The following is a 57,671-nucleotide window of genomic DNA, read 5'->3' on the forward strand; positions in this document are numbered from 1 at the left end:
TCGTCTTCCCATGATCAACGTGCCCAATCGTCCCTACGTTTACATGCGGCTTTGATCGCTCAAACTTACTCTTCGCCATGCTATATCCTTATCGTAAATTTACCTCAACATCAATCCATTCCAGCAATTAACAATCATGGAGCCCATGGCCAGAATTGAACTGGCGACCTCTCCCTTACCAAGGGAGTGCTCTACCACTGAGCTACATGGGCAGATAATGCTTGATCTACATTGCCTATTCATCACACAATCTTGGAGCGGGTGAAGGGAATCGAACCCTCGTCGTAAGCTTGGAAGGCTTCTGCTCTACCATTGAGCTACACCCGCAAAATCATAGAATCAAGCACATCCCAACCCCATCATCTATGATATAAACATAATTTATCGCCAACAACAATTTTACGCACCCGTGCTTTTTCATGATTTACGTGGTGGAGGGGGAAGGATTCGAACCTTCGAAGGCAGAGCCGTCAGATTTACAGTCTGATCCCTTTGACCGCTCGGGAACCCCTCCGAAACAATCGGGCATTATGAATGCTTGATACTTTAAAGTCAATAAATTGTAGAACCCGCCCGATAGCAAATTTATCAAGCAAATAAAGTAAACTTATCACTAAGAAGAAGACTCAAAAAAAAGAAAATATACTTCAAGATAAATCCACAAAAGGCGACATCTAGAGCTATTGAGATCGAGAGAGCTCTCGTTAACGTTAAAGATATAGAAAGAACAAAACATCTAAGGACACAGCAAAACACCCCCACATAACCGCTCAGGTGCTTGATTTATGGTGGGTCTGGTAGGACTTGAACCTACGACCAAGGGATTATGAGTCCCCTGCTCTAACCAACTGAGCTACAGACCCATACATTCAATCAAACTTCAATGCCACCTGCAGCACTCATCCAGGCAATATTCACTCAACACATCACTTTATTGCGACTCACACCGCAGGATAAATTCCCTGCCCAAAACACGTGATCACCTTGCGCTTTAGGAGAAGAGCAGCATTATAACTCAAATGATGATAAATAAAATCAGGAATTTCCCGTATCCAGAAAGCTTCGCAATCGATCAGAACGGGCTGGGTGACGTAATTTCCGCAGCGCCTTTGCTTCAATTTGACGAATACGCTCACGGGTAACATCGAATTGTTTCCCAACTTCCTCCAGTGTATGATCAGTGTTCATTTCAATCCCAAACCGCATACGCAAAACTTTTGCCTCGCGTGGCGTAAGTGAATCCAGCACATCCTTGGTAGCATTACGCAAACTAGCATAAACCGCCGCATCAGCTGGCGCCACAGTTGATGAATCCTCGATAAAATCACCCAGATGCGAATCCTCATCATCTCCGATCGGTGTTTCCATGGAGATGGGTTCTTTAGAAATTTTAAGTATTTTCCTAATTTTCTCTTCGGGCATTTCCATTTTCTCGGCCAGTAAAGCTGGCTCAGGCTCCTGCCCAGTTTCCTGCAAGATCTGCCGCGAAATACGATTCATTTTATTTATTGTTTCAATCATATGAACCGGAATTCTAATAGTACGCGCCTGATCAGCGATGGAACGAGTTATTGCCTGTCGTATCCACCATGTAGCGTAAGTCGAGAACTTATAACCACGCCGATATTCGAATTTATCGACAGCTTTCATCAGACCAATATTACCTTCTTGAATAAGATCCAAGAATTGAAGCCCACGATTGGTATATTTTTTCGCAATGGAAATCACCAAACGCAAATTTGCTTCTGTCATCTCACGCTTTGCACGTCGGGCCTTAGCTTCCCCCGTTGTCATGCGGCGATTGATCTCTTTTAGCTCCTTGATGGGAATTCTTGCCTGCTCTTGCAAAGACAACAATCGTTGCTGTTGCTCCATAATAGCGGGCATAAAATGCCTCAGTGATTGACTATAGACTTTGCCAGATTCGACTTCTGATTTAACCCAATCTAGATCCGTTTCATTGCCAGGGAATGTCTTAATAAAATGATTTCGCGGCATACCTGCTTTAGCAACACATAACTCCATGATTTTACGCTCGCAACCACGTATTTCACTAACAAGATCACGCTGCGTATCGCATAGTCTCTCGACCATCTTAGCCGAGAAGCGCATGGCCATGAGCTCTGAAGATATTTTCTCTTGCAGTGCCTTACACTTTTTATCATCCCGAGTGCCTTTCTTATCGATAATCTTTTGCATCTCGTTATAGGCATTTCGAATCTCAACAAAGCGCTCCAATACGTCACTCTTTAGTTTGATTAGGCTCGCACTTGCGACTGCCCCCACACCACCTTCTTCCTCCATTTCATCAGAAATAAAGTCTTGCTCAAGCGTTTCATCAGACATTTCCTCATTGAGGATTTCCTGCGTATCATCATCTAGAAAACCATCTACCAATTCATCAACACGCAACTGATCATTTTCCACCTGAGTCGCTAAATTCAGGATATCAGCGATAATCGTTGGGCACGCCGAAATAGCCTGTATCATATGTCGCAGACCATCCTCAATGCGCTTCGCTATTTCAATTTCGCTCTCACGTGTCAATAGTTCTACCGAACCCATCTCGCGCATGTACATGCGCACCGGATCCGTAGTGCGGCCAAACTCAGAATCCACGCTAGAAAGCGCCGCTTCCGCCTCTTCAACCACATCCTCATCTGTTACAGCCGTTGCCGTATCAGACATGAGCAACGCTTCCGCATCGGGCGCCTCATCATGAACCGATATTCCCATATCGTTAATCATGCTTATAACGCCTTCTATCTGCTCTGCATCCAGCATATCGTCAGGCAAGTGATCATTAATCTCTGCGTAAGTCAGGTATCCACGCTCCTTACCCTGGACGATCAGTTTCTTGAGCCGCATTTTTCTTGCTTCAATATCCAGAGGCGCAGAAGGCAAAGTTTCTTCAACAAGCTCTTCTACCTGATCAGTATTCGACGGTTTATTTTTTTTCGACGATTTCATTTTTACTGATTTAATCTTGCTTTGCTCCAACTGATTGGCAATACTTGGATTATCTGTATTCTTTTCTTCTGCTGAACGCTTTGTATTCATATTTAATTATCCCAACACCCGCTTCTGTGATAAAACCCGAAATTCCATTCCTTACCAACTTACTTTCCCACAGCTCTTGACCTTATCGCTTATAAGGTCAAGAATTAAACAATATGACAATAATCTAAAACCCGATGCATTTCCAAGTATATCAAAAATTCATAATGCATTTATTTGAGAGATCGGGGGGCATAGTCACTTTATTCTTTAATTTTTATAAGCACTTATATATCGCGCATAACTCTAAATTTGTATGATTTACCAGCAAAAAGTTCAAATGCACAAATGCAACTAATGCACTCCCCATTTATACAAAATCAAACTGACGCCACATCGCTTGATTCAATTCGCTAAGATAATGCTAGTTGTTGTAATTCTAGTTTTTCTTCCGCAGTAAGTAGCCCTAAAGGTTTACTTTGCAGCACCGCCATTCTTTGTTTACGCTGCATTTCTAGAATGCGCAACACTATGCCAGCAAATTCCGCTTCTATATCTATGCTCCCATCCCACAAGCTCATCTCACTCCCCACTTCTTCCAGCAATTTATAATTAGGATCATTACTAAAAAATGATACGATTGACGAGAATGTCATATTCTCCAGATCACTCAAGGGGTGTTTTTTAAATAAATCAACAATCTGCATCAATAGCTTCACCTCATCTTTTTGTTTGTCGCCCCCCATAAATAAGGTTTTATCCACTTTCTCAACATAGGCTGGCTTATACAAGATGAGTTGCATCAATCTTCGATAGGGGGATGCAGGCTGTGGCCGCTTGGTTTTCAAGTTGGGTTGCCGAAACGCATCTTTTCGCTTAAATTGCAGCAATCCCTCTAAATCATTTTGGTTAATCTGGGTAAGTTGAGATAGCCGCTTAAACATCATATGCGCAAGAATCGGCGCATTTATCTGGGCCAGTAGCGGCTTTGCGAGATGCGCCAAGCCAGCACGCCCCTCACTCGTTTGCAGCTCTACTCGCGCGCACAGTTCATTATAAAAAAACTCCGACAACGGCAACATTTTTTTGAACAGAATTTCAAATGACGCCCGACCAAACTTACGAATATAACTATCAGGATCTTCATTCTCGGGCAAAAATAAAAAATAGATATGCTTACCATCCTTCAATTGCCCCAAGCTATTCTCGAGTGCACGCCAAGCCGCTTTCCTTCCTGCGCCATCCCCATCAAAACAGAAAATCACTTCATCTGTTTGGCGCAATAGCTTCTGAATATGGTATGGAGTAGTCGCCGTTCCCAAGGTTGCGACTGCATAATCAAGGCCATGCTGCGCAAGCATCACCACATCCATATACCCCTCTACTACCAAAACGCGCCCCGCTTTGCGAATCGCCTTACTAGCCGCAAACAAATTATAAAGTTCACGCCCTTTTGTAAATAAAGGTGTTTCTGGAGAATTCAGATACTTAGGTTGACCAGAGCCCACTACTCTACCACCAAAACCGATGATGTTGCCCTTATGATCAAGAATTGGAAACATGATGCGGTTTCGAAAACGATCATAGCACTTTCCGTTATCGCCTATGACCACCAACCCCGTCTTCACCAAAACATTATCCACTTGATTTAATGCATAATCCGTGAATACCTCAGCAAGATTTCGTCGCTCAGCTGGCGCGTATCCGATACCGAATCGGGCGGCTATCTCCCCAGTTAATCCGCGCTCCTTCAAATACGCCACAGCGTGCTCTGCATTTTTAAGCCGCCTACAATAATATTGGGCTGCTTTTCTCATCGACTCAACCATACGCAGCATGGAGTCGTCAGCCTGATCTTGCTCATTTTCACTCTTAGCCACAGATACACGAGACTCATGCGAGTGGGCATGCATCAAATCTTGTCGCTCAGGTACCCGCAACCCCACATGAGCGGCCAACTGCTCAACTGCACTGACAAAGCTTATTCCATTATGCTCCATCAGAAAGTTAATAGCGTCACCATGCTTTCCGCAGCCAAAGCAATGAAAAAACTGCTTTACAGGACTGACCGTAAATGACGGGGTTTTTTCCTCATGGAATGGACAACAAGCACTAAAATTACTACCTACTTTCTTAAGTGGTACATAACGCCCAACAACATCAACTATATCTATGCGGTTAAGTAACTCTTGAATAAACGATTGAGTAATCATTTACCAAAATATAGCAGCAGGTTAAAAATTGGGTGGGCGGGATCAAAATCCAACAGAATCTTTTATCCCACCAAAAAATACCTAAAAAAAACAGACCTTGCTGAATAAATATCAAGCAGAAATCTTTTTCTTTACCAGCATTGACACTTGAGCCATATCTGCACGGCCCGCTAACTTGGCCTTTAACAGTGACATGATCTTTCCCATCTGCCGCTGATCAGCCCCTAACGAACCAATCACATCGTCCACAATCTTATCAACTTCGGCCTCGCCAAGCATCTCTGGCATATATGTCAGCAGCACATCCATTTCATATTTCTCGGAGTCGGCCAAATCATGCCGATTTGCAGCCTCATATTGCGTGATCGAGTCCCTACGTTGTTTAAGCATTTTCTCGATCACAGCAACAATTGCCGTATCATCCAACTCAATCCGTTCATCGACTTCGCGCTGCTTAATGGCTGCTTGCAATAGCCGAATTGTATCACGCCGCTTAGTATCACCAGCGCGCATGGCGGCCTTCATATCCTCAGTGATTCTCTGTTTCAAATTCATCATCAAGCGGTTCGATAAAACCGTCTTAAGGTTGTCTTAAGGTTTTATAATTTACTGATCAGCTAATAAAGTTTGGGTGGTAATAATTGACTGCGTAGACGTTTATAGGTACGCTTAACGGCTGCCGCAAGTTTACGCTTGCGTTCTGCAGTTGGCTTTTCATAAAACTCCCGCGCACGTAATTCAGTAAGCAAGCCAGTTTTCTCGACTGCACGTTTAAAACGACGCATAGCAACTTCAAACGGTTCGTTTTCTTTAACTTTAACAGTGGTCATAAAACAATAATCCCTTTCGGTCTCCTTCTAACGTTAATGAATTTTGCAAAAAGCTTATTAATATAACACTATTATCTTTTTTATAAAAGATTAAGTCTCTCCCCTCATAAATTACAAATCAACCTCAAAAACTAAAATGATCGTGCTCGGCATTGAGACTTCATGTGACGAAACAGGTATTGCTGTATACCACACAGAAAACGGCTTGTTAAGTCACACCTTATTCTCACAAATTGAAATACACAACGAATATGGTGGCGTTGTGCCTGAACTTGCCTCACGCGATCATATTCGCCGCACGATCCCGCTCATCAAGAAAGCTCTACAAAATGCTCATATTGATCTGCATGAAATTGACGCCATTGCATTTACTCAAGGCCCAGGATTAGCAGGTGCGCTACTAGTAGGCGCAAGTATCGCGAACGCAATGGCATTCGCACTCAAAATTCCAGTCTTGAATATTCATCATTTAGAGGGCCATCTTTTGTCCCCGCTATTATCAAAACCCGCACCCTGTTTTCCTTTCCTTGCCTTGCTTGTCTCTGGCGGCCATACACAATTGATCAAAGTCAAAGGGATAGGGCAATATACTTTGCTTGGTGAAACCGTAGATGATGCAGCAGGTGAAGCTTTCGATAAGACAGCGAAGCTACTTGGGCTTGATTATCCAGGGGGAAAAGCGCTCGCCGAGCTCGCTACAAAGGGAAGGCCTTCTTGCTTTAAGCTACCACGCCCTATGCGACATAGTGGAGATTTTAATTTTAGCTTTAGTGGATTAAAAACAGCCGTATTAACCTTGATTAAGAATCACGAAATCAATGATCAAATGCGCGCGGATATCGCCCTCGCTTTTCAAGAAGCCGCCGTAGATATCTTGACGGAAAAATCCTTGGCTGCGCTTGCCCGAACCGGTCTTACTCAACTCGTAATTGCAGGCGGCGTGGGCGCGAATATCGCTCTACGCAGTAGATTACTCCAAGAAACTTCCCGTATTGGAGCAACCGTTTTTTTTCCTGAATTTCAATTTTGCACCGACAATGGCGCAATGATTGCTTTTGCCGGAGCAATGCGCTTACTAAAACAGGATACCGTTCGTTGCCCAGAAACAATGAATTGCTTTACGGTAAAAGCCAGATGGGAGCTAGAGACACTGTAAAAACTTGCGCGGTAACATCACCCAATCAGGTTTTGCTTTTTTCGCCAATACGCGTTTCTTTACCTGCTGCCAAATTAATAATATTTGACTTATGCCGCCAAAAAAGAAGCAATGTAATAATAACAACCACAAAAACAATCAATTTAGAATCGACCAAAATATACGCATATATTGGTGCCAACAGGGCGGCAGCTAGCGCAGACAATGAAGATATGCGCCCAATCAAAGCAACGAGCCCCCAGGTAAGTATAACCAGCATTCCTAGCCATACGTCCAAACCAAACAATACGCCCGCCGATGTCGCAACGCCCTTACCCCCCTGAAAACCCAGAAAAACTGGAAATAGATGCCCCAAAAAAACGGCAAGCGCTGCCCCCGCAATTGTCTCGACACCCCATCCTAAAACAAGCGAAAAATGACTTGCAAGCGCAACAGCCACCCACCCTTTGCCTGCATCACCCAGCAAAGTCAGCACCGCTGCCGCCTTCCTGCCGCTACGCAACACATTGGTTGCTCCTGGATTTTTCGAGCCGTATGTTCTAGGGTCAGGCAATTTAAATAGCCAACTCGCTATGACTGCGAATGGAATCGAACCTAGCAAGTAAGCAAAAAAACATACCATTACGACTTCCATACCTTCTCCTAAATAGCTCCCATCTTATAAATAGACTAGAATCACTTGGGACATATACGAATATTTTCGCGCCCAAGTAACTTTTTCCATCAAATTTAATTCTTAATAATGGACATCATATTCCTCCACGACTTCAAAGCCAAAACACATATTGGCATTTATCCATGGGAAAAAAAAATTGCCCAAACGATTGAGCTTAATCTTGAAATTGCGCTCCCGACGAATCGCGCCTGCTTCACTGATAATATCTCAGATGCATTGGATTATTCTTTGATTATCGAGCGTATCAATGACGTGCTGGCTGCCCGGCATTTTGGCTTACTCGAAGCATTGGCTGAGCATATTGCTCAAATTATCCTGACTGAATTTAATTCACCATGGGTAAAAGTCAGTGTTGCCAAACTCGGTATCATTCGTGGAATTAAAAAACTGGGTGTGTGTATTGAACGTAAATCACTCACATATTAAGCTAATTTTGTCTATCCATCTGGTCACCCTGTGACAAACTGTACGCACCCCAAAATATTCTTAAGGCAAGCTATACCGCGTCGGGTCGGGTACTTTCGCAGCTAGAAAACCCGCCTTACGTAAGCGACAAGCATCACACAGCCCACATGCAGAACCCTCTTCGTCAGCTTGATAGCACGATACTGTCAAGCTGTAATCTACTCCGCGCTCCACACCTAAGCGAATAATCTCTTTCTTAGATAAATATAGCAGCGGAGCATGCAAGGTCAGTTTATTTCCCTCCCTGGCCGCCTTGGTCGCGAGATTCGACATTTTCTCAAATGCTTCAATATAATCAGGGCGACAGTCTGGATAACCAGAGTAATCTACTGCATTGACGCCAATGAATATATCATGACACTCAAGTACTTCAGCCCACGCCAATGCCAATGAAAGCATAATCGTATTACGAGCAGGCACATAAGTGACAGGAATGCCGTTTGTTAGACCTTCAGTTGGAATTGCAATCGATTTATCCGTAAGCGCAGATTTCCCCAGCACACTCAAATCGATACGTATCGATTGATGTGCTTTCACTCCCAACGATTGGCCAACTTTATGCGCTGCCACCAGTTCTGATCGATGGCGCTGACCATAATCGACACTCAGAGCATAGCATTCAAATCGTTCGCTACGAGCAATAGCCAGCACCGTCGCAGAATCCAACCCTCCCGATAACAGCACAACCGCCTTCTTCATCAAAACAAACTATCCGCAGGCGATGTCGACCAGAGAAAAATGAATCGACTTGATCATCAACGCCCAGCCACCTCTCCCCAGAGTATTTTATGAAGCTGAAGCTGTAACCTAACCGGCAAGCGATCTTTTAGTATCCAGCTGGCAAGTAAAGCAGGATCGAGCTGACCAAATGCAGGAGAAAATAATACCGGGCAAAGCTGATCTAGCTGCCGTTCATAAAAAATATCAACTGCCCAGCGATAATCCTGCTCACTGCATAATACAAATTTCAATTCATCCTGCGGTGTCAAATAATCAAGATTAGCCCATCGGTTTTTTGTGACCTCTCCCGAGTCGGGTGTCTTGATATCAACGATTTTAGATACTCGTTTATCGATTCCCGATATATCTAGCGCGCCACTTGTTTCGATTGAGACAGAGTAACCGGCATCACATAGTGATGTAAGCAACGTTAAGCAAGCCTTCTGCGCAAGTGGTTCACCACCGGTAACCGTAACATAACGGGGGGCATATTCCGAAACTTTGGCCAGCACATCCATGATCGATATATTCTCACCACCAGTAAACGCATAAGCGGTATCGCAGTAACCACATCGCAACGGACAACCTGTCAAACGAATAAATACCGTCGGCAAACCGACACGGCTCGTTTCCCCTTGCAAGGAATAAAATATCTCACTGACACGCAATGTCTCACTTTCGCGTTGCTTTAGGGAATGTTGCCGCAGGGGAAGGGGAAAATCCATACATCTTAAGAAGTGCAGCCATGGTAGCCACCCTTCGTGAAAAAATTACCTAAGATTGGCAAGCCGACTTTTGGCTTTTCCTGCCGCATCACTATTGGGATATTTTGCGATTAAATTCTCCAGCGTCTTTCTAGCCGCTGAGATCTCACCCATTTCAGATTGATTGCTTGCGATATTAAGCATCGCATCAGGCGCTTTCGAACTATTGGGGTAATTTTCAATCACTTTTTGTTGTGCATTAATAGCCGCCCCAAAATCACGTAATGCGTAATAGGCATTACCGATCCAGTACGCAGCGCCAGGCGCCAACTGAGAGTTAGGGTAGCGTTTCAGAAAATTCTCGAACTGAGTGATCGCGCCCGTATAGTCGCCTTCTCTAAACAAGTTGTAGCTTGCGTGATATGCCTCACGCTCTGCCTCGCTAGCAGGCTGAGTTGCCGCCGGAGCTCGCTGGGCTGAGGGGCTCACAACAATACCTACAGCAGCTGGAGGTAGCGTTTCATCTGGCGAAGAACTTAAACTAAGCGATGGCTCATGAGATTCAGGCTCAACTTGTCTCAAGCGACTATCCAAATCGATATAAAAATCCTTTTGCTGCTTTTTTAATAACTTATTCTCTTCGTTCAAAACTTCAATTTGCCCACGGAGCTGCCCAAGTTCTACCCTGAATGCTTCGATCTGGTTATAAAGCTCTAACAATGCCTGATTTTTGAGTATATCTTCAATACCAACAATACGCGCCTCCATAGCTTGCATTTGCTGATCCAATACTTCTATCCGCTCTCGCGCATTTGAGTCACTAAATAAACCAGCGAAACTCACATTACAACCCAGCAAAAGAATGAGCAAGGAGACGCGTAACAACATTAGTATTCCCCTTGATAAAGAATATCGGTACGGCGGTTTTCTGCCCAGGAAGATTCATCACGTCCTCTTGCACGAGGCTTTTCTTCACCCAAGCTTACCGCTTCAATCTGATGATCTCGCGCACCTGAGATAAGCATCGCATTCTTCACGCTGTCTGCACGGCGTTGTCCAAGCGCAAGATTATACTCACGGCTTCCACGTTCATCGGTATTTCCTTGCAGCAACACGCGCGCATTCGCATTGTCACGAAGATAGCGAGCGTGCGCCAATACCAGTTCTCTGTACTCGTTTTTAACGGTATAGCTGTCGAAATCGAAATAAACACTCCGTTGAGAAAGTATATTGGACGGATCTTTGAGCGGATCCATACCAAACCCTCCCGATCCCATACCATCTTGAGCGCCCATTCCTCCACCGCCAATAGCACGATCCTCTACCTCACTGGTAGGCTGTGTCGTTTTACTTGCGCACGCTGATAAAAAACAGATCATCAACACACCCAGAATCTTTTTCATTTTTCACCTTTAAAATTAGTTAACGTAGTTGCCAATTCGCTGCGATTTCAGCAAAGGACCCCATACTGGCTCTCGAATATCACCAATCTGTGATGAAAGACGCTGCTTCGTTTGTCCATCGCTTGAAACGACGGATAATATACCACGTCCGTTTATTTCGCTAGCATATAAAATCATCTTGCCGTTGGGGGCAAAACTGGGAGATTCATCGAATCTTGAATCGGTTAACAACTGCACCTGCCGTCGTGCAAAATCTTGTACTGCAATATTGAATCGACCGCCATTGCGATGAATATAGGCGAAGCTTTTTCCATCGGGGCTATGCCGTGGACTGACATTGTAGCTACCCTCAAAAGTAAGGCGCTCCGCTACCCCTGCCCGCTCCCCGGAAATTGCCATTCGATAAATTTGGGGACTTCCGCCACGATCAGAAGTAAATATAATCGAGCGGCCATCAGGCGAGAAATTCGGTTCTGTGTCGATTCCTGAGCTCTGAGCAAGTCTTTGCAAACCGCTTCCATCCGCATTCATCAAAAAGATTTGCGAACCGCCATGCATCGTCAACACAACAGCGAGTTTACTTCCATCTGGTGACCAGGCTGGAGCGCTGTTGCTCCCTTTGAAATTGGCCACCGCCTTACGTTCACGCGTTGATAGTGTTTGTACATACACGACCGGTTTTTTGTTCTCGAAGGAAACATAGGCCAGCTTGCTACCATCCGGGGACCAAGCTGGGGAAATAATCGGCTCAGTATATTCAATGACCGACTGCGCATTGAAGCCATCGGAATCCGCTACTTGCAAAGCGTACTTATTACCTTGCTTCAACACAAAAGCAATACGTGTGCTAAATACGCCAATATCCCCCGTCAGCGTCTCATAAACAATATCCGCGATTCGATGTGCGACCGCACGCAACTGCTCGACTGAAACTGTGCCCGCAAACCCAACCAATTGCGTGCGCTTTGCGACATCCATCAAACGAAAGCGCACATCAACCCGCCCATCCGGCAAAACAGTCGTATTACCTATCACCAGCGCGCTCGCGCCCCGATTCTGCCAATCCGCATAGATGATCTCTTCCGGTTCATGGGGGGTATGGCCCAATGAATCAATCATTCTGAACAAACCTGTCCGTTCCAAATCCGCCGCCACTACCGCGGTTACACTCTGAGGAAGTTTTGATTCTGCAGAAAATGGAACGATTGCAATCGGGATCCGAGTGGCTCCTCCTCCAAATATTTCAATATTCAGCGCAGCATTAAGCGACGAATACGCCATTGATAAAAACAAAAAGAATACATAACAAGTAAAACGTGATAAAAAATTCTGCATAGCAGCAACTCTCAAAAAAATTGCACCCTTAAAAAATTAAAGCATTTCACGATAATATACCGTGAGGTTGAAATCACGAAATTCTCTGAATAATGCCGGATCAGGTGGAATCGGCAGCGGCGTAGACAAAAAAACCGCTCTTTCTACCGCTTCGTCAAATGCGGAATAACCGCTTGATTTGCGTAATACGACATTCAATACCTCTCCTCCTGGCAAAAGCGTTACCCTGAACTCAACAACCGGGTTACCCGGTAGATCCGGAGGCAGGACGATACGGCTCCTGATCTTTGTCTGGATCATTGCTTTGTATTTGGCAATTTCATCCATATTCCGGCTTCTATCCGCCGCAGCCCTTTGCGCAGCGGCTTCCTGCTCACGTTGCTGTTGCTGCCGTTTGGTATCTTCTGCAGGGGGTTGTTCTTTAACTGGCTTTTCTTTTTCAATCTCAGCTTTTTTTGTTTCCTTAACCACTTCTGGTTTCGCAGTTTTCTCCTTAACCGGCTCGGGTTTAGGCGGTGGCGTCTCTTTAACAGGCTCGGGCGGTTTAACCGCTTCCTTCACAGGTTGAGGCTTGACTACTTTTTCTTTAATCTCAATCGCTGGTTTTTTAGGGGGAGGTGGCGCCTCTACCCTGATCGGCGCAGGTTTGGGTGGTGTTGTCTCTTTAACTGGCTCAGACTTTGCTTTGACTGGTGGAGGAGGTTGCCGCACCGGCTCAGGTCGCGGTGGTGTTTCTTTGACTACAGGAGCAGGCTTGATAGGCTGCGGCAAATCGCTCCATAACTCGACGACCATTGTTTCAGCAGGATCGTTTCTCCAGCTTAATCCAAACACCATGAATGCAAAGAAAATGAGATGAACGAGCAAAGCCAATACAGCCGCCCTGAATAATCCCGGCTCTGAATATGCGGTATCGCGCCAAGCGGTTACGTTCATCGTTGCTTGCTTGTTTATCTAGGTTTAGTAAGCAGGCCAACCTTGCTGACTTGCTCTTGCTGCAATATGTCCATAACGTTAATCACTTCCTCGTAACGAACGTTTTTATCTGCAGCGATAACGACAGGTTGCTCAGCATTTTGCGCTTGCTTACTTTTGATCGCAGTTATCAGCTCAGTTCGATTCATTGTCTGCTCGCTGCCCGCCCTGCTACGATCTCGTAACGTAAGACTGCCATCGGCAGCAATGATGACTTCCAGCGGCTCGGATGGGGCGGTCGAAGATTTACCAATCTGCGGCAGTTCAACTTGACCTGGATGGATCAGGGGGGCAGTAATCATGAAAATGACCAGTAATACCAACATCACATCAATGTATGGCACAACATTGATTTCATTCATTAGACGGCGTTTGCCACGACGAGTAATCATGTGTCACTACAATCCTTTATAGTTTTGCGGCACGTCGTTGCAACACATTGGACAGCTCTTCCATGAAGCTCTCATAGCGTGTCGCCAACTGGCTGGTATCGCTTGCATAACGATTATAGGCAATCACCGCCGGAATCGCTGCAAATAAACCCATTGCAGTTGCAATCAATGCTTCTGCAATCCCTGGCGCGACATGGGCAATCGTCGCCTGCGTCAAATTGGACAATTCGCGAAATGAATTCATAATGCCCCATACCGTGCCAAATAAACCGACGTAAGGGCTCACCGATCCGACAGTGGCGAGAAAAGACAAATGAGACTCCAACCTGTCCATTTCACGTTGATAAGCCGCTCGCATCGCCCCGCGGGTACTATCCATCATCGCACCGATATCCATACCTGCCTGATGTTTGGTAAACTCGCGAAAGCCCGCTTCAAAAATACGCTCCATGCTCCCCGCCATTTCGCGTGCACCCGCAGCGCGTTGATAAAGCGCATTCAGATCGACGCCTCTCCAAAAAGTATTCTCAAATTCATCACTCTGCTTGATCGCCAATCTAATCGCAAACATCTTACGAAAGATAAACCACCAAGAAAGTAATGAGGCAATCAGCAACAGCAACATCACCAGTTGCACGGGCAAGCTCGCACTACTAATGAGGTAAAAAAGTGATAAATCCTGGGTAACAGTCGTGTTCATAATAATTTATTTCTCGATTTTTTGACGAAGTGGTGCAGGTAAACGGACAGGCCTGAGGTTGTTCACGCTGACGCATACTGCATGAATAACCGCACTGACTAACATAACATGATCTCGCAAGACTTGCTGGAATAAGGTGATACGACTTCTACCCACTTCAGTTACCTGAACGGTCACATGCAGTTGATCATCCAGAACCGCTGGCTTGAAATACTCGATACTCAGCGAACGCACCATAAAAATTATTTTATGCTCTTGGATCAATGAATTAACTGGAAACCCCATTTCACGCAACCACTCGTAACGGGCGCGCTCCATAAAATTCAGATAAGTGGCATGATACACAACCCCTCCTGTATCGGTATCCTGATAATAAACACGCACCGGATAAGAGAAAATATCATTCGTTAAAGTCAACTGCCCTGGATGATCTTTACTCATTTTTATACTTTATTTCAATCATTCAATAATTTCCTTCATGTCGATCTCCCCACAAATCGTCCATTAAATTGTTTCTTGGCGGCAGGATGTTGAAATGCTGGTACGTCATCGCCGTGGCTACACGGCCTCGCGGCGTACGTTTTATAAAGCCTTGCTGAATCAAATACGGCTCTAAAACATCTTCAATGGTATCGCGCTCTTCATTGATAGCCGCTGCTAGATTATCAATGCCCACAGGCCCCCCTTCAAATTTTTCAAGTACAGCCAGCAGCAGTTTTCTATCCAACACATCCAGCCCGATCGCATCCACATCCAACATTTTCAAAGCTTCATCCGCCACAGGACGGGTTACGCATCCTTCAGCTTTGATTTCGGCAAAATCACGCACACGTCGCAATAACCGGTTCGCTATCCTCGGTGTGCCACGCGCCCGACACGCTATCTCCATCGCCCCTTCAAAAGACGCTTTCACATTCAGCAGCCCTGCAGAACGGAGCACGATTTTACTTAATTCATCGGCAGTATAAAACTCCAGGCGCGACACAATACCGAAACGATCTCTGAGCGGATTCGTTAACATCCCTGCACGCGTGGTCGCACCGACCAAGGTGAAAGGCGGCAAATCGATCTTGACCGAACGCGCGGCGGGACCTTCACCTATCATGATATCAAGCTGATAATCTTCCAAGGCAGGATAGAGAATTTCTTCTACGACGGGTGAAAGCCGATGGATTTCATCGATAAACAAAACATCGTTAGGTTCGAGATTGGTCAATAAAGCGGCCAGGTCACCTGGTCTCTCAAGTACCGGCCCGGATGTTTGACGCAAACTTACGCCCATTTCTCGGGCAATAATATGCGCCAACGTCGTTTTACCCAAACCCGGGGGGCCGAACAACAACACATGATCCAAGGCTTCCTTGCGACGCCGCGCAGCTTCTATAAAGATTTGCAATTGCCCACGGATTTTTTCCTGCCCGATATATTCTTCAAATTGTTTGGGGCGTAACGCGTGTTCTAATACTTCTTCTTGCGCAGAAAACGGTGTGGCCGTCACAACCCGATCCATCTCTATCATTTTTGCGATCCTGAAAAATAGGCTATTTTTCTTTCGAAAGCAGTTTTAATGCCTGCTTGATACCGTCTGACACCGAAATATTTCTGGGTAATTGCTTGACTGCCCAGTCCGCTTCCCGATCATTATAGCCGAGCGAGCGCAAGGCATTGAGGACATCTGTTTCGCTTCCAGTTGAAAAGGTTGTTACCACAGGATGATCAGCATCAACATCCAGCTTATCTCGCAACTCCAACAACAATCTTTCAGCCGTTTTTTTGCCGATACCTGGAATTTTTGTCAAACGAACGGCATCCTGGGTCGCAACGACATGATGCAAATCGGCTACACTCAACCCCGATAAAAGCGCCAAAGCAGTTCTGGCACCAATACCCGATATTTTGGTTAGCTGGCGAAAAACTGACCGTTCTGCTTCAGTCCCGAATCCAAACAATAAATGAGCGTCATCCCTGACGATAAAGTGGGTATGAAGGGTAATCGTTTCTCCAACCACAGGCAGATAATAGAAAGTGCTCATCGGGACATCGATTTCATAACCAATACCTTGTACATCGACCAGCACCAGGGGTGGGCGTTTTTCAAGTAGAATGCCTGTTATTCTTCCGATCACACGCCTCTTCCATGTTTAATATGCTGATACAAGTTTGCGAACGCACCCAATCCACCATGCGCGTGGCAAATTGCGCAAGCGAGTGCATCAGACGCATCCATACCGGGCTTCCCTTCCAACCTTAGCAACCTTATTACCATCTCTTGCACTTGCTCTTTTCTGGCGTGACCGTTACCCACCACTGCTTGCTTAATCTGTAACGCGGTATATTCAGACACTTCGAGATCATTGAGTACAGCAGCACAGACTGCCGCCCCACGTGCCTGCCCGAGTAATAGCGTTGATTTTGGGTTGATGTTGACAAAGACTTGCTCTATCGCGACATGATGTGGCGTATGTTGTGAAATGATGCGATTCAAACCGTCTAGAATCTGCTTTAAGCGGGGCGGCAACTTACTGTCGGCTGAAGTTTTGATACGACCGCTACTTACATAAATTATTTGGTTACCGATCTTGTCGATTATCCCAAATCCGGTAACTTGCAATCCCGGATCGATCCCAAGGATACGAATTTTCTCAGCGTCCAAACAGGTTCAAACTACCCTTCCATGACTGCATTGGTGTAAACCTCCTGCACGTCATCAATATTCTCAAGCGCATCTAATAATTTTTGCATTTTGACAGTCTCTTCCCCAGCCAATAATGTCTCAGTCAACGGTTTCATTGTGACCTCAGCAAGTTCCGCCTTGAACCCCGCTTTCTCCAACGCCTCTTTTACCGTAACAAATTCGTAAGGCGCCGTAATCACTTCGATACTGCCGTCTTCATTGCTGATGATATCTTCTGCACCCGCCTCCAACGCGATTTCCATGATGCGCTCCTCATCCGTCCCAGGGGCAAACAGCAATTGACCACAGTGCTTGAATAAAAACGCAACAGAGCCATCCGTACCCAAGTTACCGCCATATTTGGTAAAAGCATGCCTTACATCGGCAACAGTCCGGGTCCGGTTATCAGTCATACAATCGACCATGATCGCCGCCCCGGCAATCCCGTAGCCTTCGTAGCGCACTTCCTCATAGCTCACGCCCTCGAGCTCGCCGCAGCCTCGCTTGATCGCGCGCTCAATATTATCCTTCGGCATATTGTGTTCATATGCTTTGTCGATAGCGAGCCGCAACCGAGGATTGCTTCCAGGATCAGCACCGCCCAATCTAGCCGCAATCGTGATTTCTTTTATCAATCGCGTGAAAATCTTGCCACGTTTAGCATCTTGTGCAGCCTTCTTATGCTTTATATTAGCCCACTTACTATGACCTGCCATTGCTTTCCTTTGCTATTGAAAAGAATAGAATGCTATCACCGTGCACCCTCTGAATAAAGTAGCCTCGCATCATTCATAGGGGCATACTGAATGAAGCTCACATGAAACTTCGTTAATTGAGTAAGAAATGAAGGTTAGCAAACGCCAAGGTGGCTTAAGAAAATCGGGTATCTCATTGGTCAATTATTCGACAGTTACCGCCTTGGCCAAATTTCTCGGTTTATCGACATCGGTGCCTTTTTGTAACGCCACGTGATACGCCAACAGCTGTAATGGAATGGTATGCAGGATAGGACTGAGCATACCCGCATGCTCGGCCAATCGAATAATGTGCACGCCTTCGCTTTCCTGGATATGAGAATCGGCATCAGCAAAAACATAAAGCTCACCCCCGCGTGCGCGGACTTCCTGCAAATTAGATTTGAGTTTTTCCAGTAATGCATCATTAGGCGCAATCGCAATCACAGGCATCTCATTGTCTACCAAGGCAAGCGGGCCATGCTTAAGTTCACCCGCGGCGTAAGCCTCTGCATGGATATAGGAAATCTCCTTGAGTTTAAGCGCACCCTCCAGCGCGATAGGGTAATGTACCCCACGCCCCAGAAACAAGGCATGCCGCTTTTGGAAGAAATGCCCTGCCCACGCCATTACCTGCGATTCTATTTGCAGGGCAAGTTTGATAGCAGTGGGTAGATGCCGTAAAGCTGCAATCATTTTTTGTTCGACTTCATCCGTAAACTTATGGCGAAGCTTGGCAAGCGTGATGGTCAATAGCATCAAAGATGCCAACTGGGTAGTGAATGCCTTGGTAGAAGCCACGCCTATCTCAGGGCCTGCGCGGGTAAGAAAGCGCAGATTGGTTTGTCTTATCAAGGCGCTCTCCGGGACATTACAAATTGCCAGACTATATTGATGTCCTAAAGACTTAGCATAATTGATTGCAGCCAGTGTATCGGCTGTTTCCCCTGATTGAGAGATGCCCACGACCAGCGTATTGGGGTCGGCAATCGGCATACGATAGCGATACTCGCTCGCGATTTCCACACTGCACGGCAATCCTGCCATAGCCTCCAACCAGTACTTGGCGACCAACCCCGCGTGATAGCTTGTACCACAAGCCAGTATCAAAATGCCTCGCGTCTGCCTAAAAACTTCCTCAGCTTCGCTACCGAACAATTGTGGAGTAATTGAGTGGGCGTTAAGCACCATCTCCAAGGTATTCGCAACTGCGATAGGCTGCTCGAATATTTCCTTTTGCATGAAATGCGCGTAGGGACCCAGCTCAACGGCATCACGGGTCAAATTACTTTCTTGCACAACACGCGACACTTCCTTACCCAAGGGGTTTTCTAGACAATTGAATATACGATAATTATCTCGATACAATTCTGCGACATCCCCTTCTTCCAGATAAATCATGCGGCGTGTCACCTGCACCAATGCGGAAGCATCCGAGGCGACATAATTACCGTCGGCGCCCAGTCCGAGCAACAAAGGCGCGCCATTTCGCGCAACGACGATATGCTCTGGCCGGCTTTCTTCAACGACGGCAATTGCATACGCACCACGTAATTCCGCAATTGACAAGCAAACGGCTTCAAGCAAGTCATGCGTCGTCCTGAGATGGCATGAGATCAGGTGCGCGATGACTTCTGTATCCGTATCGGAGAAAAATTCGAATCCTTCCGCTTGCAAACGCTGGCGGATGGCCTCATGGTTCTCAATAATGCCATTATGGACAACAGCGATTTTTCTTTCATCTCCTGATAAGTGAGGGTGTGCATTGCGTTCGCAAGGCGCACCATGCGTCGCCCAGCGGGTGTGTGCAATTCCAGCGAGTCCTTGTGTTTTTTGCGCATCCACAAGTTTTCCTAATTCAGCCACGCGTGCCGTTGTTCGTAATCTAGCCAAGCTTCCATTTGCGACAACAAGTCCGGCAGAATCGTAACCGCGGTATTCAAGCTTGGATAATCCTTCCAGTAAAACCGGCACGATATCGTGTTTAGCAATAGCACCCACTATTCCGCACATAAACTCTCCTTCATACTACCTTTAGTGAATAACACAGATAGATTATATTTTGCTTTTTTGCGGTCGTTTCCAACCGGGAACACTCACTTGTTTTGAACGGGAGAGTGTCAATTGATCTTCAGGCGTATCTCGTGTAATCGTTGAACCCGCCCCAATCGTAGAACCTTTTGCTATCTTTACCGGTGCAACCAACTGAGTATCAGAACCCACGAACACTTCATCTTCAATGATAGTCTTGTGCTTGCAAGCCCCATCGTAATTGCAAGTAATCGTACCGGCACCAATATTAACCTTTTTACCGATCACCGTATCACCAATATAACTCAGATGATTTGCTTTACTTCCCATGCCGATCTCACTATTTTTCACTTCAACAAAATTACCTACATGAACAGCATCGTGGAGCCGTGTACCCGGGCGGATACGCGCATATGGCCCCACATGGCAATCTTGCCCAATCACTGCATTTTCCAACAGGCTAAATGAAAAAATTGACGTTCCTGATGCGATAGTCACATTACGCAAGATACAGTGCGCGCCAATTTTAACATTGTCCCCAAGCTGCACCACCCCCTCAAAAATACAATCGATATCTATTTCCACATCGCTGCCGCAAACAAGCTCCCCGCGCACATCGATACGCTCCGGATCCGCAAGCGTTACACCCTGATCAAGTAGAGCATTTGCACAATCACGCTGATAAATGCGTTCGAGCTCTGCTAAATTTGCTTTGCTATTGACACCCAATGTCTCCCAGCCATACAGGGGGTGGCAAGCATCAACCTGAATACCTGCTTCAACAGCCAAACCGATAATATCCGTAAGATAGTATTCTCCTTGTGAATTATTATTGTTTAACTTAGGGAGAGCATCACGTAAAAAAACATTGGGTAACACCATCATACCCGTATTGATTTCTTGGATTGCACGCTGAGATGCACTCGCATCCTTTTCTTCGACGATTGCCTGAATCTTACCCGTTTGTTGATTACGGACGATTCTTCCATAGCCAAAAGGAGCCGCCAACTCAACCGTCAATAAGACCACGTTACTTTCAGTCGCCATAGCCATCATCTTATTTAGGGTATCCGCTTTGATTAACGGCACATCTCCCAATAACACGAGTGTCACGCCGGTTTGGTCCAACCAAGGTAATGTCTGTAACAAAGCATGTCCAGTGCCGAGTTGAACTTCCTGCTTTATCCAAGTAATTTGATTGTCATCGATCGCGTTGAGTACCGCTTCTCCACCATGCCCGTAGACTACACATAGCTTACTGGGCAAGAGCGCTTTTGCGGTATCCAGCACATGTGCCAATAATGGTTTCCCGGCAATCGCATGCAAGACTTTAGGCCGTGATGATCGCATCCTTTTACCCATTCCTGCTGCCAAAACGACTACATTCAGCTGAGACATGGTTCACTACCCCTTTTATAACCTAATAATTATCTGTGGATTTACGTTGCTTGAAGCCGATTCCTAGAATGAACAAGCAACGTTATGTGATCATCAGCGCATGGAAAGCACTTCAGTTGCAAGTGATCAATTTTGCGTTTTAGCCAACGCCTTCTTCTATTGATATTGATTTCCAACAACGCTCAACACACTTATCAAAGGGCGCCTCTATCCTCTCTATCTGATGACCGAATTCATAGCACGATATTACTTTACTCCGATCAACCATGTCGATTGTGAAATTTAATACAAGGAACAACGGTATCCAATCCTAGAAATTGAGCAAAATATCACAAAGCGTAGAAAATTATTCCGCTCATTATCCTCGATGTCGTTTGTCATAAAAATCAAGGCGTAGCATCATGAGTTTTATTGACATCTACTGCCTTCCCATCTAAAGTATCGGGCTGGAATCAAAAAAGTAAAATCATATAAAATATTACAATCAATACTAATAACAAGTCTGGGTTTCAAGGACTGGCTGTTAAAAAACAGAAAACCGAGAAATCTTACGACAAATTGTAATAATTCCCAGGTACCATCTGAAAAGGTGAGTACTTTTTCACTAAAATAGCAACTAACGTAGAGGAAAATCGATGATGAAAATAACCAAAGCATTATGTGCAAGTGCCGTTCTTGCATTACTGGTAGCAGGTAATGTACAAGCTGAAGAAAAAGCTTTTAAAGTTGTTGTCAATGCCTATGACACAAACATTCCAGAACTCAATATTGAAGGCGTTACCGTAAAAAACATTCGTGCTTTTAATGTTCTTAATGAACCTGAAACGATTGCAGTCCACAAAGGTGCAAAAGTTAAAATCACCGTCGAAAATAAATCACCTATCAGCGAAGGTTTTTCCATTGATGAGTATGGTATTCAAGAAGTAATCAAAGCAGGAGAAACCAAAACCATCTCTTTTGTTGCTGACAAAGCAGGTGCGTTCACCATTTGGTGCCAACTCCACCCCAAAAATATCCACTTGCCAGGCACGCTGAATGTTATTGAGTAATGAGTTTGTTAGTGCCTGTTGAGGATTAGTAGCAACAGGCTATAGCATCTCACTTGCTGTCTCTCTTATGGCCGGTTAAACCCGGCCATATTTTTTTAGTAGCTCGCTCCCAATCCACTACGCCCTCTCTCACTTCATAGATTGCCGTAATTTTTAACCTAAAATAGCGGACTATTAACTAACCCGTCATATCTCCATCGCAAAAATTAAATTGAAATTGCAAACCGGCCTTGCGCAATCTCAACCACAGCTCAATTTTTAGGCTTTGTCGGTATATTTGAACCATCACACCCTAATTTTTTCCTCCCTGCTGCAATGACTTGCTAATCTTTGTGAGCTCTGTCAATTGCGTCGCCACCAGATAATTAACGCTACCTTCCGGATATTGGTCATTTGCGTCTACCTCTCCTGCGGGTAAACCGGTCAGCAGCGCAATAGCCTGATCGACATTCTCAACAGCATAAATACGGAAGTTGCCGGCGGCTACGGCTTCGACCACATTTTTGCGCAACATCAGGTGTTGTACATTAGCCGCAGGAATCAATACCCCCTGAGTGCCCGTCATTCCTCGTGCCGCACAGATATCGAAAAAACCTTCGATCTTCTCGTTCACCGCACCAATGGCCTGTACCTGACCAAACTGATTGACTGAGCCCGTAATCGCCAATGACTGGTTGATGGGCACCATCGCCAAATTAGAAAGTAACGCACACAACTCCGCCAATGATGCGCTATCCCCTTCGATCATACCGTAGGTCTGTTCAAACGCAAGGCTAGCTGACAAGGCAAGTGGCTGATTCCTTGCATAACGTGCAGCCAGAAAAGCAGACAGAATCAGAACCCCCTTGGAATGAATCGCCCCCGAGAGCTTGACCTCGCGCTCAACATTAATCAAATCTCCCTTACCAAAGCGAGTCGTGGCGGTAATCCTGGTCGGTTGAGCAAATGCAAATCCACCCAACTCGATTACCGACAGGCCATTGACTTGCCCCGTCACGCCGCCCTGGGTATCAATCATCAATGTACCCCGCATGATCGCTTCGTATAGCCGATCTCTGATCCGATCTTGCCGGCGTACCTGCGCATCGATCGCTTGCTGGACATCATTGGCCCGCACGACATCCTGGCCCGCCTCACGCGCCCAATAATCAGCCTCGCGCAACAAATCAGCAATGCTCCGCATATGCATCGATAGCTTTTCCGAATCACCTACCAGGCGTGCACTATGTTCAATAACTCTGGCAACAGCATATCGATCATAAGGTAACAATCCTTCCTTCCGCGACAGGGTAGAAATCAGCTGCGCATAGAGAAGATGAGATTCCGCATTGCGTTCGATCGTCTCTTCAAAATCGGCAGCTACCTTGAACAGCTCACTGAATTCTGGATCATACGCTTGCAACAAGTAATAAAATAGACGATCACCGAATAGCACCACTTTGACATCGAGGGGGATTGCTTCAGGCTCAAGTGAGACGGTGCTGACAAGGCTATAAATCTGCCCAAGTGATTCGATATGGATCTTGCTCGATTGTAGCGCCCGTTTTAAACCCTCCCAGGCGAAAGGTTGTAGCAACACTTTCCGCACATCGAGCAGCAAGTAGCCACCATTCGCCCGATGTAACGCGCCTGGTTTGATCAACATGAAATTCGTGACCAGCGCACCTAATTGAGCAATATGCTCAACCCGCCCAATCAGGTTGCTATAAGTTGGATTGTCTTCACTGACAATGGGCGCACCGGTTTTTTTATGGTTTGAAGTCAACACATTAATCTGGTAATTACTAAACGTTTGATGAGTAACCACTGTCATACCAGATACGTTTACCGATTCATCGGGTTTACGGAAATCGTCTACGTGCGCAACCATATCCTGCTGTACCGCATCGAAATAATCGAGCACATCCGGCAGGCTGGCATAAATGACGCGTAACTCGTTGAGCAGATGTTCGACCGTCGACAACATGATATCGCGACCGACTTGCTTGATTCGCTCGCTTCGTTCTCGCCTTCGTTGCGGCAGGTGGCTGAGCATTTTTTCCAAGTGGGCTTGTAATTCAGTAATCGCAGCCTCTATTCGCTCCTTTTCCGACTGAGGAAGTTTGTCGTATTCTTCAGGCGGAATCACTTCACGGTTACGACTCGGTGCCAGTGCAAATCCCTCTGGCGTTCGCAGTAAAACAATCTCCTTTTTCTCGGCTTCCTCACCCAATTGCCTAATGTCGCGCTCCTGCAACTCGTTATACTCTTGTTGAATTGCGTTTACTCTGTCTCGATATTCCTCACTCTCAAACAGTGCAGGAATAGCACTGCGCAAATAATCAACCACGCGTTCCATCTGCGTCCGCAGTTCCTCGCCTTTGCCGGCGGGAAGCCTGAGCATCTTTGGTTTATGCGGTTGAGTAAAATTATTGATGTAACACCAATCTGCTGATTCCGGCTCCTTACTCGCTTTCTCTTCAAGGAACTGTCGCACCAGACTGTGCTTACCCATGCCAGGTGAACCAAGCACGAATAAATTGTAGCCTTCATGACGAATACCGGAACCAAAACGTACCGCATCCATGGCGCGTGCCTGGCCAATAATCTCATCCAGATCTGTAAGTTCTGCCGTCGTCTGAAAAGTGAACTGTTCAGGGTTACAGGATTGATACAACCGTTGTGGCTCTAAAGGGGAAATTATTGTCATTTTTTGGAAAAAATTAGATAAAAAAATAATGTCGCTCCGAAATGCTACGCTGCCAACCAAACAATGCTGTTAGAAAATCTCAATAGAACAGCCTACTTTTAAGTGGATGATTAAAATTTAACAGATAAAGATTTCATCTCTAAACAATGTGTTTTCCAGTCGCCCTACAAAAACAGCTAGTGAGCAGTATCCGAGCCGCGTAAATCAGCATTACCCGAACCAACGCAACATTGGATAACAGCCCTATCTCCGCCAACGCGCCGGCTCAACGAGCAGTACTGCCTGCCGTTTGTTAATGATTCTAGTTGAGAAAAAACTGCTTCAATACCCTGATCATATACGCGTGATCTTGCACACCAGCACTTTCGCGAACGCTGTGCATCGCCCACATCGGACAACCGACATCGACGCTGCGTATACCGAGCTTAGCAGAAGCAATGGGGCCGATCGTGCTGCCGCAGGGTAAATCTGAGCGGTGTGAGTAGCGTTGATAGGGCACGCCCGCCTGGTCGCACCATTGAATAAAGTGTGCAGCCGATATACTTTCAGAACTATAACGGCGGCCGGCATTGGTTTTGATCACCGGGCCTTTGTTGACGAATACCTTATGATCCGCGTCATAAGCCAAGGGGAAATTAGGGTGATAGGCATGCGCCATATCAGCGCTGATTAAAAAGCTATGGGCATGCGCTCGCACGGCATCTTCCCGATCCGATGAAATTGCGATATTGATCCGCTGCAGCACATCGGCTAAAAAACTACCCGCTGCGCCAACATGACTTACGCTGCCAATTTCTTCGTGATCAAAAAATGCACAAACTAATGTACTCTCGGCATGGTTCAACACTGCATCATCAAGCAAAGCTTGAAATCCGGCATGGCAGGAAGCCAGGTTATCGATCTGGCTGTCAGCATAGAATTCTTGATTCGCACCCCAGAATACCCCTTTTTGGATATCGTAGACCGCCAGATCCCAGGAAAGGATAGCTGAAGCCGCAATCCCTGTCGCTTGCTCCAGCAGCGCCATAAAATAAGCGTGTGGTAGCTGATCATTAGTCAGCTGTGCAAGCAGCAACGGCAATTCATTTTGCTTATGCAGCTTCAGGCCGTCTTCATTGACCCCTCGATTCATATGAATCGCTAAATTTGGCAAACGCAGCAGCGACTGATCGAAACGCACTGTTTGATGAGCAAGCTGTCCTTGACGATCAAGATAGCTGACCCGTCCAGCCAGGCTGAGATCTCTGTCGGTAAAGGTCGCGAGGATTGGCCCACCATAAATCTCCACACCGAGCCGGACAAGATTATCGCTGACGGTCACGCCATTTGGCCTGATTCGAAATCCCGGCGAATCCGTGTGTGCGCCGACAATCTTGAAACCCGACTCAGCAGGTGCTTTGGCACCCACTACGAACAACACGATCGATGAATCATCACGTACAACGTAGTATCGCCCCCCCGCCTGCAACGTCCATCTGGCCGCCTCTTCAAGCCGGGCAAACCCAAAGGTCTTGATAATAGTTTCGATCGAAGCAACGGCATGCCATGGGCTGGGACTTTCATCGATAAAATCTAGTAAATGCTGCACGCGCTGCTTATCTGACATTATTTGTATTGTTATTCAGTTAGTTATATCCATTTACTTACTATACGAAAAGTAAGCAGGACCCTCAAACACGCTCGTGGTAAGTTAAACAGGTATGGCAACCATTTTCATTAACCCGCTCCAGCGGAACAAATGCGTTTTACCCGCGAGATCCATCATGGGAAAGTACATCCATGCCCACAATCATACCAAATCAAATCGTATGTTCTGCTAACGATATTCGAAAACCTGTCAACAGAGCAACCCATTCATTGATTAGAGCAGCCTCTACTCTCTTCTCCTTGCGGCAATGACATCGGGTACGCGCCCGATCTGCACGAGCAAGCGCTGCAGTTGATCCAAATCAACAATCTCAAGTGAAAACTGCATTAATGCACGGTTACCGCGGCTCAGCATATTAGCTTTGGTGGCATTGACCTTTTCACGCACGAATAGGTCACTCACATCCCGCAACAGTCCTTGACGATCATAAGCTTCCACCTCGATATCGACGCTGGCGACAAGATTTTCATCACCCCCCCAGGTTGCCTGTAGTAAGCGGCCACGTCGCTCTTCCGGCAAGCGGGTCACGAAAGTACAATTCTGCCGGTGGATAGTCATGCCCCGTTCACGTGTCACATAGCCGACGATGCCATCCGGTGGTACCGGCCGGCAACACCGAGCCAAAGTAGTGAGCAGATTGCTGACACCTTCGACCACGATGCCAGATGACACCTTAGGCTTGTGCATACGCCTGGTAGTCAATACTGGAACCGCTTCTGGAACTCTGGGGGGGACCGCATCCTGAATGGCAAGTGCAATTTGGTGTTCGCTGACATCACCCCGGCCGATGGCGGCAAGCAGGTCCTCCAGACGGTTGAAGTGCAGCTTCTGAGCAAGCTTCTCCTGATTGAGGCTGACGACACCAGCTCGATGAAGCTCCCGGTCCAGTTTGGCACGGCCAATTGCCACATTCTCCTCGAAATTCTGATACTTGAACCAATGACGCACTTTGGCCCGTGCGCGCGGGCTCTGCAAATAACCGAGCGCCGGGTTGAGCCAGTCACGGCTGGGTGCCCCCATTTTAGATGTAAGGATTTCCACACGCTGACCATTCTGCAATCGGGTGTTGAGCGGCACGATACCCCCGTTAACTTTGGCACCCCGGATACGGTGGCCGAGATCGGTATGCAAAGCATAAGCAAAATCTATGGGCGTCGAACCCTTGGGCAGGTCAATTACTTTACCTTGCGGCGTCAGGACGAATACTTTGTCTTGAAACAGCTCGCTTTTGAACTGCTCAAGCAAATTGCCACCGTCGCTGATTTCATCCTTCCATGCGAGAATTTGGCGTAACCAAGCGACTTTCTCATCGAATTTACTATCTGACTTGACACCTTCTTTGTAGCGCCAATGTGCCGCAACACCGAGCTCAGAGTTGTGATGCATCTCGTGCGTGCGGATCTGCACTTCAAGTGCTAGGCCACGCGGGCCGATCACAGCCGTATGCAGCGAACGGTAACCGTTACTCTTGGGGCGAGCAATGTAGTCATCAAACTCACCAGGAATCGGTTGCCACAGGTGGTGCACTAAACCCAGCGCTGCATAGCAATCCTTGATATCCTCCACCAGAATACGCACGGCACGTATGTCATAGATTTCGCTGAATTCCAGATGTTTCCGCCGCATCTTGTTGATAATGCTATAAATATGCTTTGGACGGCCGCTGATCTCCCCTTTGATATCAGCCTGTTGCAACTCCTGTCTGAGCTGCAGCAACACTTCATCGATGTACTGCTCACGATCGACGCGACGTTCATCGAGCAGACGGGCAATTTCCTTGTAGAGTTGAGGCTCCAAGTAGCGCATCGCAAGATCTTCCAACTCCCACTTGATCTGCCATACACCTAACCGATTGGCAAGTGGCGCAAAAATACCGCGTGTCTCGCGCGCAATTCGCTGTTGATGTTCATGGCTGGCGCCCGCCAGATGGCGTAGCGTTTGTGTGCGCTCTGCCAGCTTAATAAGCACTACGCGGATATCTTGCACCATAGCCAACAGCATTTGGCGAAGTCCCTCGATTTGTTGAGCCTGATCCCCCGCGTAATCTAAAAAGTGCAGCTGCTCAATTTCGCTGAACTGGCGAATCTGCTCCATGCGAGAGATACCTTCCACCAAATTAGCGATATTGGTACCAAACTGGCTTTGTAGTTGCCCATACCAATCGACCAGATACTCGGGAACTGCATGCAGCAAGGTCGCAATGACGGTCTCGGCATCCATGCGCATGCCGACGAGAATCGACGCCGCACCCATCGCATGCTGGAATAATGGCGTGTTGGTCAATGTATGCTGACCGTTATAGAGCGGTGCCGCCACCATACAAGCTTCACGCAGCAGTTTGTTCTCATCCACGTTAAACTGCGTAGCCAGATCATTTAACCAGCGTTCGGTGTCGGTGCAACCTTCAGCCGGGGGAAGTAATTTGCTGCGTATCGAAACCATGAATACTTACCAACACTCCAGATAGGCACGTTCCCGCTTACTAGTCTGAAAACGGGTAGAAGAAAGGGTCAATTGAATTACAAAGAAAATTGTAGGGATGAACATGGCATCATGAGCACCGAAAAGCTCATGGCGCTATTCATTTGACAAAATGGGGCACAACTTAAATCATTAAACGCCCGATATATTGCAAACAAAATCATATCAAATCAATTATGCCTCCATGCTTAACCATCGTCAGCGTCAATTACTCACCTGATTGCAACTCGCGCGCTTATTATCAATCGCTGTTCGAGTGAGGATGCGAAACAAATGTTCCTGCTTATTTCATGATAACCCATCGGGAAGCGAATTTTGATGCATGCGTTGATTACTTTCTCCAATCATTTCATGGAGCACATCTATTATGAGACGTCGCAGTGCCTGCCAGCGCGATCCGCCTTTAAGCGCAAACTTCTGATTGATTTCAAGTTCAATTCCCCAGTACGCCTCGGCTGGGAACCGACGTCTCAGGTAGACTGTCAAGCTATCCGCCTTTCCTGCATAAGGATAATTGCGCCGGACGATCAAATCAGACGCTGCTGCTTTGAGGCGCGATTGCCAGGCATGGCAAAATATCCGTTCACCCGCTCTCACCGGATCATAAAGCAAACCGATATCGGCATAACGCACCGCCCCATCGAGCACCGGTGTAAAGCTGTGCGAAGCGATATGAATAACACGGTTTCCTGCGCGAATGGTCTCAGTGATCGTTGCTTCAACTTGCTTACGATAAGGTAAGTAGTAACGTGCCAGGATTTCTTGCTTAATCGCTTTTGATAAATGCTTGGTCGCCTCAGAGAACAATCGTGGATGCCCAATCGAACGGTTAAGGTCAATCAACAAACGGCTTGTCGTTGCAACAAACAAAGGTGCCTTTAAAGCCAGCGCCATTTCTTTCGCCATACGCAGCGCTCCACGGTCATAGCCTCGATGGCTATGCAGGAGAAACTCGTAACCATTAAAGAAAGATCGATATCGCTGCGGAATACGATTACCGCCATGCTCACAACTGATGAAGAATAGAGTCATTAATGACCAATGCTCCCGTTTGATCTTTCGCCGATTCTAACTGAAACGTCATTTTCCAAACAAATTTCATGCGCTTCGCTTGCTAGCCAATAAAGCCGCACACTGACGCTCCCTGGCGGGTTTACCCTATAGCCCAGCTATCCGTGCGACGCTCGATACTCGCGCGTTCAGGTAATCATTGGGTAATGATACATTCATTGCCGATACGCTCTATCGGATTGGTTGTAATTATTTTTGGCTTCCTGAATTGAAATTTATTTCAATCGGTATATGATCAGCATATCTGATCGTGCTAAATCATGAGAGCAAATCAGACACCCTGATGCTTAGGGTTGAACATTAGATCCCATCTCAATTTAAGCGATTTTAACGATTGCTAGATTACCCCTCTGGCAAATCGATAACCTGTCTTGCAAAAGGAGGTTGACCATGAACGCGCTGATCCCTTTGTTGGTAGCTTTTTCTATTTCCTCTATGTTGGTTGGTTGTAAAGAAAATATACCCCCAACACCTCCTGAAACGCCCGAAGTTGTCTGCGGGACCATCCAAGGATTGACTTGCCCAGAAGAGCAGTACTGCGATTTTGGAATAGGACAATGCAAGGTTGCTGATGCGCAAGGCATCTGCAAGATAAAGCCTACGATCTGTACGAAAGAATATAAACCGGTCTGTGGCTGCGATGGCAAAACCTATAGTAATGCCTGTGTAGCCGCAGCAGCGGGCGCTTCCATCGATCACTTGGGGGAATGCGCTCCGGCAGAACCTCAAGCCTGTGGGGGCATTGCTGGTTTCCCGTGCCCCGAAGGCATGAAATGTGTGGATGATCCTTCGGATGAATGTAATCCTGATCAAGGAAACGCAGATTGTCCGGGAATTTGTATAGCTGAGTAGGCACGGCAAAGATGCTTAAGTCAATTGAAATGACTTCTCGCATCATTATCCTTGGATGGCCGAGGGTTTGGTTAGCATGATTATTGTTTATTCAGAACCACGCAGTACAAGGATTTTGCATTGCAAATAGCGGGGGCTGCCTCATCTTTCAGGTTGCAAAGATCGAGGTAACCTACATGAGCCTCAGTGGGTGCGAAGTGAATTATGAGCATGGCTCCCATTATGGGCATAAAACTGAGTGAGGTGACGATTATGAAACAACTTAAGCTATTTAAACTCTTCTTCATACTGCTCGGATTAGCGAGCGGGTCCGGTTTCATCGACAGCCAGCAAACTGCTCAGGCAGAAACAAAAAAATACGCGGAAGTGATTAAAACAGAGTATCAATATGCTGCAAAAATCACGTGTTCATTATTACTGCCACACCAGGATGGAGCATTGGCTAGGGGAATCTACCGCACAACGGTCAATATACACAACCCGACCAACAAGAAAATCTCCATCGCTGCCAAAGTAGCCCTTGCCACACAGTTTGGTTCTGAACCCGGTCCTTTTGATGTGACGCCTTTCAAAGGTGCCGAACTCCAGCCAGATGGCGCAGTTGGAATCAATTGCTTTGATATTGCGAGCTACTTTTGTCCAATTGATGGTGTTTGTGTGGATTTTGCCTTTCTTGAGGGATTTTTGGTTGTAAAGAGCCCCGTGCCCTTGGATGTTGTCAGCGTTTATACGGCTCGGCATACCGAAAGCGACGTTGAATCTATAGCGGTAGAAACCGTTCCACCACGAAAAATTCAAGATACCGTTAAGTTGGGATCAACAGAGCACGCCAAGCCGGGCGAAGGAAAACGTATAGATTATCCACCCAAAGGAAGCGCTGCTTACTCTGATCAAAAGCCCAAACAAATGTGTGGGGGCATTGCTGGTTTTCCGTGCCCTGAAGGCATGAAATGTGTGGATGATCCTTCGGATAACTGCGACCCTACCAAGGGTGACGCTGATTGTGCCGGAATGTGTGTGAAGTAGCAGTTGCAATCTGAAAAACTGCAAGTGATGTATCGATCAATCGGCTTACTCGCAGGAATAGTGAGCGAGATTAGGAGTGTGCATGATGCCAACAACAGTAAGAATGGACAGAGATAAATGCGTCATTGTTTTCTTATTGACCCATTCCAACTCTCTGCGCTGCTTGTTTACATCAGTGCACACTCATTTATGATGCGCTCAAAGAATAAACGCCATGAAACCCTTTGTATTGATTCTGATGAGCATCGCGGCGCTCGCTAAAACAAGCACAGCTCAGACGGAAGCTTATCCGTTTAAGACGATGACCTGCCACATCCAAGCGGCTGGAACGAGTGAGTGCACCGGTTTACCCACGCTACATTCCGGCGTACTCGTCATTTCGGAAGAAGGTACATTTGAACTAAAGGGATATTACCACGCGTGCTTTATGGTAGATGAAGCCACAAAATACGGGAAATACCAAGTATCTTATTTGAATGGCGCAATACGCCTAGAACTCCTGACGACGAAGACCATAGGCATGAGCGATGCACCGGATTTTCCGAGAACACTTGGAATTGTCACCTTAAATCGGGATCGGCTAGATGGTGAACTGATTGACCTATCCGCGGCACTGCGCGGACATTCGTATCATCCAGAAAACTTCGTATCCTTAACACTCCAATGCAAGGAGGTGAATGAATAATTTCACAAGCATCCCCTTTCCCAGCTGAGCAATCGTTTTTTATCCAACAGAAAAGGAGCCTAAAATATGTCACACCATCAAGAAACCTTTGAAGGCTGCACTATAGAAATCAAAGACGACATCGACTTGACCATCAATGGAAAAGTCATCGATTACGAACAAGATACTGCAAAAAAAAAGTTTTCATCGAAATATCTGCCCTACACCCAATATGATTCATTGTTGGAGATGGCAAGAGCGATCGCCCGACACACCGTCGAGTTTTCCAAGTCGAAGAAATAGTCGAAATTAATTGAGAAAAGGAGAACATTCTCATGGCCATCAGAAAAGATGCAAATACGCTAAGTGCTGCCGAACGGGCGGAATTCGTTGACGCCATCCTGACTTTAAAAGCAGAAGGGATCTACGATCAATTCGTGCTCAGGCATGCAAACGCCATCATGAACGCCATCCATCGATGCCCAGCTTTCCTGCCCTGGCACCGCCGTTTCCTCTTCGATCTCGAGCGGGAGCTTCAGCGTGTTTCCGGGAATCCCAATCTCGGTATCCCCTACTGGAACTGGCCATCGGGCGGCGCCAATGCCGCCATGTGGAATGACGATCTACTAGGTGGAAATGGAGATGCCGGTGGCGTTGTCCGGACTGGACCCTTCCGGGCTGGCCAGTGGACCGTCGTTAATTCAAGCGGATCGCCGGCCGGCCCGCTCATGCGGGCTTTTGGCCAGAATGGTTTTCCGACCTTGCCCACTCAAGCTGAAATCAACCAAGTCATGGCTGTGACACCTTATGATGTGCCATCATGGAACATGAACAGCAATCCAAGCTTCCGCAATCAGCTGGAAGGTTGGATCGGCCCCAACCTGCACAATCGCGGGCATGTCTGGGTCGGCGGTTCGATGTTGCCAATGACCTCGCCCAATGACCCAGTGTTTTTCATGCATCACTGTATGGTTGACAAGATCTGGCACGAGTGGCAGCTCCGTTTCCCCAATCAAGGCTATCTTCCCGCCAGCGGTGGACCTTTTGGTCAGAATCTGACCGACCCTATGGATAGTACACCTTCAGGGCAGATCGGCCCCCGGCCAATCGATGTTTTAGATAGCACGGCACTAGGAATTGTTTATGACGATGCCGTCGTTCAACCTCAGCCTGAGATACCGCTTCTCATCGTCGGTGCCAATCCGATGCAAGCTGATATCGGAGCACCTGGAGAAGTCGATGTCTTCCGCTTTGAAGTGCCATCGTTTGGTCCCTATACCCTGTTTACCACGGGATCATCTGACACGTTCATGACTCTTTTTGGCCCCAATGATCCGAATATCGAAGTGACATCAAACGATGATGGTGGGGAAAACCTTAATTCGCAAATTGGCAGAAATCTCTCGGCAGGCACCTATTACCTGCGTATCCGCCTTTTCAGTCCAAGCGCAACAGGCAATTATGCGGTTGCTGTCCGCGCTGAGGGTAACGCACCTAACCCTATTCCCGAACTCGCCGTCGATGGAGCAAGCATTAATGCGGCCATTGCTGCAGCCAATGAAAGTGATCTCTACCGCTTCACCATCACGACAGGAGGAATCTATACCATTCAAACCACCGGCACCACAGATACCTTTATGACCTTGCACGGCCCAAACAGTCAGCTACCCGAAATTGCCCGCAATGACGATGGCGGCGCCTCTTTCAATGCACGGATTCGTCGCCAAATCTCACCTGGCGAATATTTCGTCCGCATAAGGCATTTCTCGCCTGTTGGAACAGGACCTTATTCCATCCGGATAACACGGGGATGATACAGGCAAAAGATCATGCGCGGCATGAACTCGGTATCACAACGAGAAATCCATTCACATGCATGGCGTTCTGAAAGATGCATTCCATCGAAACGATGTAACAATCCAATCCCAGTGACCCCCTATATTACGGGGTCACACCTTTTTAGTGAGCAGAAAACGATGCTGATCCCCGCTCCCAAATTGCGATATCAAATCGAACCCGCAATTTGTACGTTAATCTTGCGCTGACGTGGACCGTCGAGTTCTACCAATAACACCGATTGCCATACCCCTAGCGTAGGTGCGCCTTCAAACACTGATAAAGTCTGCGTAGCCCCCAACAAGATAGAAGCAATATGTGCGTGGGCATTAAGGGGCTCATCGGGCATATTGCGAGCAAGGATATCGTTGTGTAAATAAGCCGCGTCCTTGGGCACCAAACGACTCAACACACCTTTGATATCCTCCAACAATCTTGGCTCGTTTTCATTCACGATCACCGCACAGGTGGTATGCAACGAACTGACAATCATCCAGCCCTGCCAAATGCCCGATGCGGAGATGAGTGCTCGCAGCCTCGGGGTAAGATCATAAAATTCAAGTTCCGCGGATGTTTCAATTTCAAGAACATGATTGATACACTTCATAACAATCCTTTTTATCGTCCAATATTCCTAGCAGAAACACAATGTTAACGTATCCACTTTCTCCGCCTTCCATTCTCAGCATGGCTTGCAACAGTTTCACAGTCTATCCGATTGCTACAAAACGATGTGGATCGACATCGTTTCGACATCAAACTTTAACGTTTAACCTACTCCTTGAAACAACTGCCCCTCTTGGAGACAATCACATAATGCATGATAAACCCGTTGCATTTTTTTCTGGTTAGTCTCACTACCCAATGCGCACATGATACGACGCGCTAGCGGTCCTCGTTCAAGCATGACGGCTAATGCATCGTGCCAATGCTGAAGAGTTTCTGGTTTGGCCAGGGCAGTCATGAGGTGTGCCCACAACTCCCTTGCTTCGCAATGCTGCTTGGGAAACCCCATGAGGCGCAAATATACGCTATCGGTAATGCTGGCTTGCTCAGCATCGCGTATGCAATCCTGCAAGATTTTGACCAATGCATCGGTGCCAATGGCCTGCTGATCCGCGCGTGATGCCGTTCGCTGGTCATATAGGGCATGGACGATATCGCGCACCACTGCGGCGATCGCCAGATCGGCCTGCGGGCATTCCTGCACGTCGATGACACGGATTTCGATTGCATTACGGACAAAGCGCGCAACAGCGCCCCGCACATTCAGCCATTCATGCTGCAAAATGCCTTCTGCATCCAGCACCGCAATTTCATGATACATCGGCATTAGAATATGTGTTTGGTATGCAGCGCGACTCGCTATCGTCTCCGGGATAACTTTTCCCATGGTTGAAGGGATTCTGATTTGATGTGTCAGGTAATTATTCATACGCGTATCCAGAAAACCCGTTGGTTTCCCTTCTGCCAACGGCGAGCTCGCTGCCAACGCAGGCAGGATAGGCAGTACTAGCCGAATGGCGGCATGCAAGCCCGCAAATTCGGCGTCATCGATGAAGGGCAGGTTCAGATGCATACTCTGTAAGTTAGACCAACCATGGCGCTTACAGTCAAAGATACGATCATAGGTGCGGTAGATTTCCGCGTTGTCATGCGGCCATAGCTTTGTTTCCAGCCACGGATTCATCCAGGGGTGCATGGCTGACGGCATCAACCTTGCGCCGCAGCAAGCGAGTTGCTCATTGATATATCGAATTTCCCGCTGAAACAGCGTTGAAAGCAATTCAATGGCGGGTTCTGGCTCGGTGTTCTTGAGTTCGATTTGATGTAGGACAATCTCATTGGACCAAGTAGCACGACGCCTCTGGACTTCAGCAACGTCTCTGCCCGCAAGCCGATGCAGCAATCGATCTGCGATAGGCAGAACGGAAAGACGCTCGCGATCGACTATCATATACTCCAATTCGATGCCATAACCCGAAAAAGCGGGCAACGACTGAGCACTCACCATTGAACACCCTGCTTGCACCTATCCAACCGATGCAAAAATACCGTCATGATTTGCTGATATAAATCTTCCTTGAGAATACCGTCCTCATTGCCCGCATCGACGTTGGGATTATCGTTGATCTCGATAACATAGCAGCGCTTGCCAGCCTGCTTGATGTCCACGCCATACAGTCCATCACCGATCAGATTGGCCGCCTTGAGCGCCATCTTCACGACCTTAACCGGCGCTTCTACCAAAGATACCGCTTGTGTCAGCCCTTCGACGTAGTCGTGTTTTTGTTCACCATGCTTGACAATCTGCCAATGCCCCGGCGCCATGAAGTATTTACAGACGAATAGCGGTCGACGATCGAGTATGCCTACCCGCCAATCAAACTCGGTCGGCAAATATTCCTGAGCCACAATCAGTTCGGATTTTTCCAGCAACTCGTTTACTTTGTGCCGTAATTCCGTTTCAGTCGTGACCTTGGCAACCCCCAGTGAAAATGAACTATCCGGTTGTTTAAGCACGCAAGGCAGCGTCAGCGCAGGAATGACCTGCTCGACATTGTCCCGATGCACCAGCAGGGTTCGCGGCACAGGAATACGATGCCGGGTCATGAGCTCGGCCAAGTAAACCTTGTTGTTACATTTTAGAATGGAATTCGGATCATCGATTACGACCAAACCCTCAGCGCTTGCCTGCCGGGAAAAGCGGTAGGTGTAATGATTGACGTAAGTAGTATCACGAATGAACAACGCATCGAATTCCGGCAATCGCCCCATATCCGCACGCGTAATGAATTCGACGTGCATCCCCAGGTTTTCCGCCGCTTTCTCGAAATACTTCATCGCCTTGACGTTGGAAGGCGGTTCAGGATCATTGGGATCATGCAGGATCGCTAAATCGTAACGCGGCGCTATCTGTTTAGGTACCCACGGCTTGCGCCCAGAAAAATAATCGATGGCCGCCTGTACGACAAAATCCTGATGCTGCGGCGGGATCTCACTCGCAGCAATCGTTTTGATGCTACGAATGCGCCACTGTCCGCCATGTCGATCGAAATAGGCGCGTAACAAAGGTGCTTGCAGTAAATTGAACAGCTGACGGCTCAGCTGATCGTAATGCTTAGCCATATTGCGGCCAAAATAGATACTGAGTTCAAAATGATCGGATTTGAGCGCAACGAGCGATTTCTGCACCCGTTCATCCAGTTGCTCGGTCAGCAATCTCACCAAGCCGGGAGAATGCAAATCCTCGATAGCATTTACACGGGGAAAGGGTTTATGTCCGCGCGCTTCGGCCAGGAGTGAAACGTAATACCCCAGACTCTGGTAGCGATAGGATTTACAGAGATTAAAAACACGCGCTCTCAGTTGGCTGCCAAATGCGGGATCGGTCAGATAGGCTTTAGCTGAAATCACCATCACATCTGGCATAGCCAATGGCCAATCACGGGGATTACTAACGACGATCAGAATGCTCATGGCAACTCAGCTTGTGCAGCATGCGCATGCTGCGATGAATGGATGACCAGTAGATTGGAATCGTAGGTTACAATCCCCAACAGAATTGCGCTGATCACTCGGTCGATATTGCACCAATATTCCTGAGTCGGCCGTCCGTAGGGATCAGCGACCAACAAGGTGCGCTTGGTACGGTTATACCCTGTGATCACAACGAAATGGCCAGCCGGAAAACCGAGAATATCATCTGGCACATCATTCGGCCCATGCTCGCGCGCCGCGCGATATAAAAAAGTCGAGCTCAGCCCCGTCAAAATCGGCAAACCACGGCGCAGCAATCCGTGAATCAGCGCATGGGATAGATCGGACATGCGGAGCTTCCCTCCCAAACTCAGAAACTCCAAATAACCCTCAGTGACATAATGTAATCTACGGTCCGATTTTACGGCACGTTGCCGCCGCAATCGCTCGGCAATATCAATGCCCCCCACGAACCAAGTGGGATCGAACACGACCAGATTATAGGTATAGATGGTAGCCTGGAATCCATTGCGCAACGCATCACACGCCAAAAACACGTCAAATGTGCCGCTTCCACTTTCCAACTTAGGCGTGCGGGCAATGATATCTTCCAGCGAATCGCGCTTCCCCCAATAATTGTAAACAGCGTGCAGACAGGTTGGTCCGCAAGTAGTTTCATCCGGTTGCGGCAATATACTGACAGGAAGATGATGGATGGATCTTAACTTGGCAACCATATCGATCTACCTTTCAAACAATGAACGGGTCAGCACATATTACTGCGCTTTGCGATCGATCGCACGTGGTTACTTACTCAACACGCACCTCCCTAAAAAAGCCGTTCAGGTCATCCTCACCCTTAAAGCAAAATTGCCCCCAAAAATATCTGCAACTTTGAACTTAATAAACCAGATCTTGCTGGCTGGCGTTAATCACCTCTCCATTGAATTGATATGCCATAACCCGATTGCCATAAACCATGCGGCGAGTTTGTCGCAAGTCATCCACCGCTGCGCTGGGCCATAACCTGACGGCCTTGCCGGTCAGCCGGTATTTCTGTTTGCTGCTGCGCGGCTTGTTGGGGATGGTCATTTCAATCAGTCCAGCATCCAGAGCCGGGAGCAGATAGGCCTTGCGGAAATGCTCATCATCTTTCAGCCCGAGCGCCTCTTTGAGCTGTTGCCAGGTCATCTCGGAGGCCAAAACCGAGAGCAGTCGGACTTCCGGGGTTACTTCCTGCGTCACTTCCGGGGTCGAGGTATTCACAGTATCCAGGATCATCCGCAGCATGAAGGCGATGAAGGGCGCAGAATCGGTCTGTCTGGTGCTCTCCTGCAATGCCTGGTAATACTGGGCCTGGTGTTCGAAGATCAGGCTTTCCACCGGGATGGCGGCGACCAGATTCACAATCGCCGGAGTGATGGTGTAGGGTGGCTGGTAGTTCATGGGACCTCCTTATGGGCCTCACACGAAGGCACGAAGACACGAAGGGTTGAAGATAGATAGGTAGTATTCATACGGCGGCCATCACGGCGTTGAGGAGTTCGATTTGTTTGCCGGTTGCGGCGTCGATCTGCTGGTCGAGCGTGTCGCACAGGGCCATCAACTGGTCGATGCGGGCGACAATGCGGTGCTGTTCGGGGAGAGGGGGCAGCAATACCGGCATGTTGTTCAGTATGCCATGATTAAGATTTGTCATGGTGGTGCCAACAGAATTGCCTCCAAGGTACTCTTTTGCATATTCTGTTTTGAACAGATTCAAAATGTATTGCCGGTCGATATTGTCGATAAACCTCAAGACGAAACTACCTGTTCCGCACAAAAAACCATCAGATTCGGCGGTGACAATGGCGCACCTACCCATTTCTCCACGTCGAGCCATTACAATGTCGTTTTCAAATAGCCTGTAAGAACTTAGCTTTTTTGCCATGCGCTGAGAGACCGAAACTGACAAATCATGTACGATTTTTCCGTCAATCATATGTGAGGGATTGATTAGCGGTATTCCATCCGACACATAGTCACTCTTGTGGATCATTGATCCAAATGGTCCAGTTGCGATTTCCGTTGTTAAATCTCCCAATCTCACCCATTCCCACCCCTGCGGCAGTTCGTAAGGCACTTCCTCCGGTTTGACGGGCGGCAGCTTTTCCTTCCTTCGTGTCTTCGTGCCTTCGTGTGAGGCCCTTTCTTTTTCGATCTCTTTCAGCAGTTCGCTGGCGGGCGGGTCGTTGGGGTCTTGGGGGACGAGGCGGCCCATGACGGCGAGCTGGAGGATGGCCTTGCGCAGTTCGGCGACGTTTTCCTTGACGGTGTAGAGTTCGCCGAAGTGCTGGTCTAGAAATGCGAATAGCTCACACGAAGGCACGAAGGCACGAAGGGTTGAAGAATTTTCCTCACGCGAAGGCGCAAAGGCGCAAAGAGAAGGATCGAGCAGTTGTTTGATGGCAGCGGCGTGGACAGCTAGCCGCTTCTCCTCCCGCTCCTTGCGCAGCTTTTCCAGCGCATCACAACGGGCCATCAACTGGTCGATGCGGGCGACAATGCGGTGTTGTTCGGGGAAGGGGGGTAGAGGATGAACACTCATCACGGCATCATCTGTACCAAGCCTCGGCATTTTTACGCCATACATCAGGGAATTGACGTGCGCCAGAAATGCTGGGCGTTTGAGTAGCCATTTGAGAAATTCAGCATTTAAGCCGTGAAACGGAACGATCGGTACGATCTCCGTTGTACAAACGCCATCACTATCGGCAACGATTACCTTGTCGAGATAAGGCCGCAGCTTTCCGTAGAGCACATCGCCTTTCTGAAAGGTTGATTTTGTAGATTTTGATTGACGCTCTGAGAATGTTGCTCGGTAGAGAAGACGAGATGTACCCTTCTCAATATCCTCTAGATCCAACAACCATGTATTGGGGGTTATTTCATCCCCTGAGATGTTGTTTCTGCCATTGTAATCTGTGATGTCACCCAACCTTACCCACTCCCACCCCTTTGGCAGTTCGTAAGGCACTTCCTCCGGCTTGACGGGCGGCAGTTTTTCTTTCCTTCGTGTCTTCGTGCCTTCGTGTGAGGCCTTTTCTTTCTCAATCTCTTTCAGCAACTCCGAAGCAGGCGGATCATTCGGGTCCTGCTCCACCAGCTTGCCCTGCATGGCGAGGGTTAATATCAGCTCACGCAGCCGGGCAATGCCATCGGGTGCGGCAAAGGCGGTGTCGAAGTGCTGTTCCAGCAGATCGCTCACACGAAGGCGCGAAGGCACGAAGGAGAGCGATCTGGTCATATACCCCTCCCGGCCTGAATAACTGGAAATAGTGCAGCAGCCTGCTGCACTTTTATGGAGCCGATCATTTGTGCCACGGTCTGTGTCACAAATACCGAAAGGTGTTGGCCAAATTGTCCAACAAGCGGTTGGATAAATCGTTGCCGCGAACCTGGATACCCACCTGCGCGGGTATGACGTAAATTTTCAACCCTTCGTATCTTCGCGCCTTCGTGTGAGACGTTTCCGTTATTCATCGCCGCCCTCCTTGTTCAGCAAAGCCCGTCCTTTATCGGTAAGGTGGTATTTCTGCAGGCGGCTTCGGGGTTTGTCAGGGATGGTCATTTCGATGATTCCCTGCTCGATCAACGGGACCAGATGCCGCTTGTAGTTCAGGTAAACATTCGCCAGGCCGATTGCCTCAAGCAATTCGGCCTTTGACTGTGGCTGAGTTTTACAGGCAATCAACACTCTGGCGACTTGCTCACTGACTTGCTCACTGACTTGCTCACTGACTTGCTCACCGATTGACCCACCTATTTCCCCACCTGGCTCCATGGCGACCTTTGCTCGGAAGATGGCCGTGAAGAAGTCGTTGTAGCGCAGGTCCAATTCGGTGCCGCCGTGTTCGGCGACCGCTTGGCGGATACGGTTGATGCCGGTGCCGATTTTTTCGATGTAGTCGATGCGATGCAGCAGCGAGGCAATAAGGGGGTTGCGGGCCACACTGCGGGTGCCGAATTCCTCCGGTGGTAATCCGCTGGGCAATCCGCCGGGATTGGTGATGACGACCCGATCGGCGAACACTTCGATCAATACGTTGGCGCGTTTGTCGAAGTAGTCCCGATGGCAGACTGCGTTGATGACGGCCTCGCGCAGCGCCACTTCGGGATAATCCGGAATCTCCTCGCGGCGCAAGTGTTCAATTTTATAGCGGAGTTTAGTATGCCGCTGGATGAACAGCATAGCGTTGTCGATGTTGTCTACCAGGTTGGCCTTGAAGTCCTTCTTGTCCAGGATATGCACCTTGTCGTTTCCCTTGTAAAGGACACAGCCGACAATGGCGTGGTTGAGCAGGAAATCGATGTCCCTGGCAAAGAAGAGAACGCCCGCATTTGTTAACCGGTTGTCGGCGGTAAGGCAATCCAGGTTGCGCAGCAGGGTATCGCGGTCAATGCTCGGGCTGATACCGGCCAGTTTCAGGAAGTGGGCAAAGGCATCGGGGTCGAAATCGTCGGGATAAACAGCCTTGGCATGACTGAGTTCATCGAAACGGATGCGGCCTTCCTTCTGGAAGAACTCGATGATCTGATTGCGGGTGAGCTTTTGCGAATTGGCGCCCATGCGCATGAAAAAGCCACGGGAACAGCCGTAGGGTTTTTCCGTCCCTTCGGGAATTTTGACGACGAGGACATCGCCGACCGCTTCGATGTTGCAGCTCAGCCGCGACTCGATCTGGCCCAGCGTGTCCTGCACGCGGGAACGCATGACGTTACCAGTGTCGACACCCTTGATGACACCATTATCGGAGACGCCTAGGAGAATCCTGCCTCCGCCCGAGTTGGCGAAGGCACAGGCCTCCTCGACGAAGGATTTGTCGAGGCTCTGCTTGAACTCGGTGTGATACCCTTCGCCCGCCAGCAACAGGGGTGTCAATGAATCAGTCAAGCCTTACTCCGCTTGTCTGTCGACAGACAGGCCATCAACTCGGCTTTCAACGCCTGCTGCGCCGCTTCGAGCTGGTGAACGATCTGCTGGTACTCGGCCATCAACTCTTCCGGATCACGGTGGTTGACCTCCACCTCGTGGGGGTTCTTGCAGTCGAGATTGTAATTGCGCTCAGCCAGCTCTTTGGCGGAGACCTTCCAGGCCTGCTCGGTGGTCTTACGCCCACGACGGGAGGCTCCGCCCCACCAACCCTTTTCGAGATCGAACTCGGCGATGGTTAGAGGTTTGGAGCGGGAGTAGGACTTGTAGCCCTCGGGATACGGGTGCTCGAAGAACCAAACCTCGTTGGTCGGGCCGCCCTTTTCGAAGAATAGAATGTTAGTAGCGATGCTGGTGTAGGGGCTGAACACGCCCTTGGGTAGTCGCACGATGGTGTGCAGGTCGAACTCCTCCAGCAACTCGCGCTTGAGGGAGATCTTGACACCTTCGCCAAACAGAAAGCCGTCAGGCAGCACCACGGCTGCCTTCCCACCCTCTCCATTTTTGGAGGGATGCTTCAAGAGATGCATGATCAGCGCCATGAACAGATCGGCGGTTTCACGGGTCTGGTATTTGCGCGGGAAGTTGTTCTCGATGCCGTCTTCTTCCATGCCGCCGAAGGGCGGATTGGTGATGATCAAGTCTACCCGGTCGCGAGGACCGTAATCCTTGAGCGGTCGGCTCAGGGTGTTGTCGTGGCGAACGTTGGTAGGTACATCGATGCCGTGCAGCATCATGTTGGTCATGGCCAGCATGTGCGGCAGCGGTTTCTTCTCCACCCCAAAGATACACTCCTGCAATCGCTTGCGGTCGTCGGCGGTTTTAACCTGCTGTTTCAGGTGCTCGATGGCGCAGGTGAGAAAGCCGCCGGTGCCGCAGGCCGGGTCGAGAATGGATTGCCCGAGCTGCGGGTCGAGCATATCGACCATGAACTGGGTGACGGCGCGGGGTGTGTAGTACTCGCCCGCGTTCCCGGCCGATTGCAGGTCAGAAAGGATCTTTTCGTAGATGTCGTTGAACAGGTGACGGTCGCCGGATTTGTTGAAGTCCACATCCTCTTCGATAGTGTTGATCACCTGGCGCAACAGGGTGCCGGACTTCATGTAGTTGTAAGCGTCCTCGAAGACCGAACCGACCACCTTGCCATGGGACGAGATACCGGCGGCGGTGGCCAGTTTCTTGAGTGCCGGGAAAAGGTCATTGTTGACGAAGTCGATCAGCTCCTCACCTGTCATCCCCTCGGGGTTCTTGGCCCAGCTAGACCAGCGGAAACGGCTAGGCAGCGGCGATTTGTAACCGGGCACGGTGAGCTGCCACTCTTGTTCCTTGTCGTCGAAGATCTTCAGGAAAATCAGCCAGACCATCTGGCTGATGCGCTGAGCGTCGCCATCGACGCCAACATCCTTGCGCATGATGTCCTGTATGGCTTTGATCAGGGTGGTGAGTGACATAGTTGTTATCCTGATTGGTTCACACGGAGGCACGAAGACACGAAGTCTTGTTTGCCGTTGACGATGCGTTTGCAGCCTTCTTTGAACGCGGCTGCGCCGAAGTTGGTGAGGAGACCGAGGGGGAGATTCAATAGACGCAGGTGAGTCAGAACTTGCATAGTTGTTATCCTGATTGGTTCACACGAAGGCACGAAGACACGAAGTCTTGTTTGCCGTTGACGATGCGTTTGCAGCTTTCTTTGAACGTGGCTGCGCCGAAGTTGATGAGGAGACCGAGGAGGAGATTCAATAGACGCAGGTGAGTCAGAACTTGCATAGTTGTTATCCTGATTGGTTCACACGAAGGCACGAAGACACGAAGTCTTGTTTGCCGTTGACGATGCGTTTGCAGCTTTCTTTGAACGTGGCAGCGCCGAAGTTGATGAGGAGACCGAGGAGGAGATTCAATAGACGCAGGTAAGTCAGAACTTGCATAGTTGTTATCCTGATTGGTTCACACGAAGGCACGAAGACACGAAGTCTTGTTTGCCGTTGACGATGCGTTTGCAGCCTTCTTTGAACGCGGCTGCGCCGAAGTTGGTGAGGAGACCGAGGGGGAGATTCAATAGACGCAGGTGAGTCAGAACTTGCATAGTTGTTATCCTGATTGGTTCACACGAAGGCACGAAGACACGAAGTCTTGTTTGCCGTTGACGATGCGTTTGCAGCCTTCTTTGAATGTGGCAGCACCGAAGTTGATGAGGAGACCGAGGGGGAGATTCAATAGATGCAGGTAAGTCAGAACTTGCTTAGAATGAACGGGCGCAAGTTTTTCTACTGACTTGAGCTCAATCAGTAGCAGATCCTCGACGATCAAATCAGCCCTGAATCCTTCGTTGATGGAAAGTCCCATCACCTCAATCGGAATGGCCTGCTGTCGGCTTACCTTAAGGCCTTTCCCCAATAACAGTTTTTCTAATACTGCCTCATACACCGATTCCAGCAAACCCGGCCCGATCTCAACATGCATTCGGTACGCACAATCCACGACAATCCGAGAAAGCTCTTCCTTGTCCCTTCGTGTCTTCGTGCCTTCGTGTGAGATTCCCTGCTTACCCGGCATACAGCGCCTCCTCCAGGTCATGCACTGCCTGCTGATACTGATTCAGTCCACCAAAGGCGCGAATGATTTCCAGCGGGGTGCCGAATTCGGTAAAGGGGGCAATGGTGAGAATCTGCGTCTCTTCGATGTGGGCTACGCCTTCATCGGCGTACTTGTCAAGCAGGGCTTCCAGCACCCGGCGGGCCTGCTCTCCGTAGCGGGTGAAGTAGTTGCGTTTCTTCACCTGTTCCGCCCGCTCCTTGCGGGTGAGAGGCGGCATATCCCAGGCGACGTGGCAGACCAGATCGAAGGGGTCGAAGGCTTTGCCGGATTGCCGCCCGATCTCATCGGCAAGAGCATCGAAGAAAACGCCCTGTTCTGACAACTCGTCGATAATAGCCTGCTTCTTCTCGGTGCTGCTCCAGCGCCGGAGGAAATCGTCGAAGGTGGCATATTCCCTGGCCAGTGCCTTGCGGGTATAGTCCTTAAGAGATTCGGTGATCAATTTGCCGTTGGCATCGAAATACTGGACGCGTTCGGCGGCGACCTTGACCTCGACATTGGCCACGACGTAACGACGAATGCTGCCTTCCTCTGCTACTCCGGGTCCGTTGATGCCGATCCATTCCTGGTCTTCCCCGGTTACCGGGTAGGTGATGCCACTCCCACTTTCAGGTTCAAAGGGCACATCCGGCGGCACCGGTGTCTGATCCCCCGTTGGTTCGTAGATCTGCACCGGTTCACCGTCAAAATCAGGATCGGCAAACAGTTCGGTGGCCTTTTTAAAGTCAATGATGGTGAAGTAGTACTTGCCGTAATCTTCGTTGATGCGGGTGCCGCGCCCGATGATCTGCTTGAACTCGGTCATGGACTGAATGCGCTGGTCGAGCACGATGAGTTTGCAGGTCTGGGCATCCACGCCGGTAGTCATCAGCTTGGAGGTGGTGGCAATAACCGGGTATTTACTCTCCGGGAAGATGAAGTTGTCGAGCTCGGCCTTGCCTTCCTCGTTGTCGCCGGTGATGCGCATGACGTATTTGCTGTTCTGCGCCACCAGGTCGGCGTTTTCATTGACCAGGGCTTGGCGCATGCGCTCGGCATGGTCGATGTTTTCACAGAAAACGATGGCTTTATCGAAGCGGTCGGTCTGCTTGAGGAACTCAGTGATTTTTTTGGCCACCAACTGGGTGCGCTGTTCAAGGACCAGGGTTTTGTCGAAATCCTTCTGGTTGTAGATGCGATCCTCGATTTCAAAGCCGTACTTGTCGATCATGCCCTTGTCGGGCCGCCAACCGGTCAAATCCCGGTCGAGATCGATACGCACGACCTTGTAGGGGGCCAGAAAGCCGTCATCGATGCCCTGCCGAAGGCTGTAGGTATAAATGGGGTCACCAAAGTAGTCGATGTTGGAGACTTCTTTGGTTTCCTTGGGCGTGGCAGTAAGGCCGATCTGGGTGGCGGAGCTGAAGTATTCGAGGATTTCTCGCCAAGCCGAATCGGCAGCCGCGCTGCCCCGATGGCATTCATCAATGATGATGAGGTCGAAAAAGTCGGGGCTGAACTGCCGGTAGATGTTTTTCTCTGCCTCGTTGCCGGTAACAGCCTGATAGAGGGAAAGATAAACCTCGTAGGATTTGTTGGCCTGCCGCTTCTGGATCTTGGTCATGGCCGAGCCGAACGGCTTGAAATCGTTGGTCATGGTCTGGTCGACCAGAATGTTACGGTCGGCAAGAAACAGGATGCGTTTTTTTACCTTGGACTTCCACAACCGCTAGATAATCTGGAAGGCAGTGTAGGTCTTACCCGTGCCGGTGGCCATAACCAGCAGGATGCGATTTTGCCCCTGAGCTATCGCCTCGATGGTCTTGTTGATGGCCAGCAACTGGTAATAGCGCGGACTTTTATCGCTGCCGTCGCTGAAATAATCCTGCGTGACCAGCACATTCTGCTGCTCGTTCAAGCCACGGTGCTGCGCCCACCAGTGCCACAGTGTTTCCGCAGCGGGAAATTCGTGGAGGGCAAGCTCGCGCTCGACAACGCCGCCCGGGGCAATTTTGTTGTGAAACAGAAAGCCGTCGCCGTTGGAGCTGAATACAAAGGGCACTTGCAGCATGTCGGCATAACCCAGCGCCTGTTGCATGCCATCGCCAATAGTATGGTTGTTGTCCTTGACCTCAATGATGGCAATGGGGATATTCGGCTTGTAAAACAGCACATAATCGGCGCGCTTGCGCTTGGCGCGGGTATGCAGCTTTCCACGCACGATGATACGTCCGTTGGTGAGAGAAAACTCTTCACGGACCTGAGTCGTGACATCCCAGCCCGCCTTGTCCAGGGCGGGCGTTATGTACTTAGTGCAGATATCGCGTTCAGAGAGTTGTTTCTTGTTCATCAGATCAACATTCCCTGTTCTTTCATCCGCTCACAAAAAGCTTCGAACTGCCTTCTCGCCAGTTTGAACGGAACCGTCTTGCTATTTTCCCAGCGGTTGATCGTGGAAAAACTGACGCCCAGCTCGTGCGCCAGCTCTTCCTGGCTGAGCCCCAGTTGCTGGCGGACCTCTTTGACCCTCTCTGCAAAATTTTCCGGTGCCTTTGCCATTTCGGTTTGCCTCGATTCCTGGTGGGCCGCCAATTCTCTGGCGGTAAACGAACACAATCTGCTCAATTTGCAAATACGACCGTTAATATAGCAGGTGACAACGCATGTGAAAAGCGGAACGCTGGCAAGTTATTTTAGGATATTCCGACACAGCTCAACGACACCCGGCAAGTAAACACAGAATCCACAACCAGGTACAACCGACCATGGACATCAACGTGCTGTTTGATGGAAAAATGAAAAGCATCAACCCATTCGCCGACGAATTCACCGAACTGCGGTTGCAGGAAACCGGATGAGTTCCAGAGGAGTGAAGATTGTGCACTCCGATTCGATTGCGGGTTACGAATTGAACTGAAATCCGTTAAAGCGCAACTTTCCACTCCATCAGCAGATTAACGGTCTGCATATGACCCCACTTTAGCAACGCGTCTAGATATTCGCCCACCGTCTTGGGTGGATACATCAACGATCGCCGCTGGTTGGCTTCAGCCTCGTAAACATTGGCCGGGGGTAGATCGAGCCGATCATAGATGAAGTCACCCTGGGGCAGGGTCACCAGGTTGAAGCGCTGGCGTTGCTCCTGTCAGCGACACTTTAATTATCTACAAAACCGCCTCCGGCGTGAGTTTTACCCAACTATCGCTACTCTTCCTCAACCCCTCGCTATGCTATGATGAAAAGCCTATTCAGACGCGATCTCCTTCATAGCTTTTGGATCCACAAAATGACATGATCTTATGAATAAACACGTTACACACTGGCGGTTGATATGGATCGGTTTCGCACTTCTCATCGGCATAGGATTCTTCTCTCGCCACGCACTACTAGAAACCCTCATCAGAGGCCAGCTCCACAAGCAAGGTATAGCGGTTCACTCACTGACAGTCGAAGAAGTTTCCTTTAATGCGCTGCAATTGCGAAACTTGTCCGTAGGCACCGAGCGGGAACTACAAATCGATGAGATGCGTATTGCTTGGCGTTTTTCTGACTTACTCGCCAGAACGGTTAAATCGGTCGAAATAAACGGTTTGCAAGTCGTGGTTGACTTACAAGGCGAACTCCCGCCTCTAGGGTCATTACAACCGTTAATCTCATCATCGGAAAAAAATACCGGCTCACGCAAGCTGCCCGCCATTTCAATAGCCGATTCGGCGATCCAAATACAATCAACATGGGGAGCAATCGCAATCAAACTGGCTGGCAACATCGAACAACCCTTTAGGGATGCTCAGGCCGCGCACTTCGATGCAAAAATAATCAGCTCATTAGGCCAAGTTACAAGCACACTGGCAGCAACTCTGGATAACACGGGCAATATCCAAGGAGAAATGACGGTCTCAGGCGACAAGCTGGAGTTGCCTGAAGCGCGTATCATGCACCTCACGGGGGGCGCTGTTTTCAAGTTGACCCCCTCGCATCTACACCGCATCGATGCCGAATTGGCACTCTCGGACATGCGCCTATCTGTCCGCCAGACGGCAATACCGGCATTCGATTATCACTTTGAACAAGCGAATATCCAAATAGGTTTCGATGAGACCCATGCGCGACTGACTGGGGCACTACGAACAACCCACGACAGCTTTACAGTTGAATGGAAGGGTGCGGTACATCATGCGCTGAAAGTGCCTGACTTCGATTTTTCTTTGCAAGCACGCGGTGCAGCACATGATTTTCCATGGCAGTTGCTTGGTTTTAGTCAGCCCGACAAAGGCAGGATGGCGTTAACAGTAACAGCTCAGGGGCAATCCCCCGCTTTTCAAGCGATAAACCGCAACAGCCCGATCAACCGAAGCTGGTTACAACAGAGTTTGTGGGACGGGCAAGCTCAGCTCGAGCTGCAGGGAATCCGCTTCCCGCAAAAAATTACCGATCTCAATAGCCAATTCAACCTTCATCTGGCTCTTGCCAACGGCGTTGGCAGGCTATCTTTCATAGATAAGAATGTCTTGCAAATAGCCCGCTTGAATACTGAATGGCTTACAGATTTAGGTCTAACCACAGAGAGCGCTCACCTGCTATCCGAGGGAGGAAGCTTACTCATCAGCGGTCCGAATGATCAACCCCCTCAAATAAACCTTATTCAACATGAGGATACTATTGATGTAAATGGCGCTATCGCAGTGATACTTGCGTCGAAACATGCACAAGCTGCTATCGGCACTTCTGTCGAAGTCACCTTGGACAACCAGAACAAATTAACCCGGTTCAAGCTGGCCGACCTTTCATTACAAGCAGAAGGGGTTCGTTATGCCGGCATGAGCATAGAGCGGCTCAAGCTCATAGGCGATATCCAGGGATCAGCGGAAAGTGGCTCGGGTCAGCTCGAACTGCTTGCCCACAGCAATCGCTTAGTTGCAGGGCCGATCACTGCCCGCCGCACTTCGGCCTCTTTGCCGCTGCAAATTAGTTTCGATCAGGATTCTTTGCGCATCAATCTGCAAAAAGCAGGCAAGGTGTCAGTCGGCGCGATCGATCCGATCGATACCCTCAGAATTCAAGATACCTTGAATGTCTCTATCCCCCGAATGGATATTGAATTAAAGCAGCATCCACAGGGCATGCGCTTTGATCATCATATTGTTGCGGCCCCCGCCCCGCTAACACTGCGCATAGCCCAACAAAAAAAGGATGAAATCGAAGCCCGCGTTCATCCAGGAAAAGTAGAATTGCGCGGACAATACAGGGTTGGCAGCCCCTATCAGGGCAAAGGTATCCTGCGTGGGACGAATCTGACCCTGGTGCAACCCGCCATCCATCTGGAAAATATTGCAACCACACTCCATCTCGGCGCCACTGGGACAGGCAAGTTTATCGACTTCACCATCGGCCAAGTACGCCATCAAGCTGACACCCCTTTTTTTACCCCCATTTCTATTTCTGGTCATGTCCAACCCGCCCATGGTCAGCCGGATAGATTAACCCTTAGCGTAACCGGCGGCACACCGGCGTTACGCTACCTGACACTGTCAGGTGTATACACGCCCAATAGCGGCAAGGGCAGTCTCCAAATGGAGATCATTCCCCTGGAATTTTCTCCGGGTAGTTTGCAACCCGAAGTACTGCTACCCGCACTCGCCGGGCTTGAGGATGCGAGCGGTACCGTGAGCGCTTCGGCACGCGTCAACTGGAATCGGGATGAAATTTACAGTAGCGGTACGCTTGATTTTCATCATTTATCGTTTGTGTATGAGGGTGTCCAAATAACAGACCTGAATGCGACACTGAATCTAAGCGATGTCATATCACCGGCAAGCGCGTCACAACAAATTATCACCATCCGCCGGATCGACCCCGGCATCGCCCTAGAAAGTTTGGCAGTTTCCTATCGAATTGAGGGGACGCCACCCAAAATTGCGCTTGAGAAAGCAAGCCTTTTTTTACTGGGCGGAATTATTTCCTTGGAGCCCACCGTCATCGACCCATTTGCTACCCGCAATGACATTGTAGTGCGTGTGGATAATATCGACCTTGAAAGCTTTTTCGATTTGATCCAAGTAGAGGGGTTAACGGGCAATGGCCGCCTTGATGGGGTTATTCCGATCTGCTTTGAAGGTGATCAAATGACTATCCGAGACAGCCATCTTATGGCGGAAATCCCTGGCATGTTGCATTTCAAGTCAGCAAAAGCGTCTCAATTATTGGCCGGCGCAGGCGAAGAAATGGACTTGCTGCTTCAGGCCATGCAGGATTTTCATTATACCGAACTGACGCTAAAACTAAGCAAATCCGCCAAGCACGATTTGCTCGCCACCCTTTCCCTATTAGGCAATAACCCTAATGTGGTAGATGGGCAGATGTTTCGTTTGAATATTAATCTTGAGAGCAATATCGGTAAAATTCTGGACAGTATTAGCCAGGGGTACAGATTATCGAATGAAGTGATGCGTGGTTTATTCAGGTTACGTTAAATTTTGTCCGGATAAACTGTATACAGTCTCATTTGATAAGCTATTATGCTCACTATTCGATCCCGGTAACACATAGACCCCGAGAATCGATCAGAAAAGGAGTCCGATCATGTTCCAAATACATCGAATGACAGATTGCTCACTTAAAATCGTATTACCCGTGATTTGCTGTCTAGCACTCGTTGCCTGCACACCTACAGTCGAAATGAAAGCACCGCAAGAACCCATTACCATTAACCTTAACGTCAAATTGGATGCCGATGTGCGAGTTAAGCTTGAAGAAGAAGCCAAAAAAGACATTGAGACCCATCCAAATATCTTCTAGTGCAAATTCGGTTCGATAAGGAGAATATCATGCTACGTATGCCTAGCATTCCCAATAGAAGAAAATTCCTGCGGGGAGTCATCAATACAGCGCTATTGCCACTACTACTCTATGGATTACCCGCGTGGGCCGATAACATTGAGCAGCTTCGTGCTTCGGGTGCAATTGGCGAAAGTCTCACCGGTTACGTGGTCGCACGGCAGTCAAGCGCGAAAGCGGCGGCTGACGCCATTAACGCAAAACGTCGCGCCATTTATCAGCAAAAAGCCGCTGAACAGGGTATTAGCGCCGATCAAGTGGGTAAAGTTTATGCGATAGAATTATTCAAAAAAATTCCTGCAGGCACTTGGATTCAAAAAGAAAATGGTCAGTGGATCCAGAAATGACCAATTAAAAGAAAAATGCTAGACAGCGAAGCAACTGCCTAGCATCAATTCAAGGAGATATCTGAAGTATTACATTACCATTACATTACCTAAGACTAGTTCAACTGAGTTGCTTTAGATGAGCTAGCGTCCTTATCGGAAGATGCCATTTCGTTGGATTTACCCAACCCATCGCAACGATACGCTTTTCCGTAGGCTTGAGGACTTGAACCATATCCGCCTGTCGAGTTTCCTTCCCAGTACACATGCGTAGCGTTAAGTTCCTTTGCCATTTTCATAGCCCTGTGTTCCGCTTTATGTTTCCAGACCGTCAGAGAAGATTTACCCCACCCTGAATTCCCCCATACGTCCCCAACGTAATCACAATTTGAAGACTCAAGATCGGCAGTTGCCAATACGAGAATACCGTGCGTGCTGCCCGCAGCAGATGCTAGCGAGGGTATGACTATGAACATCGCCATGGTCATGAACAATCCGGATATAAGATGCTTGATCCATATAGCCATAGAGTTGACCGATATAGTTTTCATTTTTAGTCCTCCTGGATAAAAAGCGGAATTGGTATCAATAACCACACTAACGATACGTTCTTCCTGGTTGACAGTACTTCATTTGTCTTTCATTAGAATTACACTGCTCAGGATAATAACCCTAACCTCATCTATACTAATCAACAAGGATTAAGCAGATAAACCTTGATAAAACTATGGTTTATCACATCTATTACCCATACCAGCTTCTATGATGCATATACTAATGATTGATAGCATAAATGATAAGCATAATTATCCGAATCACATTGTATACAATATAGAAACAATAGATATCAGAACCAGCGTTTGATATAGGTAGCACATCGCAACATTTCCATGTTGCCGTGAGATAAACTGATTATTGGTAATGATTTGCAATCCAGGGTGAAATGTTTTGCGTACATCGAATTTAGCTCGATTTTCTTTCATTGTTTTGATAATGAGCAACAGCCCTTGGTCTCCAAAAGGATCAATCGCGCTGGCCAGTGAAATGCGTCACAGAGGTGCAGCAACTCCCTGGATTACCACTGCATCCACCGAAAACAATGCACATGAGCGCACGAAGCATGAACGGCAGGATACACAATGGATCGATCACGTACAGCGTACCGTCACTTCAACTGTAGATAACACAGCACGCTGGGTGGATCGCTTTTTTGGCGATCCCCGCTGGTTCGACGATCAACCCTCCGACCCATCAAAATTAGCCACATCGGTAGGACGGCTGTCGCTCGGCCCGAGATGGGACGAGGCTCATGGCTGGAGCACAATAGGCAGTTTACGTGCTCGGTTTTATCTACCCCATCTCGATAATCGATTCTCGGCGATTATTGGCCGATTGGGGTTTGATGAATTTATCACCGGCGATGATATCAGCCGTCCCGCATTAATTCGCAGCCTCGATGCCGACAATGAGTGGCTGATCGGGCTGGGTTATGACCCAATTATTCAAAATCGGCGCAAACTTTCCTTGGGAGCCGGTTTTCGTGGCGGATTGCGCTTTGATCCTTACCTACGCGCACGTTATCTCATGCAAACTGAACTAACTGACCGCAGCCAACTTCGCTGGCAATCCGTTGGTTTCTGGCGAAATAGTGATGGCTTTGGGGTGGCCCAGCGCCTTGATTATGAAATCGGTATGGGTGAACGCTGGCTTGGTCGCTGGTCTGGACGCGCCACTCTGGCTCAGCGTACCGACGGCATCCGCTGGCGTACCTCGACAAGCTTGTTTTACCTGCAATCCAGTAATCGTGCTTATGCCGGAGAAATGTGGGCACGCGGCGAAACCGCCCATCCAGCATCGTTGCGAGATTATGGTTTTCGCGGGATTTACCGACAACGCTATTTACGTGATTGGTTCTTTGTTGAGCCGTGGGTTGGCATGCATTGGCCACGAGATGGGCTAGATGAAGAACGTAAGAGCGCTTGGATAGCAGGACTTCAGTTTGAAATTATCTTCGGTGAAGCCGTTGTGCAACGGACGACTGAGCAACAATGAGCCAAAACACGGCCAAGATGGCAAACCGTTTTATTTAATCCGTATGCCATTCGTAAGCGTGTTATCTGCAAGCAAAAATTCAGGGTGAGTTTGCCGAAAATGACAGGGGGTATCGTTAAACGCCTACGAGAAATCCGATAAGCGTGACCTTGTTAAGCACACTTCCAGGGCTCATCCTTGCACACTTCCATCAAACGGCGAAGCTCGACTCCGCGCCGGAATAGTTCGGGCTCCTTTAAGAAATCGAGGTGCTTGGCCGCTTGCTGAAAATGACCGCTGGAAAACTGCGCATAGGCCAAGGCATAGCGGACATTCTCATCTTCCAGTAAACCGACACGATATAAACTCCCTTCCATACTTGCCGCTTGTTCATACTGCTTTAGCGCAAGCAGTATGGAAAGCCGTTGTTTGAGTTTCACTTTTTGATCAAGAATCGTGGAATTAAGCATCAACGCCTTATGCAATCTACCCGCTCGGCGGTAAATCTCCGCCGCCTCGGAAAGCAAAGCATGATTGACGCGCGCCGCGTGTTCGAGAATGTGGGCTGCGGCATTGAGCATGCCCAGGTCAAGATAGATATGTGCGAGTAATTTGGACACCACTTCATTATCAGGAAACTGCAAACGGGCGATCTCCATAATTTTCAGGGCTTCCTGATACTCCTTGCTCAATCTCAAGGCATTCCCGATTGCCACATAATCCTCAGCCTTGGCCTTGGAAAGCGCGAGATATTCCTGCCCGAGCTTTGCCGCCTCCTGATAGAGCTCCAGCTGAACAAAATAAAAAACCTTAAGCTTAAGAAAACGGTAATCGCTGGGAAATAGCCTATGGCCCTCGTTCAGCGCTTGAATGGCCTGGTGAGTCTTTTTCAAATGCCAATAAGATTGCGCCTGGATTGAAATCAAAATCGGGTTCTGCCTTTTATGCTCGCCGGCCTTACCAACAACGCCCAAGACCTCGGCATAATTTTTCAGGGAAAAGTGAATTTGCGCCAGATAAGCATAAATGAGCGCATCCTGCTGGCCATGATGAATGGCCGACTGCAAGCTATCTTTAGCTGCCACAAAATCATTGAGGTTCATGTACGCCAACCCTTGTAGCGTATAAAACCTTGCCAAATCCGTCTTCTCGTCTTCCAGATCAATGCTTTGCAGTGCCATCAAGGCACGATCATAATGCCCATCTTTGAGCATGATTGCGGCAAGCTCGATAAAATCAGTAGTATCGGATTGCTTTTCTTTCGCAAAGGCCAGTTGGCATAAGCTTACGAGCACCAGCCCTGCCAAAATTATGGCCGCAAATCTGATCAGCACCCGTCCAATTATTTTATCCATTGCCCATACCGATCAAGACAAATCAAATCGAATTTTTTGCTTGGCCCATACCCGCACGCTATCCCCTTTATATTTAGCAGGCTCGAATTGCCATGAGCGCACCCCCTGTAAGGCAGCATCATCAAACACACCCGATGGGCTTGATTCCAGAACTTGTATTTGCTTTACCGAACCATCGGTATCAACCAGCACCGAGAGCACGACATAACCTTTGATTCCTTTCTTTTTGGCCGCAGGCGGATATCTAAACGCGCTTCTGGATTTGGGTTTCGGCGGCACGTCCACCAAATCCTCAGTCATCACCGCATTGCCTGTTTTGCCCAATAGGCTCTCGTCGACACCGCTCATACCGCCATCATCGATACCGAACAATCCCAGATCGATCCCCGACAATGATGAACTCAGCCCCTTAAAGGGAGGCGGCGCATCGGTGCGTGCCGGCTGTTTCTTGGGTTCGATTTTTTTGACGATCTTTTTAGGCTCAGGGGGCGGCTGCTTGACCATACTGATCTCGGTCATTTCCTGAACAGGTGCCTTATCGACTTGTCCGGCAAACTTATTCATCAGGATCACGAGACCAAACACCAATACGGGCCCCATCAACATGGAGGACAACGCAACAACATGTTTACTGGCTTTCATAGTTTCATTCCTCACTCTCTATTTAACCTGCCTCTTTTCTCGTTGCGACGCCCACACTTTGCGCACCTGCCAATCTGGCTTGGTCAACTACTTCAACCAACTTTCCTGCAGGCACACCTTCATCCGTAACCACTAACACCACTTTGTTGGTCGATGTGCTCAACAGATCTCTGAGTTTGCTCTGGATCAACCAGAGCCGCACAGGCTCGCCATCCATGTAGGTATCGCCATGACGATCGATAAACAAACGGATCGCTTTGCTAGATGAAGCAACAGCGCTACTTGCTTTGGGTCGCTCCAATTCCAGCTGCATATCCTTGACGAACGTCGTCGTTACCATAAAAAAAATCAGCAAAATAAATACGATATCGATCATGGGGCCAATATCGATCGAGGTATCCGCTTCAATAGGTTCGTTATATTTCATTGCACACCTTGGCTCATGAAGTAATGGGTTGACTACACAACAGGCTCTTGATTTGCCTAAGCTCTTTTTCGATTTGCTGCTGCTTTTTATTGAGTATGCTATGAACCAGTAAGCCAGGAATCGCAACCGCCAGACCCATTTGGGTCGAAAACAAGGCTTGCGATATGCCTCCTGCGATTCCACCTGACTGGGTAAATAGCGCCATCGATGCTAGCGAATCGAATGTCTCGACCATGCCAACGACCGTACCCAACAGCCCTAGCAAGGGCGAAATGACGACAACCGTTTTGACGAGCACCGAGAAGCTT

Annotated in this window: 56 protein-coding genes, 4 tRNA genes and 1 pseudogene (1 of these 61 running past the window's edge); 12 read left to right on the plus strand and 49 right to left on the minus strand. The window is 48.4% G+C overall.

Features of this window, described 5'->3' with window-relative positions; translation table 11 throughout:
- Positions 1–137: 137 nt before the first annotated feature.
- The 8 genes from C8R30_RS10015 to rpsU form a co-directional block, all read right to left on the minus strand.
- Positions 138–212: transfer RNA gene (locus tag C8R30_RS10015), tRNA-Thr, on the minus strand.
- Positions 213–253: 41 nt separating this feature from the next.
- Positions 254–327: transfer RNA gene (locus tag C8R30_RS10020), tRNA-Gly, on the minus strand.
- A 102-nt stretch (positions 328–429) separates the two neighbouring features.
- Positions 430–514 (minus strand) — tRNA-Tyr (locus C8R30_RS10025).
- Between the two features lie 272 nt (positions 515–786).
- Positions 787–863: transfer RNA gene (locus tag C8R30_RS10030), tRNA-Ile, on the minus strand.
- 172 nt (positions 864–1,035) lie between these two features.
- Positions 1,036–3,060 carry an RNA polymerase sigma factor RpoD gene (rpoD, locus tag C8R30_RS10035; RefSeq protein ID WP_258192005.1) on the minus strand — a complete coding sequence of 675 codons (2,025 nt, stop codon included), beginning with the start codon at positions 3,058–3,060 and terminating at the stop codon, positions 1,036–1,038.
- Positions 3,061–3,410: 350 nt separating this feature from the next.
- Positions 3,411–5,210: a DNA primase gene (dnaG, locus tag C8R30_RS10040; protein ID WP_107790056.1), complete on the minus strand. Its 1,800-nt coding sequence runs from the start codon at positions 5,208–5,210 to the stop codon at positions 3,411–3,413.
- 111 nt (positions 5,211–5,321) lie between these two features.
- Positions 5,322–5,765: a GatB/YqeY domain-containing protein gene (locus tag C8R30_RS10045; protein ID WP_107790081.1), complete on the minus strand. Its 444-nt coding sequence runs from the start codon at positions 5,763–5,765 to the stop codon at positions 5,322–5,324.
- 62 nt (positions 5,766–5,827) lie between these two features.
- Entirely contained in the window at positions 5,828–6,040 is a 213-nt protein-coding gene (gene rpsU, locus C8R30_RS10050; protein ID WP_090670508.1) for a 30S ribosomal protein S21, read from the minus strand.
- 136 nt (positions 6,041–6,176) lie between these two features.
- Between rpsU and tsaD the strand changes: the two genes are divergently transcribed.
- On the plus strand, positions 6,177–7,196 hold the full coding sequence (gene tsaD / locus C8R30_RS10055; RefSeq protein ID WP_090670505.1) for a tRNA (adenosine(37)-N6)-threonylcarbamoyltransferase complex transferase subunit TsaD: 1,020 nt from the start codon (positions 6,177–6,179) through the stop codon (positions 7,194–7,196).
- A 25-nt stretch (positions 7,197–7,221) separates the two neighbouring features.
- Here tsaD and plsY read toward each other — a convergent pair whose 3' ends face one another.
- Positions 7,222–7,830 (minus strand): glycerol-3-phosphate 1-O-acyltransferase PlsY, encoded by a 609-nt coding sequence (plsY, locus tag C8R30_RS10060; protein WP_090670502.1) that lies wholly within the window; start codon positions 7,828–7,830, stop codon positions 7,222–7,224.
- Positions 7,831–7,938: 108 nt separating this feature from the next.
- Between plsY and C8R30_RS10065 the strand changes: the two genes are divergently transcribed.
- On the plus strand, positions 7,939–8,298 hold the full coding sequence (locus tag C8R30_RS10065) for a dihydroneopterin aldolase (protein ID WP_090670499.1): 360 nt from the start codon (positions 7,939–7,941) through the stop codon (positions 8,296–8,298).
- 60 nt (positions 8,299–8,358) lie between these two features.
- On the opposite strand, the gene queC is transcribed toward C8R30_RS10065, so the two are convergent.
- From queC to glmU, 15 genes are all read right to left on the minus strand, one after another.
- The gene (gene queC / locus C8R30_RS10070) at positions 8,359–9,036 is read right to left on the minus strand and encodes a 7-cyano-7-deazaguanine synthase QueC (RefSeq protein ID WP_107783495.1); all 678 of its coding nucleotides are present in this window, start codon (positions 9,034–9,036) and stop codon (positions 8,359–8,361) included.
- Positions 9,037–9,092: 56 nt separating this feature from the next.
- Positions 9,093–9,782 carry a 7-carboxy-7-deazaguanine synthase QueE gene (gene queE / locus C8R30_RS10075; RefSeq protein ID WP_090670493.1) on the minus strand — a complete coding sequence of 230 codons (690 nt, stop codon included), beginning with the start codon at positions 9,780–9,782 and terminating at the stop codon, positions 9,093–9,095.
- 45 nt (positions 9,783–9,827) lie between these two features.
- Entirely contained in the window at positions 9,828–10,649 is an 822-nt protein-coding gene (gene ybgF, locus C8R30_RS10080; protein ID WP_107790057.1) for a tol-pal system protein YbgF, read from the minus strand.
- Complete coding sequence (gene pal, locus C8R30_RS10085) at positions 10,649–11,164, minus strand: peptidoglycan-associated lipoprotein Pal (RefSeq protein ID WP_090670487.1); 516 nt, start codon at positions 11,162–11,164, stop codon at positions 10,649–10,651. Before pal ends, ybgF begins: the two co-directional genes overlap by 1 nt.
- A gap of 15 nt (positions 11,165–11,179) precedes the next feature.
- On the minus strand, positions 11,180–12,499 hold the full coding sequence (gene tolB, locus C8R30_RS10090; protein ID WP_090670484.1) for a Tol-Pal system beta propeller repeat protein TolB: 1,320 nt from the start codon (positions 12,497–12,499) through the stop codon (positions 11,180–11,182).
- A gap of 36 nt (positions 12,500–12,535) precedes the next feature.
- Positions 12,536–13,435 (minus strand): cell envelope integrity protein TolA, encoded by a 900-nt coding sequence (gene tolA / locus C8R30_RS10095; RefSeq protein WP_107783493.1) that lies wholly within the window; start codon positions 13,433–13,435, stop codon positions 12,536–12,538.
- A gap of 14 nt (positions 13,436–13,449) precedes the next feature.
- The gene (gene tolR, locus C8R30_RS10100) at positions 13,450–13,866 is read right to left on the minus strand and encodes a protein TolR (protein WP_177182340.1); all 417 of its coding nucleotides are present in this window, start codon (positions 13,864–13,866) and stop codon (positions 13,450–13,452) included.
- A 16-nt stretch (positions 13,867–13,882) separates the two neighbouring features.
- Positions 13,883–14,566, minus strand: a complete 684-nt coding sequence (gene tolQ, locus C8R30_RS10105) for a protein TolQ (protein ID WP_090670478.1) — start codon at positions 14,564–14,566, stop codon at positions 13,883–13,885.
- Between the two features lie 6 nt (positions 14,567–14,572).
- Positions 14,573–15,007 carry a tol-pal system-associated acyl-CoA thioesterase gene (ybgC, locus tag C8R30_RS10110; protein WP_107783492.1) on the minus strand — a complete coding sequence of 145 codons (435 nt, stop codon included), beginning with the start codon at positions 15,005–15,007 and terminating at the stop codon, positions 14,573–14,575.
- 22 nt (positions 15,008–15,029) lie between these two features.
- Positions 15,030–16,085, minus strand: coding sequence for a Holliday junction branch migration DNA helicase RuvB (ruvB, locus tag C8R30_RS10115; protein ID WP_107783491.1), 1,056 nt, complete (start codon positions 16,083–16,085; stop codon positions 15,030–15,032).
- A 22-nt stretch (positions 16,086–16,107) separates the two neighbouring features.
- Positions 16,108–16,692: a Holliday junction branch migration protein RuvA gene (gene ruvA, locus C8R30_RS10120; RefSeq protein ID WP_107790058.1), complete on the minus strand. Its 585-nt coding sequence runs from the start codon at positions 16,690–16,692 to the stop codon at positions 16,108–16,110.
- A complete protein-coding gene (gene ruvC / locus C8R30_RS10125) occupies positions 16,689–17,219 on the minus strand; it encodes a crossover junction endodeoxyribonuclease RuvC (protein WP_258192006.1) in 531 nt (176 codons plus the stop codon). Before ruvC ends, ruvA begins: the two co-directional genes overlap by 4 nt.
- Positions 17,220–17,230: 11 nt before the next feature.
- Positions 17,231–17,956, minus strand: a complete 726-nt coding sequence (locus C8R30_RS10130) for a YebC/PmpR family DNA-binding transcriptional regulator (RefSeq protein WP_090670446.1) — start codon at positions 17,954–17,956, stop codon at positions 17,231–17,233.
- Positions 17,957–18,139: 183 nt separating this feature from the next.
- Positions 18,140–19,987 carry a glutamine--fructose-6-phosphate transaminase (isomerizing) gene (gene glmS / locus C8R30_RS10135; protein ID WP_107790059.1) on the minus strand — a complete coding sequence of 616 codons (1,848 nt, stop codon included), beginning with the start codon at positions 19,985–19,987 and terminating at the stop codon, positions 18,140–18,142.
- A 42-nt stretch (positions 19,988–20,029) separates the two neighbouring features.
- Positions 20,030–21,403, minus strand: a complete 1,374-nt coding sequence (glmU, locus tag C8R30_RS10140; RefSeq protein WP_181258730.1) for a bifunctional UDP-N-acetylglucosamine diphosphorylase/glucosamine-1-phosphate N-acetyltransferase GlmU — start codon at positions 21,401–21,403, stop codon at positions 20,030–20,032.
- A 635-nt stretch (positions 21,404–22,038) separates the two neighbouring features.
- Here glmU and C8R30_RS10145 point away from each other — a divergent pair.
- The gene (locus tag C8R30_RS10145) at positions 22,039–22,452 is read left to right on the plus strand and encodes a nitrosocyanin (protein WP_239654126.1); all 414 of its coding nucleotides are present in this window, start codon (positions 22,039–22,041) and stop codon (positions 22,450–22,452) included.
- 292 nt (positions 22,453–22,744) lie between these two features.
- On the opposite strand, the gene C8R30_RS10150 is transcribed toward C8R30_RS10145, so the two are convergent.
- The 4 genes from C8R30_RS10150 to C8R30_RS10165 all read right to left on the minus strand — a co-directional run bounded on the left by C8R30_RS10150 (position 22,745) and on the right by C8R30_RS10165 (position 30,302).
- Positions 22,745–25,141 (minus strand): Lon protease family protein, encoded by a 2,397-nt coding sequence (locus C8R30_RS10150; protein WP_107783506.1) that lies wholly within the window; start codon positions 25,139–25,141, stop codon positions 22,745–22,747.
- Positions 25,142–25,442: 301 nt separating this feature from the next.
- The gene (locus C8R30_RS10155; protein WP_107790060.1) at positions 25,443–26,747 is read right to left on the minus strand and encodes a M18 family aminopeptidase; all 1,305 of its coding nucleotides are present in this window, start codon (positions 26,745–26,747) and stop codon (positions 25,443–25,445) included.
- A gap of 267 nt (positions 26,748–27,014) precedes the next feature.
- The gene (locus tag C8R30_RS10160) at positions 27,015–29,231 is read right to left on the minus strand and encodes a RelA/SpoT family protein (RefSeq protein ID WP_090670434.1); all 2,217 of its coding nucleotides are present in this window, start codon (positions 29,229–29,231) and stop codon (positions 27,015–27,017) included.
- 327 nt (positions 29,232–29,558) lie between these two features.
- A complete protein-coding gene (locus C8R30_RS10165; RefSeq protein WP_107790061.1) occupies positions 29,559–30,302 on the minus strand; it encodes an N-formylglutamate amidohydrolase in 744 nt (247 codons plus the stop codon).
- A 429-nt stretch (positions 30,303–30,731) separates the two neighbouring features.
- On the opposite strand from C8R30_RS10165, the gene C8R30_RS10170 reads away from it, so the two are divergent.
- The 5 genes from C8R30_RS10170 (at position 30,732) to C8R30_RS10190 (ending at position 34,697) form a co-directional block, all read left to right on the plus strand.
- Positions 30,732–31,193, plus strand: a complete 462-nt coding sequence (locus tag C8R30_RS10170; protein ID WP_107790062.1) for a Kazal-type serine protease inhibitor domain-containing protein — start codon at positions 30,732–30,734, stop codon at positions 31,191–31,193.
- A gap of 252 nt (positions 31,194–31,445) precedes the next feature.
- Complete coding sequence (locus tag C8R30_RS10175) at positions 31,446–32,219, plus strand: Kazal-type serine protease inhibitor domain protein (RefSeq protein ID WP_107783505.1); 774 nt, start codon at positions 31,446–31,448, stop codon at positions 32,217–32,219.
- Positions 32,220–32,433: 214 nt separating this feature from the next.
- Positions 32,434–32,904, plus strand: a complete 471-nt coding sequence (locus C8R30_RS10180) for a hypothetical protein (protein WP_107790063.1) — start codon at positions 32,434–32,436, stop codon at positions 32,902–32,904.
- A 66-nt stretch (positions 32,905–32,970) separates the two neighbouring features.
- Positions 32,971–33,186 (plus strand): hypothetical protein, encoded by a 216-nt coding sequence (locus C8R30_RS10185; RefSeq protein ID WP_107783486.1) that lies wholly within the window; start codon positions 32,971–32,973, stop codon positions 33,184–33,186.
- A 32-nt stretch (positions 33,187–33,218) separates the two neighbouring features.
- Positions 33,219–34,697: a tyrosinase family protein gene (locus tag C8R30_RS10190; RefSeq protein ID WP_107790064.1), complete on the plus strand. Its 1,479-nt coding sequence runs from the start codon at positions 33,219–33,221 to the stop codon at positions 34,695–34,697.
- 191 nt (positions 34,698–34,888) lie between these two features.
- Here the strand turns inward: C8R30_RS10190 and C8R30_RS10195 are convergent, their stop codons facing one another.
- The 16 genes and pseudogenes from C8R30_RS10195 to C8R30_RS10275 all read right to left on the minus strand — a co-directional run bounded on the left by C8R30_RS10195 (position 34,889) and on the right by C8R30_RS10275 (position 48,863).
- A complete protein-coding gene (locus tag C8R30_RS10195) occupies positions 34,889–35,326 on the minus strand; it encodes a secondary thiamine-phosphate synthase enzyme YjbQ (RefSeq protein WP_090670419.1) in 438 nt (145 codons plus the stop codon).
- Positions 35,327–35,488: 162 nt separating this feature from the next.
- Entirely contained in the window at positions 35,489–36,733 is a 1,245-nt protein-coding gene (locus C8R30_RS10200) for a carboxylate-amine ligase (protein WP_107790065.1), read from the minus strand.
- Positions 36,727–38,199, minus strand: a complete 1,473-nt coding sequence (locus C8R30_RS10205; RefSeq protein ID WP_107790066.1) for a RimK family protein — start codon at positions 38,197–38,199, stop codon at positions 36,727–36,729. The genes C8R30_RS10200 and C8R30_RS10205 overlap by 7 nt, the downstream gene beginning before the upstream one ends.
- Positions 38,196–38,936, minus strand: a complete 741-nt coding sequence (locus tag C8R30_RS10210) for a cysteine peptidase family C39 domain-containing protein (protein WP_090670410.1) — start codon at positions 38,934–38,936, stop codon at positions 38,196–38,198. The genes C8R30_RS10205 and C8R30_RS10210 overlap by 4 nt, the downstream gene beginning before the upstream one ends.
- 163 nt (positions 38,937–39,099) lie before the next feature.
- Positions 39,100–39,645, minus strand: coding sequence for a Fic family protein (locus C8R30_RS15905; RefSeq protein ID WP_181258731.1), 546 nt, complete (start codon positions 39,643–39,645; stop codon positions 39,100–39,102).
- A 67-nt stretch (positions 39,646–39,712) separates the two neighbouring features.
- Positions 39,713–41,485 (minus strand): restriction endonuclease subunit S, encoded by a 1,773-nt coding sequence (locus C8R30_RS10220; RefSeq protein ID WP_107790067.1) that lies wholly within the window; start codon positions 41,483–41,485, stop codon positions 39,713–39,715.
- Entirely contained in the window at positions 41,482–41,721 is a 240-nt protein-coding gene (locus C8R30_RS10225) for a hypothetical protein (RefSeq protein WP_107790068.1), read from the minus strand. Before C8R30_RS10225 ends, C8R30_RS10220 begins: the two co-directional genes overlap by 4 nt.
- Positions 41,714–43,132: an AlbA family DNA-binding domain-containing protein gene (locus tag C8R30_RS10230; protein ID WP_107790069.1), complete on the minus strand. Its 1,419-nt coding sequence runs from the start codon at positions 43,130–43,132 to the stop codon at positions 41,714–41,716. Before C8R30_RS10230 ends, C8R30_RS10225 begins: the two co-directional genes overlap by 8 nt.
- Positions 43,129–44,622 (minus strand): type I restriction-modification system subunit M, encoded by a 1,494-nt coding sequence (locus C8R30_RS10235; protein ID WP_107790070.1) that lies wholly within the window; start codon positions 44,620–44,622, stop codon positions 43,129–43,131. The genes C8R30_RS10230 and C8R30_RS10235 overlap by 4 nt, the downstream gene beginning before the upstream one ends.
- A gap of 163 nt (positions 44,623–44,785) precedes the next feature.
- The gene (locus C8R30_RS16660; RefSeq protein WP_107790071.1) at positions 44,786–44,938 is read right to left on the minus strand and encodes a GxxExxY protein; all 153 of its coding nucleotides are present in this window, start codon (positions 44,936–44,938) and stop codon (positions 44,786–44,788) included.
- A gap of 5 nt (positions 44,939–44,943) precedes the next feature.
- Positions 44,944–45,096: a GxxExxY protein gene (locus tag C8R30_RS16665; RefSeq protein WP_107783476.1), complete on the minus strand. Its 153-nt coding sequence runs from the start codon at positions 45,094–45,096 to the stop codon at positions 44,944–44,946.
- Between the two features lie 5 nt (positions 45,097–45,101).
- The gene (locus C8R30_RS10255) at positions 45,102–45,254 is read right to left on the minus strand and encodes a GxxExxY protein (RefSeq protein WP_181258732.1); all 153 of its coding nucleotides are present in this window, start codon (positions 45,252–45,254) and stop codon (positions 45,102–45,104) included.
- A gap of 5 nt (positions 45,255–45,259) precedes the next feature.
- Entirely contained in the window at positions 45,260–45,724 is a 465-nt protein-coding gene (locus C8R30_RS10260) for a GxxExxY protein (protein WP_107790072.1), read from the minus strand.
- A pseudogene (gene hsdR / locus C8R30_RS16670) lies at positions 45,714–48,098 on the minus strand (EcoAI/FtnUII family type I restriction enzme subunit R). Before hsdR ends, C8R30_RS10260 begins: the two are co-directional and overlap by 11 nt.
- Positions 48,095–48,304, minus strand: coding sequence for a helix-turn-helix domain-containing protein (locus C8R30_RS10270; protein ID WP_090669917.1), 210 nt, complete (start codon positions 48,302–48,304; stop codon positions 48,095–48,097). The pseudogene hsdR and the gene C8R30_RS10270 overlap by 4 nt, the downstream one beginning before the upstream one ends.
- Positions 48,305–48,668: 364 nt before the next feature.
- Entirely contained in the window at positions 48,669–48,863 is a 195-nt protein-coding gene (locus tag C8R30_RS10275) for a VapC50 family PIN domain-containing toxin (protein WP_090669913.1), read from the minus strand.
- Between the two features lie 181 nt (positions 48,864–49,044).
- Here C8R30_RS10275 and C8R30_RS10280 point away from each other — a divergent pair, with 181 nt between their 5' ends.
- The 3 genes from C8R30_RS10280 (at position 49,045) to C8R30_RS10290 (ending at position 52,929) form a co-directional block, all read left to right on the plus strand.
- Positions 49,045–52,218, plus strand: a complete 3,174-nt coding sequence (locus C8R30_RS10280; protein ID WP_107790073.1) for an intermembrane phospholipid transport protein YdbH family protein — start codon at positions 49,045–49,047, stop codon at positions 52,216–52,218.
- Positions 52,219–52,327: 109 nt separating this feature from the next.
- Positions 52,328–52,543 carry a YnbE family lipoprotein gene (locus tag C8R30_RS10285; protein ID WP_090669908.1) on the plus strand — a complete coding sequence of 72 codons (216 nt, stop codon included), beginning with the start codon at positions 52,328–52,330 and terminating at the stop codon, positions 52,541–52,543.
- Positions 52,544–52,572: 29 nt separating this feature from the next.
- Positions 52,573–52,929, plus strand: coding sequence for a DUF1318 domain-containing protein (locus C8R30_RS10290; protein ID WP_239654129.1), 357 nt, complete (start codon positions 52,573–52,575; stop codon positions 52,927–52,929).
- Positions 52,930–53,024: 95 nt separating this feature from the next.
- On the opposite strand, the gene C8R30_RS10295 is transcribed toward C8R30_RS10290, so the two are convergent.
- On the minus strand, positions 53,025–53,459 hold the full coding sequence (locus C8R30_RS10295) for a hypothetical protein (RefSeq protein WP_090669905.1): 435 nt from the start codon (positions 53,457–53,459) through the stop codon (positions 53,025–53,027).
- Between the two features lie 442 nt (positions 53,460–53,901).
- Here C8R30_RS10295 and C8R30_RS10300 point away from each other — a divergent pair, with 442 nt between their 5' ends.
- On the plus strand, positions 53,902–54,960 hold the full coding sequence (locus C8R30_RS10300) for a hypothetical protein (protein ID WP_107790074.1): 1,059 nt from the start codon (positions 53,902–53,904) through the stop codon (positions 54,958–54,960).
- Between the two features lie 152 nt (positions 54,961–55,112).
- On the opposite strand, the gene C8R30_RS10305 is transcribed toward C8R30_RS10300, so the two are convergent.
- The 4 genes in view from C8R30_RS10305 to C8R30_RS10320 are tightly spaced (at most 22 nt apart) and all read right to left on the minus strand, a layout consistent with a single transcriptional unit that may run on beyond the window.
- A complete protein-coding gene (locus C8R30_RS10305; protein WP_107790075.1) occupies positions 55,113–56,294 on the minus strand; it encodes a tetratricopeptide repeat protein in 1,182 nt (393 codons plus the stop codon).
- 12 nt (positions 56,295–56,306) lie between these two features.
- Complete coding sequence (locus C8R30_RS10310) at positions 56,307–56,936, minus strand: energy transducer TonB (protein ID WP_090669895.1); 630 nt, start codon at positions 56,934–56,936, stop codon at positions 56,307–56,309.
- Positions 56,937–56,958: 22 nt separating this feature from the next.
- Positions 56,959–57,363, minus strand: coding sequence for an ExbD/TolR family protein (locus tag C8R30_RS10315; RefSeq protein WP_090669892.1), 405 nt, complete (start codon positions 57,361–57,363; stop codon positions 56,959–56,961).
- A 13-nt stretch (positions 57,364–57,376) separates the two neighbouring features.
- On the minus strand, positions 57,377–57,671 hold the 3' portion of the coding sequence (locus C8R30_RS10320; protein ID WP_090669889.1) for a MotA/TolQ/ExbB proton channel family protein. It continues 317 nt past the right edge of the window; only the last 295 of its 612 coding nucleotides appear in the window; the start codon falls outside the window, past its right edge; it ends in the stop codon at positions 57,377–57,379.

The organism is Nitrosomonas nitrosa (assembly GCF_003051105.1).
In the GTDB taxonomy this organism is placed as follows: domain Bacteria; phylum Pseudomonadota; class Gammaproteobacteria; order Burkholderiales; family Nitrosomonadaceae; genus Nitrosomonas; species Nitrosomonas nitrosa.

What these genes read in the sequence shown, in the direction of transcription:
- rpoD (WP_258192005.1), bottom strand. Translation starts at nt 3,060, where the DNA reads ATGAATACAAAGCGTTCAGCAGAAGAAAAGAATACAGATAATCCAAGT.
- dnaG (WP_107790056.1), bottom strand. Translation starts at nt 5,210, where the DNA reads ATGATTACTCAATCGTTTATTCAAGAGTTACTTAACCGCATAGATATA.
- C8R30_RS10045 (WP_107790081.1), bottom strand. Translation starts at nt 5,765, where the DNA reads ATGAATTTGAAACAGAGAATCACTGAGGATATGAAGGCCGCCATGCGC.
- rpsU (WP_090670508.1), bottom strand. Translation starts at nt 6,040, where the DNA reads ATGACCACTGTTAAAGTTAAAGAAAACGAACCGTTTGAAGTTGCTATG.
- tsaD (WP_090670505.1), top strand. Translation starts at nt 6,177, where the DNA reads ATGATCGTGCTCGGCATTGAGACTTCATGTGACGAAACAGGTATTGCT.
- plsY (WP_090670502.1), bottom strand. Translation starts at nt 7,830, where the DNA reads ATGGAAGTCGTAATGGTATGTTTTTTTGCTTACTTGCTAGGTTCGATT.
- C8R30_RS10065 (WP_090670499.1), top strand. Translation starts at nt 7,939, where the DNA reads ATGGACATCATATTCCTCCACGACTTCAAAGCCAAAACACATATTGGC.
- queC (WP_107783495.1), bottom strand. Translation starts at nt 9,036, where the DNA reads ATGAAGAAGGCGGTTGTGCTGTTATCGGGAGGGTTGGATTCTGCGACG.
- queE (WP_090670493.1), bottom strand. Translation starts at nt 9,782, where the DNA reads ATGGATTTTCCCCTTCCCCTGCGGCAACATTCCCTAAAGCAACGCGAA.
- ybgF (WP_107790057.1), bottom strand. Translation starts at nt 10,649, where the DNA reads ATGTTGTTACGCGTCTCCTTGCTCATTCTTTTGCTGGGTTGTAATGTG.
- pal (WP_090670487.1), bottom strand. Translation starts at nt 11,164, where the DNA reads ATGAAAAAGATTCTGGGTGTGTTGATGATCTGTTTTTTATCAGCGTGC.
- tolB (WP_090670484.1), bottom strand. Translation starts at nt 12,499, where the DNA reads ATGCAGAATTTTTTATCACGTTTTACTTGTTATGTATTCTTTTTGTTT.
- tolA (WP_107783493.1), bottom strand. Translation starts at nt 13,435, where the DNA reads ATGAACGTAACCGCTTGGCGCGATACCGCATATTCAGAGCCGGGATTA.
- tolR (WP_177182340.1), bottom strand. Translation starts at nt 13,866, where the DNA reads ATGATTACTCGTCGTGGCAAACGCCGTCTAATGAATGAAATCAATGTT.
- tolQ (WP_090670478.1), bottom strand. Translation starts at nt 14,566, where the DNA reads ATGAACACGACTGTTACCCAGGATTTATCACTTTTTTACCTCATTAGT.
- ybgC (WP_107783492.1), bottom strand. Translation starts at nt 15,007, where the DNA reads ATGAGTAAAGATCATCCAGGGCAGTTGACTTTAACGAATGATATTTTC.
- ruvB (WP_107783491.1), bottom strand. Translation starts at nt 16,085, where the DNA reads ATGATAGAGATGGATCGGGTTGTGACGGCCACACCGTTTTCTGCGCAA.
- C8R30_RS10130 (WP_090670446.1), bottom strand. Translation starts at nt 17,956, where the DNA reads ATGGCAGGTCATAGTAAGTGGGCTAATATAAAGCATAAGAAGGCTGCA.
- glmS (WP_107790059.1), bottom strand. Translation starts at nt 19,987, where the DNA reads ATGTGCGGAATAGTGGGTGCTATTGCTAAACACGATATCGTGCCGGTT.
- glmU (WP_181258730.1), bottom strand. Translation starts at nt 21,403, where the DNA reads ATGTCTCAGCTGAATGTAGTCGTTTTGGCAGCAGGAATGGGTAAAAGG.
- C8R30_RS10145 (WP_239654126.1), top strand. Translation starts at nt 22,039, where the DNA reads ATGATGAAAATAACCAAAGCATTATGTGCAAGTGCCGTTCTTGCATTA.
- C8R30_RS10150 (WP_107783506.1), bottom strand. Translation starts at nt 25,141, where the DNA reads ATGACAATAATTTCCCCTTTAGAGCCACAACGGTTGTATCAATCCTGT.
- C8R30_RS10155 (WP_107790060.1), bottom strand. Translation starts at nt 26,747, where the DNA reads ATGTCAGATAAGCAGCGCGTGCAGCATTTACTAGATTTTATCGATGAA.
- C8R30_RS10160 (WP_090670434.1), bottom strand. Translation starts at nt 29,231, where the DNA reads ATGGTTTCGATACGCAGCAAATTACTTCCCCCGGCTGAAGGTTGCACC.
- C8R30_RS10165 (WP_107790061.1), bottom strand. Translation starts at nt 30,302, where the DNA reads ATGACTCTATTCTTCATCAGTTGTGAGCATGGCGGTAATCGTATTCCG.
- C8R30_RS10170 (WP_107790062.1), top strand. Translation starts at nt 30,732, where the DNA reads ATGAACGCGCTGATCCCTTTGTTGGTAGCTTTTTCTATTTCCTCTATG.
- C8R30_RS10175 (WP_107783505.1), top strand. Translation starts at nt 31,446, where the DNA reads ATGAAACAACTTAAGCTATTTAAACTCTTCTTCATACTGCTCGGATTA.
- C8R30_RS10180 (WP_107790063.1), top strand. Translation starts at nt 32,434, where the DNA reads ATGAAACCCTTTGTATTGATTCTGATGAGCATCGCGGCGCTCGCTAAA.
- C8R30_RS10185 (WP_107783486.1), top strand. Translation starts at nt 32,971, where the DNA reads ATGTCACACCATCAAGAAACCTTTGAAGGCTGCACTATAGAAATCAAA.
- C8R30_RS10190 (WP_107790064.1), top strand. Translation starts at nt 33,219, where the DNA reads ATGGCCATCAGAAAAGATGCAAATACGCTAAGTGCTGCCGAACGGGCG.
- C8R30_RS10195 (WP_090670419.1), bottom strand. Translation starts at nt 35,326, where the DNA reads ATGAAGTGTATCAATCATGTTCTTGAAATTGAAACATCCGCGGAACTT.
- C8R30_RS10200 (WP_107790065.1), bottom strand. Translation starts at nt 36,733, where the DNA reads ATGGTGAGTGCTCAGTCGTTGCCCGCTTTTTCGGGTTATGGCATCGAA.
- C8R30_RS10205 (WP_107790066.1), bottom strand. Translation starts at nt 38,199, where the DNA reads ATGAGCATTCTGATCGTCGTTAGTAATCCCCGTGATTGGCCATTGGCT.
- C8R30_RS10210 (WP_090670410.1), bottom strand. Translation starts at nt 38,936, where the DNA reads ATGGTTGCCAAGTTAAGATCCATCCATCATCTTCCTGTCAGTATATTG.
- C8R30_RS15905 (WP_181258731.1), bottom strand. Translation starts at nt 39,645, where the DNA reads ATGAACTACCAGCCACCCTACACCATCACTCCGGCGATTGTGAATCTG.
- C8R30_RS10220 (WP_107790067.1), bottom strand. Translation starts at nt 41,485, where the DNA reads ATGACCAGATCGCTCTCCTTCGTGCCTTCGCGCCTTCGTGTGAGCGAT.
- C8R30_RS10225 (WP_107790068.1), bottom strand. Translation starts at nt 41,721, where the DNA reads ATGAATAACGGAAACGTCTCACACGAAGGCGCGAAGATACGAAGGGTT.
- C8R30_RS10235 (WP_107790070.1), bottom strand. Translation starts at nt 44,622, where the DNA reads ATGTCACTCACCACCCTGATCAAAGCCATACAGGACATCATGCGCAAG.
- C8R30_RS16660 (WP_107790071.1), bottom strand. Translation starts at nt 44,938, where the DNA reads ATGCAAGTTCTGACTCACCTGCGTCTATTGAATCTCCTCCTCGGTCTC.
- C8R30_RS16665 (WP_107783476.1), bottom strand. Translation starts at nt 45,096, where the DNA reads ATGCAAGTTCTGACTTACCTGCGTCTATTGAATCTCCTCCTCGGTCTC.
- C8R30_RS10255 (WP_181258732.1), bottom strand. Translation starts at nt 45,254, where the DNA reads ATGCAAGTTCTGACTCACCTGCGTCTATTGAATCTCCCCCTCGGTCTC.
- C8R30_RS10260 (WP_107790072.1), bottom strand. Translation starts at nt 45,724, where the DNA reads ATGCCGGGTAAGCAGGGAATCTCACACGAAGGCACGAAGACACGAAGG.
- C8R30_RS10270 (WP_090669917.1), bottom strand. Translation starts at nt 48,304, where the DNA reads ATGGCAAAGGCACCGGAAAATTTTGCAGAGAGGGTCAAAGAGGTCCGC.
- C8R30_RS10280 (WP_107790073.1), top strand. Translation starts at nt 49,045, where the DNA reads ATGAATAAACACGTTACACACTGGCGGTTGATATGGATCGGTTTCGCA.
- C8R30_RS10285 (WP_090669908.1), top strand. Translation starts at nt 52,328, where the DNA reads ATGTTCCAAATACATCGAATGACAGATTGCTCACTTAAAATCGTATTA.
- C8R30_RS10290 (WP_239654129.1), top strand. Translation starts at nt 52,573, where the DNA reads ATGCTACGTATGCCTAGCATTCCCAATAGAAGAAAATTCCTGCGGGGA.
- C8R30_RS10295 (WP_090669905.1), bottom strand. Translation starts at nt 53,459, where the DNA reads ATGAAAACTATATCGGTCAACTCTATGGCTATATGGATCAAGCATCTT.
- C8R30_RS10300 (WP_107790074.1), top strand. Translation starts at nt 53,902, where the DNA reads ATGAGCAACAGCCCTTGGTCTCCAAAAGGATCAATCGCGCTGGCCAGT.
- C8R30_RS10305 (WP_107790075.1), bottom strand. Translation starts at nt 56,294, where the DNA reads ATGGATAAAATAATTGGACGGGTGCTGATCAGATTTGCGGCCATAATT.
- C8R30_RS10310 (WP_090669895.1), bottom strand. Translation starts at nt 56,936, where the DNA reads ATGAAAGCCAGTAAACATGTTGTTGCGTTGTCCTCCATGTTGATGGGG.
- C8R30_RS10315 (WP_090669892.1), bottom strand. Translation starts at nt 57,363, where the DNA reads ATGAAATATAACGAACCTATTGAAGCGGATACCTCGATCGATATTGGC.